The sequence below is a fragment of the Variovorax sp. YR634 genome (genome assembly GCF_900106655.1).
Lineage (GTDB): Bacteria > Pseudomonadota > Gammaproteobacteria > Burkholderiales > Burkholderiaceae_C > Variovorax.
On record NZ_FNOL01000009.1, the window covers coordinates 166,462 to 217,103 of the forward strand.

Annotated in this window: 51 protein-coding genes and 1 pseudogene (1 of these 52 running past the window's edge); 32 read left to right on the forward strand and 20 right to left on the reverse strand. The window is 65.8% G+C overall.

The annotated features are described in order from the left end of the window. On the forward strand, positions 1 to 405 hold the 3' end of the coding sequence (gene rnr / locus BLV60_RS17510) for a ribonuclease R (RefSeq protein WP_371127379.1). It extends 1,860 nt beyond the left edge of the window; only the last 405 of its 2,265 coding nucleotides appear in the window; its start codon lies beyond the left edge, outside the window; the stop codon is at positions 403 to 405. Positions 406 to 465: 60 nt separating this feature from the next. Next, positions 466 to 1,230, forward strand: coding sequence for an SDR family oxidoreductase (locus BLV60_RS17515; RefSeq protein WP_093056536.1), 765 nt, complete (start codon positions 466 to 468; stop codon positions 1,228 to 1,230). A gap of 10 nt (positions 1,231 to 1,240) precedes the next feature. On the opposite strand, the gene BLV60_RS17520 is transcribed toward BLV60_RS17515, so the two are convergent. After that, positions 1,241 to 2,701, reverse strand: coding sequence for an NAD(P)H-hydrate dehydratase (locus BLV60_RS17520; RefSeq protein ID WP_093056537.1), 1,461 nt, complete (start codon positions 2,699 to 2,701; stop codon positions 1,241 to 1,243). 41 nt (positions 2,702 to 2,742) lie between these two features. Between BLV60_RS17520 and BLV60_RS17525 the strand changes: the two genes are divergently transcribed. Continuing rightward, entirely contained in the window at positions 2,743 to 3,171 is a 429-nt protein-coding gene (locus tag BLV60_RS17525) for a hypothetical protein (protein ID WP_093056538.1), read from the forward strand. On the opposite strand, the gene BLV60_RS17530 is transcribed toward BLV60_RS17525, so the two are convergent. Continuing rightward, on the reverse strand, positions 3,161 to 4,414 hold the full coding sequence (locus BLV60_RS17530) for a D-amino acid dehydrogenase (RefSeq protein WP_093056539.1): 1,254 nt from the start codon (positions 4,412 to 4,414) through the stop codon (positions 3,161 to 3,163). The genes BLV60_RS17525 and BLV60_RS17530 overlap by 11 nt on opposite strands. Before the next feature lie 56 nt (positions 4,415 to 4,470). Beyond that, positions 4,471 to 5,793, reverse strand: coding sequence for an amidase (locus BLV60_RS17535; protein ID WP_093056540.1), 1,323 nt, complete (start codon positions 5,791 to 5,793; stop codon positions 4,471 to 4,473). Between the two features lie 209 nt (positions 5,794 to 6,002). Here BLV60_RS17535 and rpsB point away from each other — a divergent pair, with 209 nt between their 5' ends. The 21 genes from rpsB to BLV60_RS17640 all read left to right on the forward strand — a co-directional run bounded on the left by rpsB (position 6,003) and on the right by BLV60_RS17640 (position 27,717). After that, positions 6,003 to 6,758, forward strand: coding sequence for a 30S ribosomal protein S2 (gene rpsB, locus BLV60_RS17540; RefSeq protein WP_093056541.1), 756 nt, complete (start codon positions 6,003 to 6,005; stop codon positions 6,756 to 6,758). 82 nt (positions 6,759 to 6,840) lie between these two features. Beyond that, positions 6,841 to 7,764: a translation elongation factor Ts gene (tsf, locus tag BLV60_RS17545; RefSeq protein WP_093056542.1), complete on the forward strand. Its 924-nt coding sequence runs from the start codon at positions 6,841 to 6,843 to the stop codon at positions 7,762 to 7,764. A gap of 95 nt (positions 7,765 to 7,859) precedes the next feature. Further along, the gene (pyrH, locus tag BLV60_RS17550) at positions 7,860 to 8,582 is read left to right on the forward strand and encodes a UMP kinase (protein ID WP_093056543.1); all 723 of its coding nucleotides are present in this window, start codon (positions 7,860 to 7,862) and stop codon (positions 8,580 to 8,582) included. An 11-nt stretch (positions 8,583 to 8,593) separates the two neighbouring features. Continuing rightward, the gene (frr, locus tag BLV60_RS17555; protein ID WP_093056544.1) at positions 8,594 to 9,154 is read left to right on the forward strand and encodes a ribosome recycling factor; all 561 of its coding nucleotides are present in this window, start codon (positions 8,594 to 8,596) and stop codon (positions 9,152 to 9,154) included. Between the two features lie 8 nt (positions 9,155 to 9,162). Further along, complete coding sequence (uppS, locus tag BLV60_RS17560; protein WP_093056545.1) at positions 9,163 to 9,882, forward strand: polyprenyl diphosphate synthase; 720 nt, start codon at positions 9,163 to 9,165, stop codon at positions 9,880 to 9,882. A gap of 19 nt (positions 9,883 to 9,901) precedes the next feature. After that, positions 9,902 to 10,747: a phosphatidate cytidylyltransferase gene (locus tag BLV60_RS17565; protein WP_093056546.1), complete on the forward strand. Its 846-nt coding sequence runs from the start codon at positions 9,902 to 9,904 to the stop codon at positions 10,745 to 10,747. After that, positions 10,744 to 11,934 (forward strand): 1-deoxy-D-xylulose-5-phosphate reductoisomerase, encoded by a 1,191-nt coding sequence (gene ispC / locus BLV60_RS17570; protein ID WP_093056547.1) that lies wholly within the window; start codon positions 10,744 to 10,746, stop codon positions 11,932 to 11,934. The genes BLV60_RS17565 and ispC overlap by 4 nt, the downstream gene beginning before the upstream one ends. 33 nt (positions 11,935 to 11,967) lie before the next feature. Next, positions 11,968 to 13,341 (forward strand): RIP metalloprotease RseP, encoded by a 1,374-nt coding sequence (gene rseP / locus BLV60_RS17575; RefSeq protein ID WP_093056548.1) that lies wholly within the window; start codon positions 11,968 to 11,970, stop codon positions 13,339 to 13,341. Between the two features lie 39 nt (positions 13,342 to 13,380). Continuing rightward, positions 13,381 to 15,813 (forward strand): outer membrane protein assembly factor BamA, encoded by a 2,433-nt coding sequence (gene bamA / locus BLV60_RS17580; protein ID WP_093056549.1) that lies wholly within the window; start codon positions 13,381 to 13,383, stop codon positions 15,811 to 15,813. Further along, entirely contained in the window at positions 15,814 to 16,359 is a 546-nt protein-coding gene (locus tag BLV60_RS17585; protein ID WP_093056550.1) for an OmpH/Skp family outer membrane protein, read from the forward strand. A 14-nt stretch (positions 16,360 to 16,373) separates the two neighbouring features. Beyond that, complete coding sequence (gene lpxD, locus BLV60_RS17590) at positions 16,374 to 17,351, forward strand: UDP-3-O-(3-hydroxymyristoyl)glucosamine N-acyltransferase (RefSeq protein ID WP_093056551.1); 978 nt, start codon at positions 16,374 to 16,376, stop codon at positions 17,349 to 17,351. Positions 17,352 to 17,374: 23 nt separating this feature from the next. Next, positions 17,375 to 17,824, forward strand: a complete 450-nt coding sequence (fabZ, locus tag BLV60_RS17595) for a 3-hydroxyacyl-ACP dehydratase FabZ (RefSeq protein WP_013541729.1) — start codon at positions 17,375 to 17,377, stop codon at positions 17,822 to 17,824. Between the two features lie 29 nt (positions 17,825 to 17,853). After that, positions 17,854 to 18,642, forward strand: coding sequence for an acyl-ACP--UDP-N-acetylglucosamine O-acyltransferase (gene lpxA / locus BLV60_RS17600; protein WP_093056552.1), 789 nt, complete (start codon positions 17,854 to 17,856; stop codon positions 18,640 to 18,642). A 10-nt stretch (positions 18,643 to 18,652) separates the two neighbouring features. Next, entirely contained in the window at positions 18,653 to 19,801 is a 1,149-nt protein-coding gene (gene lpxB, locus BLV60_RS17605) for a lipid-A-disaccharide synthase (RefSeq protein ID WP_093056594.1), read from the forward strand. Further along, positions 19,773 to 20,498, forward strand: a complete 726-nt coding sequence (gene rnhB, locus BLV60_RS17610) for a ribonuclease HII (protein WP_093056593.1) — start codon at positions 19,773 to 19,775, stop codon at positions 20,496 to 20,498. The genes lpxB and rnhB overlap by 29 nt, the downstream gene beginning before the upstream one ends. A gap of 7 nt (positions 20,499 to 20,505) precedes the next feature. Continuing rightward, the gene (locus BLV60_RS17615; protein WP_093056553.1) at positions 20,506 to 21,291 is read left to right on the forward strand and encodes a TrmH family RNA methyltransferase; all 786 of its coding nucleotides are present in this window, start codon (positions 20,506 to 20,508) and stop codon (positions 21,289 to 21,291) included. Positions 21,292 to 21,433: 142 nt separating this feature from the next. After that, positions 21,434 to 22,627: a glutamine-hydrolyzing carbamoyl-phosphate synthase small subunit gene (carA, locus tag BLV60_RS17620; protein ID WP_093056554.1), complete on the forward strand. Its 1,194-nt coding sequence runs from the start codon at positions 21,434 to 21,436 to the stop codon at positions 22,625 to 22,627. Continuing rightward, positions 22,620 to 25,868: a carbamoyl-phosphate synthase large subunit gene (carB, locus tag BLV60_RS17625; protein ID WP_093056555.1), complete on the forward strand. Its 3,249-nt coding sequence runs from the start codon at positions 22,620 to 22,622 to the stop codon at positions 25,866 to 25,868. Before carA ends, carB begins: the two co-directional genes overlap by 8 nt. A gap of 8 nt (positions 25,869 to 25,876) precedes the next feature. Beyond that, complete coding sequence (locus BLV60_RS17630; protein ID WP_093056556.1) at positions 25,877 to 26,746, forward strand: Kdo hydroxylase KdoO; 870 nt, start codon at positions 25,877 to 25,879, stop codon at positions 26,744 to 26,746. 66 nt (positions 26,747 to 26,812) lie between these two features. Further along, on the forward strand, positions 26,813 to 27,289 hold the full coding sequence (gene greA, locus BLV60_RS17635) for a transcription elongation factor GreA (RefSeq protein ID WP_056581276.1): 477 nt from the start codon (positions 26,813 to 26,815) through the stop codon (positions 27,287 to 27,289). A gap of 11 nt (positions 27,290 to 27,300) precedes the next feature. Further along, complete coding sequence (locus BLV60_RS17640) at positions 27,301 to 27,717, forward strand: DUF4149 domain-containing protein (protein ID WP_093056557.1); 417 nt, start codon at positions 27,301 to 27,303, stop codon at positions 27,715 to 27,717. Between the two features lie 31 nt (positions 27,718 to 27,748). On the opposite strand, the gene BLV60_RS17645 is transcribed toward BLV60_RS17640, so the two are convergent. Both BLV60_RS17645 and BLV60_RS17650 read right to left on the reverse strand, forming a co-directional pair. Beyond that, the gene (locus tag BLV60_RS17645) at positions 27,749 to 28,507 is read right to left on the reverse strand and encodes a glycosyltransferase (RefSeq protein WP_093056558.1); all 759 of its coding nucleotides are present in this window, start codon (positions 28,505 to 28,507) and stop codon (positions 27,749 to 27,751) included. Between the two features lie 2 nt (positions 28,508 to 28,509). Then, positions 28,510 to 28,989, reverse strand: coding sequence for a YhbY family RNA-binding protein (locus BLV60_RS17650; protein WP_093056559.1), 480 nt, complete (start codon positions 28,987 to 28,989; stop codon positions 28,510 to 28,512). Between the two features lie 33 nt (positions 28,990 to 29,022). Between BLV60_RS17650 and BLV60_RS17655 the strand changes: the two genes are divergently transcribed. The 5 genes from BLV60_RS17655 to BLV60_RS17675 all read left to right on the forward strand — a co-directional run bounded on the left by BLV60_RS17655 (position 29,023) and on the right by BLV60_RS17675 (position 34,522). After that, complete coding sequence (locus tag BLV60_RS17655) at positions 29,023 to 29,691, forward strand: RlmE family RNA methyltransferase (RefSeq protein ID WP_093056560.1); 669 nt, start codon at positions 29,023 to 29,025, stop codon at positions 29,689 to 29,691. 167 nt (positions 29,692 to 29,858) lie between these two features. Continuing rightward, entirely contained in the window at positions 29,859 to 31,775 is a 1,917-nt protein-coding gene (gene ftsH, locus BLV60_RS17660; RefSeq protein WP_093056561.1) for an ATP-dependent zinc metalloprotease FtsH, read from the forward strand. Positions 31,776 to 31,890: 115 nt separating this feature from the next. Further along, entirely contained in the window at positions 31,891 to 32,709 is an 819-nt protein-coding gene (folP, locus tag BLV60_RS17665) for a dihydropteroate synthase (RefSeq protein ID WP_093056595.1), read from the forward strand. Continuing rightward, positions 32,706 to 34,043: a phosphoglucosamine mutase gene (glmM, locus tag BLV60_RS17670; protein ID WP_093056562.1), complete on the forward strand. Its 1,338-nt coding sequence runs from the start codon at positions 32,706 to 32,708 to the stop codon at positions 34,041 to 34,043. Before folP ends, glmM begins: the two co-directional genes overlap by 4 nt. After that, the gene (locus tag BLV60_RS17675) at positions 34,040 to 34,522 is read left to right on the forward strand and encodes a GNAT family N-acetyltransferase (protein WP_093056563.1); all 483 of its coding nucleotides are present in this window, start codon (positions 34,040 to 34,042) and stop codon (positions 34,520 to 34,522) included. The genes glmM and BLV60_RS17675 overlap by 4 nt, the downstream gene beginning before the upstream one ends. Positions 34,523 to 34,603: 81 nt before the next feature. On the opposite strand, the gene BLV60_RS17680 is transcribed toward BLV60_RS17675, so the two are convergent. The 9 genes from BLV60_RS17680 to lexA all read right to left on the reverse strand — a co-directional run bounded on the left by BLV60_RS17680 (position 34,604) and on the right by lexA (position 43,713). Continuing rightward, complete coding sequence (locus tag BLV60_RS17680; RefSeq protein WP_093056564.1) at positions 34,604 to 35,875, reverse strand: acyl-CoA dehydrogenase family protein; 1,272 nt, start codon at positions 35,873 to 35,875, stop codon at positions 34,604 to 34,606. Between the two features lie 28 nt (positions 35,876 to 35,903). Continuing rightward, entirely contained in the window at positions 35,904 to 37,010 is a 1,107-nt protein-coding gene (locus BLV60_RS17685; RefSeq protein ID WP_093056565.1) for a phosphotransferase, read from the reverse strand. A 17-nt stretch (positions 37,011 to 37,027) separates the two neighbouring features. Further along, positions 37,028 to 37,747, reverse strand: a complete 720-nt coding sequence (locus tag BLV60_RS17690; RefSeq protein ID WP_093056566.1) for a Crp/Fnr family transcriptional regulator — start codon at positions 37,745 to 37,747, stop codon at positions 37,028 to 37,030. A gap of 61 nt (positions 37,748 to 37,808) precedes the next feature. Continuing rightward, positions 37,809 to 38,588 carry an oxepin-CoA hydrolase, alternative type gene (locus BLV60_RS17695; RefSeq protein WP_093056567.1) on the reverse strand — a complete coding sequence of 260 codons (780 nt, stop codon included), beginning with the start codon at positions 38,586 to 38,588 and terminating at the stop codon, positions 37,809 to 37,811. 9 nt (positions 38,589 to 38,597) lie between these two features. After that, entirely contained in the window at positions 38,598 to 40,118 is a 1,521-nt protein-coding gene (locus BLV60_RS17700) for a 3-hydroxyacyl-CoA dehydrogenase (RefSeq protein WP_093056568.1), read from the reverse strand. A 155-nt stretch (positions 40,119 to 40,273) separates the two neighbouring features. Then, positions 40,274 to 41,431 carry an MFS transporter gene (locus BLV60_RS17705; RefSeq protein ID WP_093056569.1) on the reverse strand — a complete coding sequence of 386 codons (1,158 nt, stop codon included), beginning with the start codon at positions 41,429 to 41,431 and terminating at the stop codon, positions 40,274 to 40,276. Next, positions 41,428 to 42,435, reverse strand: coding sequence for a D-2-hydroxyacid dehydrogenase family protein (locus BLV60_RS17710; RefSeq protein ID WP_093056570.1), 1,008 nt, complete (start codon positions 42,433 to 42,435; stop codon positions 41,428 to 41,430). The genes BLV60_RS17705 and BLV60_RS17710 overlap by 4 nt, the downstream gene beginning before the upstream one ends. A 90-nt stretch (positions 42,436 to 42,525) precedes the next feature. Further along, complete coding sequence (locus BLV60_RS17715; protein WP_093056571.1) at positions 42,526 to 42,891, reverse strand: hypothetical protein; 366 nt, start codon at positions 42,889 to 42,891, stop codon at positions 42,526 to 42,528. Positions 42,892 to 43,029: 138 nt separating this feature from the next. Beyond that, entirely contained in the window at positions 43,030 to 43,713 is a 684-nt protein-coding gene (gene lexA / locus BLV60_RS17720) for a transcriptional repressor LexA (RefSeq protein WP_013541704.1), read from the reverse strand. 73 nt (positions 43,714 to 43,786) lie between these two features. On the opposite strand from lexA, the gene BLV60_RS17725 reads away from it, so the two are divergent. Beyond that, positions 43,787 to 44,752 (forward strand): asparaginase, encoded by a 966-nt coding sequence (locus BLV60_RS17725; protein WP_093056572.1) that lies wholly within the window; start codon positions 43,787 to 43,789, stop codon positions 44,750 to 44,752. 48 nt (positions 44,753 to 44,800) lie between these two features. On the opposite strand, the gene adk is transcribed toward BLV60_RS17725, so the two are convergent. The 6 genes from adk to BLV60_RS17755 all read right to left on the reverse strand — a co-directional run bounded on the left by adk (position 44,801) and on the right by BLV60_RS17755 (position 48,712). Then, on the reverse strand, positions 44,801 to 45,457 hold the full coding sequence (gene adk / locus BLV60_RS17730) for an adenylate kinase (RefSeq protein WP_093056573.1): 657 nt from the start codon (positions 45,455 to 45,457) through the stop codon (positions 44,801 to 44,803). Positions 45,458 to 45,591: 134 nt separating this feature from the next. Then, the gene (kdsB, locus tag BLV60_RS17735) at positions 45,592 to 46,365 is read right to left on the reverse strand and encodes a 3-deoxy-manno-octulosonate cytidylyltransferase (RefSeq protein ID WP_093056574.1); all 774 of its coding nucleotides are present in this window, start codon (positions 46,363 to 46,365) and stop codon (positions 45,592 to 45,594) included. Further along, positions 46,362 to 46,544: a Trm112 family protein gene (locus tag BLV60_RS17740; RefSeq protein ID WP_093056575.1), complete on the reverse strand. Its 183-nt coding sequence runs from the start codon at positions 46,542 to 46,544 to the stop codon at positions 46,362 to 46,364. Before BLV60_RS17740 ends, kdsB begins: the two co-directional genes overlap by 4 nt. Next, a complete protein-coding gene (lpxK, locus tag BLV60_RS17745; protein ID WP_093056576.1) occupies positions 46,525 to 47,553 on the reverse strand; it encodes a tetraacyldisaccharide 4'-kinase in 1,029 nt (342 codons plus the stop codon). The genes BLV60_RS17740 and lpxK overlap by 20 nt, the downstream gene beginning before the upstream one ends. Next, the gene (locus tag BLV60_RS17750; protein ID WP_056519147.1) at positions 47,554 to 47,979 is read right to left on the reverse strand and encodes an ExbD/TolR family protein; all 426 of its coding nucleotides are present in this window, start codon (positions 47,977 to 47,979) and stop codon (positions 47,554 to 47,556) included. 100 nt (positions 47,980 to 48,079) lie between these two features. Next, positions 48,080 to 48,712: a MotA/TolQ/ExbB proton channel family protein gene (locus tag BLV60_RS17755; protein ID WP_042674017.1), complete on the reverse strand. Its 633-nt coding sequence runs from the start codon at positions 48,710 to 48,712 to the stop codon at positions 48,080 to 48,082. Positions 48,713 to 49,025: 313 nt separating this feature from the next. On the opposite strand from BLV60_RS17755, the gene xseA reads away from it, so the two are divergent. After that, positions 49,026 to 50,339 carry an exodeoxyribonuclease VII large subunit gene (gene xseA, locus BLV60_RS17760; protein WP_093056578.1) on the forward strand — a complete coding sequence of 438 codons (1,314 nt, stop codon included), beginning with the start codon at positions 49,026 to 49,028 and terminating at the stop codon, positions 50,337 to 50,339. Between the two features lie 49 nt (positions 50,340 to 50,388). Continuing rightward, positions 50,389 to 50,642: pseudogene (locus BLV60_RS17765) on the forward strand (superoxide dismutase [Fe]); the annotation flags it as partial.

A 50,642-nucleotide genomic window follows, 5' to 3' on the forward strand; every position in this document is an offset into this window, starting at 1 on the left:
TTGGTGCACATCACCGAGCTTGGCGGCGAGTATTTCAAGTTCGACGAGATGCGCCAGGAGCTGCGCGGCGAGCGCACCGGCATCCGCTATGCCATCGGCACGCGGGTGCGAGTTCAGGTGAGCCGCGTCGACCTGGACGGCCGCAAGATCGACTTCCGCCTCGTGCGCGAAGGCGAAGAGCTCACGGCCCGTGCCATGAAGGACAAGGGTGCGGCATCATCGGGCGTGCCGGTCAAGGCCTCGGCCAAGCGCAGCACGCGTCACAAGGCTGAGGCCGGCAGCGCCGAGTCGCGCGCAGAGCGCGGCACCTCGGCCACGGCCGGGCCGCAGTCGGCGATGCAGGCCTTCAAGTCGGCGGTCAAGAAGGCCGCCAACAAGATGAAGGGGCGCAAGCCGCGCCGCTGAAGAAAGCCTCGCACGCCGCACGAACCATCGACAAACCGAAAAGAGAAAGAGACAGACAGCATGAGCGCTGAAGACAACAAGGGCCGCATCGCCATCGTCACGGGTGCGGGTTCCGGCATCGGCCGCGCCGCCGCGCTGGCGTTGCTGGGTGATGGCTGGAGCGTGGTTCTGGCGGGGCGCCGCCTGGAGCCGCTGGAACAGGTGGCGCAAGAATCGGGTGCCGGTGCGCGCGCCTTCGCGGTGTCGACCGACGTGTCCAATGCGGACTCGGTGCAGGCCCTGTTCGCCGCCACCGTCGAGCGCTTCGGCCGCGTCGACCTGCTGTTCAACAACGCCGGCGTGGGCAACCCGCCGGGCCCGTTCGAAGACTGGACGCCCGAGCAATGGCAAGGTGTGGTCGACATCAACCTGACCGGCATGTTCTTCTGTATCCAGCAGGCGTTCCGCACGATGAAGGCGCAGACGCCGATGGGTGGCCGCATCATCAACAACGGCTCCATCTCGGCCACCGCGCCACGGCCGAACTCGGCCGCCTACACGGCGACCAAGCACGCGGTCGAAGGCCTGACCAAGACCGCGTCGCTCGACGGCCGCAAGTACGACATCGCCGTGGGGCAGGTGGACGTGGGCAACGCCATGACCGAACTGGCCGCGCGCATGGCCAAGGGCGTGCCGCAGGCCAATGGCGAACTCGCGATCGAGCCGCTGATCGACGTCAAGATCGTGGGCCAGTCGGTGCTCTACATGGCGAACCTGCCGCTGGAGGCCAACGTGCTGTTCCACACCATCATGGCGACGAAGATGCCCTTCGTCGGGCGCGGCTAAAAAGCTCGCGTCAGGCGGGCGCGCGGCGGGCCAGCGTGCCGGCCGTGAGCGGGGCTGCATCGGCCGGCCATGTGTCGGCGATGTGGCCGTGTTGCCAGACGGCTTCGCGCGCTGCTTCGAAAGCAGGCTGGCGCATGGCCAGCGCCGCGCCGATCATGCCGGCCAGCACGTCGCCGGTGCCTGCAGTCGCGAGGCTGGCATTGCCGGTCAAGTTGATGACTGGCAGGGTTTCGGCGGCGCCTGCAATGACGGTGCCCGAACCCTTGAGCACGACCACGACACCGAAGCGTGCGGCGAGTTGGCGGGCTGCGGCTAGCCTGTCGGCCTGAACGTCGCCGACCGTACAGCCCAGCAGGCGCGCAGCTTCCAGCGGATGGGGCGTGATCACGGTGGGCGATCCGCTTTTCCCCCGGGACGTCAGCTGTGCTTGCAGTGCGCCATCGGCTGCGATGGCATTGAGCGCGTCGGCATCGAGCACCAAAGCGGCCGCCGTCGAGAGCACGCGCGGCAGCAGTTCTTGCACCGCCTCTCCACCGCCGCAGCCGCACACCGCCGTCATGCCTGACAGGTCGAGCGTTCGGGCGTCGCGCAGCATCAGTTCGGGTTGCGCGGTGTCGACGGGGGCCGCGCTCGGGTCGAGCAAGCCGACGAACACGCGTCCCGCGCCGCCATGAAGTGCCGCCGAGCCGGCCAGCAAGGCGGCGCCCGCCATGCCGGACGCTCCGCCGATCACCGCGACATCGCCGTAGCTACCCTTGTGCGAGGCATGGGTGCGCGGCTGTGCGGCGGGTGCTCCGGCGATTCGGGCCACGGGTTGATCCTTGAACGCGCTGCAACCCAGATCGTCGAACCACACCGTGCCCGCGGCATCACGGCCCTGGGCAGTGAACAGGCCGGGCTTCAATGTGAGAAAGGTGATGCAGGTGCGGGCCGACGCTTGCGTGTGGTTGGTGCCGAGAGGCAGCGTGCCGGTGTCCGCATTCAACCCCGATGGCACGTCGACGCAGAGCACGGGTTGGCCGCTCGCATGCATCTTCGCCAGCCACTCGGCCATCGTGCCTTCGGGCGGCCGCGTCGATCCGATGCCGAGCAGCGCGTCGATGGCCAGTTCATAGGCCGAAGGCGGCGTCGATGCAAAGGTGACGCCCGCATCGCGGGCACGCTGCAGCGAAGCCTTGGCGTCCGGCGGCAAGCGGCTTTCATCTCCCAGGAATGTGACGACAGGAAAGAAGCCCCGGTGACGCAACTGCGCGGCCGCCTCGAAACCATCGCCGCCGTTGTTTCCCGGCCCGCAGGCCACCCAGATCGTCCGCGCATGCGGCGCAATCGCCATCGCGAGCCGCGCTACCGCAAGGCCGGCGCGCTGCATCAGCGTGTGGGCGGGCAGGGCGGCCGCAGCGGCACGCTCGATGCGGCGCGTGGCGGCGATGTCGAACAACTCGGCAGCGGTGGCGGAGGTGATGCGTTGCATCGGCGCATTGTGCCGCCGTGCTGTCTCCCTATCATCCGGGGATGAGCTTCAAAGGCGTCGGTTGGCTGCTTGTCCTGCTTTTCGCAGCGCTTGTCTTTTTCCTCGCTGCGACGATGGCGTGGATTGCAGGGCTGGGATGGGTTCTGGGCCTGTTGTGCGCCGTATGGGGCGTCTTCCTGCTGGCAGAGCTGAAGCGGTGGGTGTCTCTGCGGGACGTGGCCTGGGCCGCCAATGTCGGCTTCGGCTGCAGCGTGATCCGGTGGTTCGACGTCCCGGGTGAAACGGCTTCCGGCCTGATGCGTCTGGCCCTGCTGGGTGCCGCTGCGCTGTGCCTGATTTTCTTTGCGCTGCTCAGCCCCGGACTGCTGGGATGGATTGCGAGCAGGCTTCGCCCACCGCCGGAGCCCGCGCTGCCTGTAGAGCAGCCGGCGAGCCCCGAGGCCCTGCGCCGGTGGGGTCCTAAAGACTGAGCCGTTCGACCCCGAGTCCTTCGAGGTCGATGCCCGGGTCCTGTCCAGCAATCAGGTCGCCCAGCACGCGCGCGCTGCCGCACGACAGCGCCCAGCCGCTCGACCCATGGCCGAGGTTGAGCCACACGCCGGGAATACCGCTGGCACCCAGCACCGGTGGGCCGTCCGGCAGCATTGGCCGTGCGCCTTTCCATTGCTGGACGCCGGACTGCAGCGTTGCCGCACCCGGGAACCAGTCGTGCAGCACCTTGTAGAGCGTTTGCACCGCGGCCGGGTTCATCGTGTCGAGCGAGCCGCCGATCTCCGCGCTGCCAGCCACCCGCACGCGCTGGCCCAGGCGGGAGATGGCGACCTTGTAGCGCTCGTCCATCACCGCGCTGCGCGGCGCGTTGAGCGGCTCGCGGATCGGCGCGCTCACCGAGTGGCCGTAGACCGGGGCCATCGGGATGCGCAGGCCCAGCGGCCGCAGCAGCGCGGCCGAAGCCAGGCCGGCGCACACCACGACTGCGTCGTAGCGCACGGGGTCGGAGCCGCTCGCCAGCGACAGCGAGGTGGGCGCCGCGCGGCTCAGCGGTGCGATGTCGCAGTTGAAATGAAACTGCGCGCCGAACGACTCGGCCTCCCACTTGAGCAGCAGCGCGAACTGGCGGCAGTTGGCCACTTCGTCTTCGGGCAGGTGGATGGCGCCTGCAAGGGGGGTATCGGGGTTGAGGGCAGGCTCGATCAGCCGGGCCTCGTCGGCGTCGATTTCCTTGAAGACGCTGCCCGCCGAGCGCAGCACCTCCAACCCGGCTTGCACCAGTTTCTTGTCGCGCTTGGAACGCAGCAGCACCAGGTAGCCGTCGCTGCGTTCGTAGCTGAGCTCGCGCGCCTCGGTCACCTCGTGCAGCCGGTTGCGGCTGTAGAAGGCCAGGCGCTGCATGCGGGCGCGGTTGGCCAGGTAGGTTTCGAGCTTGCAGGCTTTCTGCCAGCGCGACAGCCAGCCGAGATCGCGCGAGCCCAGCGGCCAGCGCAGCTTGATGGCGCCGTGCGAGGACAGCAGCGAGCGCAGCACCTTGCCGCGCATGCCGGGGGCGGCCCACGGCGTGACGTACCCGGGAGCGACCACGCCGGCGTTGGCGAAGCTGGCTTCTTCTGCGGCGGCGCCCCTGCGCTCGAACACGGTCACTTCATGGCCGTCGGAAACCAGTTCCCAGGCGGTGGTGACGCCGATGATGCCGGCGCCCACGATCGCGATTTTCATTGAATGTTCTGAATAAGAGAGATGGCTGACGCCCGTAAGGCGGGCAATGTCAGCCGTTAATTTTGCAGCGCGCGCTCGGTCTGGAGTGCTACAGCAAGCACGGCGTCGTCGTGCAGTGCGGCATGCCACAGCATCAGGCCAACCGGCAGTTCGCCGTCGGCGTGGCAGGGCAGCGAGATCGCGCAGCCGTCGAGCATATTGATGATCGACGGGTTGCGCAGCAGCAATGCATTGACGCGGAAGAATTCGTCGTCGCGTTCGGTGCCCGGCGCCACGCTGGCGATGGGCGGCGCGGTGATCGGCACTGTCGGCGACAGCACGGCGTCGAACGGGGCGAGCGCGGTTTCGACTCGGGCGATCCAGTCGCGACGGGCATTGATCAGGTCGATGTATTCATGCGCCTTCATCGTGGCGCCGCGCAGGATGCGCTGGGCCACGCGCGGGTCGTAGCCTGCACCGCTGCGCTCCAGCAACAGGCGGTGCCAAGCGTGCGACTCGGCGGCCGAGAAGCCGCCGGTGGCATTGATGGTGGCCAACTCGGCGAGTTCGGGCAGTTCGATTTCCACGATGCGGGCGCCGGCTGCGCGGAGCGCCTTCAGCGAGCGCTCGAAGGCGGTGGATACGGCGGGTTCGATGCCGTCGAAGAAGACGTTCTTCACCACGGCCAGCCTGTAGGCGGCCAGAGGGGCGTTGCCGGCGGTCACTCGCCGGGCCGCGAGGATCTCGTGCGCGGTGATGGCGTCGCGAACCGAGCGCGTCATGGCGCAGACAGTGTCCAGAGTGGTTGAGAGCGGCAGCGCGCCGTCGGCGGGCGTCAGCCGGGCCGTGTTCTTGAAGCCGACGATGCCATTCAGCGCCGCCGGGATGCGGATCGAGCCGCCGGTGTCGGAGCCCAGGCCGATGAACGCGGCCCCGCTGGCCACCGAGATCGCGGCGCCGGATGACGAGCCGCCCGGAACGCGCGGCGTGGCGGCATCGCTCACGTTGGCCGGCGTGCCGTGGTGCGGGTTGACGCCGACGCCCGAGAAGGCGAACTCCGACATGTTGGTGCGGCCGGTCAGCACGCCGCCCGCGGCGCGCAGCCGCGCCACGGCGAGGGCATCGGCCCTGGCGGTTGGTGCATGGGCCAGGACCACGGAGCCGGCCGGCGTTGGCTGGCCCTGGATGTCGAACAGGTCCTTGGCGGTGAAGGCGAGACCCGAAAGCCGGCTGTCGGGGTTCGACGCAGCGGCCGCCTGGCGGGCTTCGTCGAACATGGTGCGGGTGAAGACGTGCGCGCAGACCGGGGACTGGGCGATGCCGATGGCGCGCTCCATTTCGGTGCGTGCATCGGAGCCACCTGCCAGAAGGTCGAGACGGGTGGCGTGAAGGTCGTTCATGAGTGGGGCAGAGGCTGTGCAAGCAGCTCGGGTTCAGGGAGGAGGGGCGACGGCCGTGCTATACTCTTTGGGTTTCGCTGGCTGAGCGACGGCTCCCGTTGCACCCAGTCAAACACATCCGCAAACCGGCCCAATCAAGGTGTTGTGACTCCATTCGAAAAGAGCACAAAACGGGCTGGATTTTAGACCCAACCTTTGGAGTAATTTCAATGTCTACCACCATGCGCGAAATGCTGGAAGCAGGTGTCCATTTCGGTCACCAAACCCGCTTCTGGAACCCCAAGATGGCCCCGTACATCTTCGGTCATCGCAACAAGATTCACATCATCAACCTGGAAAAGTCGCTCCCGATGTTCCAGGACGCGATGAAGTACGCCAAGCAGCTCACCGCTAACCGCGGCACGATCCTGATGGTCGGCACGAAGCGCCAGGCCCGTGAAATCGTGGCGGCAGAAGCCCGTCGCGCCGGCGTGCCCTTCGTCGACACCCGCTGGCTCGGCGGCATGCTGACCAACTTCAAGACCGTCAAGACCTCGATCAAGCGTCTGAAGGACATGAAGGCCCAGCAGGAAGCTGGCCTCGACTCGCTGAGCAAGAAGGAGCAACTGACCTTCTCGCGCGAAATCGAGAAGCTCGAAAAGGACATCGGCGGCATCCAGGATATGGCCGCGCTGCCCGACGCCATCTTCGTGATCGACGTGGGCTTCCACAAGATCGCCGTGGCCGAAGCCAAGAAGCTCGGCATTCCGCTGATCGGCGTGGTTGACTCCAACCACTCGCCCGAAGGCATCGACTACGTGATCCCTGGCAACGACGACTCGTCGAAGGCTGTCACGCTGTACGCCCGCGGCATCGCCGACGCGATCATCGAAGGCCGCAACAGCGCCACCGGTGACGTGGTCAAGGCCATCGCCGAAGGCAATGGCGACGAATTCGTCGAAGTCGAAGAAGGCGCTTCGGCCTGATTGGCGCGCCTGCGAGCCTGAAGAAGGGGCTTTGGTGCCCCTTTTTTTTAACCTGATTTTTGGATTTACGGAGATACCACAAATGGCTGCAATCACCGCAAGCATGGTCGGCGAACTGCGCGCAAAGACCGACGCGCCGATGATGGAGTGCAAGAAGGCCCTGACGGAGGCCGACGGCAACATGGAAAAGGCCGAAGAGCTGCTGCGCATCAAGCTCGGCAACAAGGCTGGCAAGGCATCGGGTCGCATCACCGCTGAAGGCGTGGTCACGGCTTTTGTCGACGGCGCTGCCGGCGGCATGATCGAAATCAACTGCGAAACCGACTTCGTCACCAAGAACGACAGCTTCCTGGCCCTGGCCAACGCCGCCGCCATGCTGGTCGCGAAGAACAACCCCGCGGACATCGCTGCGCTGGGCGCACTCGCCTATGAGCAAGACGGCTTCGGCCCCACGCTCGAAGACGTGCGCAAGGGCCTGATCGGCAAGATCGGCGAGAACATGAGCTTTCGCCGCTTCAAGCACTTCGCTGGCAACGGCAAGCTGGCTTCGTACCTGCACGGCACGCGCATCGGCGTGATGGTCGAGTTCGAAGGTGACGACACGTCGGCCAAGGACGTGGCGATGCACATCGCCGCCATGAAGCCGGTCGCCATTCAGGCATCGGACGTGCCTGCCGACCTGATCGAAAAAGAGCGCGCAGTTGCCAAGGGCAAGGCCGACGAAGACCGCAAGACCGCCGAAGCCGAGGGCAAGAAGCCGCAGCCGGACGACATCGTTGCCAAGCGCATCGAAGGCGGCGTGCAGAAGTTCCTCAAGGAAGTCTCGCTGCACAACCAGCCGTTCGTGAAGAACGACAAGCAGACCGTCGAGCAGATGCTCAAGGCCGCCAGCACCACGATCAAGGGCTTCACCCTTTACGTGGTCGGCGAAGGCATTGAGAAGAAAGTTGACGACTTCGCAGCCGAGGTGGCCGCGCAAGTTGCAGCGGCCAAGGCTGCTGCTTAAGCCTTTAAGGCTCAACGGCGGTGCGCCCACGCGCGCCGCCGTTTTTTCATCGCTACGTTTTACACTCGTCCCAGTCCAACCAAAGGAAATTGCCCATGTCTGATGCCCGCCCAGCCCACAAGCGAATCTTGTTGAAGCTGTCGGGAGAGGCGTTGATGGGCGATGACGCCTTCGGCATCAACCGCGCGACCATCGTGCGAATGGTGCAGGAGGTGGCCGAGGTCGTGAACATGGGCGTGCAGGTGGCGGTCGTGATCGGTGGAGGCAACATCTTCCGCGGCGTCGCGGGGGGCTCGGTCGGCATGGACCGCGCCACGGCCGACTACATGGGCATGCTGGCCACGGTCATGAACTCGCTGGCGCTGGCCGATGCAATGGACAAACAGGGCCTCGTGGCTCGTGTGATGTCCGCCATTGCCATCGAGCAGGTGGTCGAGCCCTATGTGCGCCCCAAGGCCCTGCAGTACCTCGAAGAGGGTAAGGTCGTGGTGTTCGCAGCCGGCACGGGTAACCCGTTCTTCACCACCGACACGGCCGCTGCGCTGCGCGGTGCCGAGATCGGTGCCGAACTGGTGCTCAAGGCGACCAAGGTCGACGGCGTCTACACCGCCGATCCCAAGACCAACCCCGACGCAACGCGCTATGTCTCGCTCAGCTTCGACGAGGCGATCGCAAAAAATCTCGGCATCATGGACGCCACGGCCTTCGCGCTGTGCCGCGACCAGAAGTTGCCGATCAAGGTGTTCTCGATTCTCAAGAACGGCGCATTCAAGCGCGTCGTCATGGGCGAGGACGAGGGCACGCTGGTGCATGCCTAGGAGTATTTGAGATGACCATTGCAGATATCCGCAATGCGACCGACGCGAAGATGAATCAGTCGCTCGCCGCATTCCAGAACAACCTTACGAAGATCCGTACCGGCCGCGCCAACTCTGCGCTGCTCGACTCGATCCATGTCGAGTACTACGGCTCGCAGGTGCCGTTGAGCCAGGTGGCCAACGTGTCGGTGCTCGATTCGCGCACCATCAGCGTCCAGCCTTGGGAAAAGGGCATGGGCGCCAAGATCGAGAAGGCCATCCGCGAAAGCGACCTGGGCCTGAACCCCGCCTCCATGGGCGACCTGATCCGCGTGCCGCTGCCCGCCATGAGCGAAGAGCGCCGCAAGGAAATGACCAAGCTGGTCCGCAACGAAGGCGAAACCGCCAAGGTCGCCACGCGTAACCTGCGCCGCGATGCGAACGAGTCGGTCAAGAAGCTGGTCAAGGACAAGCTGGCGTCGGAAGACGACCAGAAGCGCGCCGAGGCCGAGATCCAGAAGGTCACCGACCGCCACATCGCGGAAATCGACCGCCTGGTCGCGGCCAAGGAAGCGGAGATCATGGCCGTTTGAGGCCTGTCATGGCCTCTTCAGCGCCACGCATTCCCCACCACGTTGCCATCGTCATGGACGGCAACGGCCGTTGGGCCACGCGGCGCTTCCTGCCCCGCGTCGCGGGGCACAAGCAGGGTGTCGAATCGCTGCGCCGCTGCGTCAGGGCCTGTGCCGACCGCGGCGTGGGCGTGCTCACGGTGTTCGCGTTCTCGTCCGAGAACTGGAATCGTCCCGTCGAGGAAGTCTCCGGCCTCATGGACCTGATGGTCGGTGCACTGGCCCGCGAGGTGCCCAAGCTCAGCGCCGATGGCGTGCGGCTGCATTTCGTCGGCGAGCGGGCCGGCCTGTCGCCGAAGATGGTGAAGGGCCTGGTCGATGCCGAGGAAGCCACGGCGCACAACACACGCATGGTGCTCAACGTCTGCTTCAACTACGGCGGCCGCTGGGACATCGCGCAGGCCGCCGCCAGGCTGGTGGCGCAGGGCGATGCGATCACCGAGGCGAGCCTCGACCGCGCCATGGCCCTGGCCCATGTGCCCGACCCCGACCTGTTCATCCGCACGGGCGGCGAGCAGCGGTTGTCCAACTTCCTGCTCTGGCAGAGTGCCTACGCCGAGCTTTTCTTCAGCGACAAGCTGTGGCCCGAATTCGACGAAGCTGCGCTGGACGAGGCCATTGCCGCGTTCCAGGGCCGTGAGCGGCGCTTCGGCCAAACCTCGGCACAGGTCAAGACCGCCACGGCCTGAGGGCCTGACAACTTCCCGCATGCTCAAACAACGCATCCTTACGGCGATCGTGCTGCTCGCGATCCTGCTGCCAGCGCTGTTCTATCGAAACTACATCCCCTTCGCCTGCGTCATGCTGGTGTTGATCGGCGCTGGCGCCTGGGAGTGGGGGCGTCTGAATGGATACGGCCAACGGCTGTCGGTGTTTCTCGGCGTTGAAACGGTGGTGCTGTGCGCGCTGTCCTGGTGGCTGGGACTGCTGGAGCAGCCGTTGGTCTTGATGTGGACCCTGGCCAGTGCGGCCTGGGTGCTGGGCGGCGCAGCGCTGCTGCGAGTGGCAGTGCCGGGCTGGCCCCGTATTCCGCGCGGGCTGCGGCTGGTCGGCGGTTTGCTGGCGCTGTGGGTGGCATGGCTCGCTGCAGTGCAGGCACGCATGATCGGCATCAACTTCCTGCTGTCGATCCTGGTGCTGGTGTGGGTGGCCGACGTGTTCGCCTATTTCGCCGGCCGCGCCTTCGGCCTGAAGTTCACCCGCAACAAGCTCGCGCCCGCGATCAGTCCCGGCAAGAGCTGGGAAGGTGTGTGGGGCGGAATGATCGGCGTGGTGGTGCTGGCCTTTGCCTGGGTCTGGGCCGACAAGGCCACCGGCGCGACCGTGGCCAGCCTCTATACCCGTCTCAACGAGCGGGGCTGGTGGCTTTTGCTGCTCGCCGCGCTGTTCCTCGCGGCCATGAGCGTCGTGGGTGACCTCGTCGAATCTCTCATCAAGCGCAGCGCCGGCGCCAAGGACAGCAGCCGGCTGCTGCCCGGCCACGGCGGCGTCCTCGACCGCGTGGATGCCCTCTTGCCGGCGCTTCCCATTGCCATGATGCTGGCTTTCCTGTGAACACACCCAGAAGACAACGCGTCACGGTGCTCGGCTCGACCGGTTCGGTCGGCGTGAGCACGCTCGACGTCATTTCGCGGCACCCCGAGCGTTTCGAGGTGTTTGCCCTTTCGGCGGCTACCAAGGTCGATGAGTTGCTGGCGCAGTGCGCTCAGTTCTCGCCCCGGTTCGCCGTGATGGCCAGTGCGCCGCATGCTGCGTTGCTGGCTAAAAAGTTGAAGCAGAACAGCCTGAAAACGGTTGTTCTGGCGAGCGATGATGCTCTCGAAACGATAGCGTCTCACGACGAGGTCGATGCTGTGATGGCCGCCATCGTCGGTGCGGCGGGCCTTGGCCCTTGCCTGGCCGCCGCGCGCGCTGGCAAGCGGCTGCTGCTGGCCAACAAGGAAGCGCTGGTCGTCGGCGGCGAACTCTTCATGCGTACCGTGCGCGAAGGCGGCGCGACGTTGCTGCCTATCGACAGCGAGCATTCGGCCATCTTCCAGTCGCTGCCTGAAGACCCGTCCACCTGGGCGCGGCGTATCGACAAGATCATCCTGACCGCATCGGGTGGCCCGTTCCGTACTCGTGCGCCGGAAACCCTGGGTACGGTGACGCCCGAACAGGCCTGCGCCCATCCGAACTGGGTCATGGGCCGCAAGATTTCGGTCGACTCGGCCACCATGATGAACAAGGCCCTCGAAGTGATCGAGGCACGTCACCTGTTCGGCGTCGCGCCTGATCAGATCGAGGTCGTCATTCATCCGCAGAGCGTGGTGCACTCGATGGTGCAGTTCACCGATGCTTCGGTCATCGCCCAGCTCGGCACGCCCGACATGCGGGTGCCGATCGCGGTGGGCCTGGCTTGGCCTGAGCGCATTGAGAGCGGTGCGGCGCGGCTCGACTTCCGCCAGATGGCCTCGTTGACTTTCGATGCGCCCGACGCAGCACTCTTTCCCGGACTGGGCCTGGCATGGCACGCGCTGCGCGCCGCGCCGGGCACGACGGCGGTGCTCAATGCCGCCAATGAGGTCGCAGTTGAAGCTTTCCTGAACCGCCGCCTGCGTTTTGATTGCATACATGCGGTCAACATGGAAACTTTGGAAAGGGTCGCCCCCTCCAAGCCGGCATCGCTGGCCGACCTGCTGGCGATCGATGCCAGCGCCCGTGCGGCGGCCAATGCCGCGGCGCTGCGTTTCGCAGCCTGACCTGACGACCCTCCGTAGAGACCAAGGACCCCGATGCTGCTCACTGTCATAGCCTTTGTGGTCGCACTCGGTGTCCTGATCGCGGTGCACGAATACGGACACTACCGCGTCGCTGTTGCCTGCGGCGTCAAGGTGGAGCGCTTCTCCGTCGGATTCGGCAAGGCGCTGCTGCGCTGGCAGCCCAAGCGCCAGCATCCGGGGCAACAGACCGAGTTCGTCATCGGTGCATTCCCGTTCGGCGGCTACGTCAAGATGCTCGACGAGCGCGAGGGGCCGGTCGCACCTGAAGAGCGCCATCGCGCCTTCAACACCCAGCCTTTGCGTTCCCGAGCGGCCATTGTTGCGGCGGGGCCGATCGCCAATCTGCTGCTGGCTGTCGTGCTTTACACGGCCGTCAACTGGATCGGCGTGCAGGAGCCGGTCGCCAAGCTCGCGCGGCCGGTGGCCGCCTCTCTGGCCGAAGCGGCGGGCCTGCGCGGCGGCGAGCACATCACGCAAGCGGGCTTCGATGGCGACCTGTCGCCGGTTCAGTCCTTCGAGGATCTGCGCTGGCGCATGACGCGTGGCGCGCTCGATGGCCATGACCTGACGCTCGAAGTCGCAGGGGAAGCCGGCCGGCCGGCGCGCCAGCTGGTGCTGCCGCTGAGCCGCATGGAGACCAAGGACGCCGATCCGCAGATGTTTCGCAAGATCGGCGTGGTGGCACCCCTGACCCGACCCGAGATCGGCGAAGTCATGGCCGGCAGTGCGGCGGAAAGCGCCGGCCTGCACAACGGCGACGTGGTGCGCGCCATCGGCGACACGGCCATCGTCGACGGGCAGCAGCTGCGCGAGGTGATCCGGGCGTCGGTCGACGGCGACCAGCCGCGCACCCAGGCCTGGCAGGTCGAGCGCGGCGGCCAGCCGCTCAAGATCGACGTGAAGCCCGAGGTGCGGGAAGAGGGCGGCGTCAAGGTGGGACGCATCGGCGCCTATGTTGGTGCGCCGCCCGAAATGGTGACGGTGCGCCAGGGGCTGGTCGACGGTGTCTGGCGTGGTGTGGTGCGCACCTGGGAGGTGTCCGCGCTGACCGTGCGCATGATGGGCAAGATGGTCATCGGCGAGGCTTCGCTCAAGAACCTGAGCGGTCCACTCACGATTGCCGACTACGCTGGCAAGTCCGCAAGCCTCGGTTTTACTCAGTATCTGGTCTTCCTGGCGCTCATCAGCGTGAGCCTCGGAGTCCTCAATCTCATGCCGCTGCCGGTCCTCGATGGGGGACACCTGATGTATTATCTTTGGGAGGGCCTGACCGGCAAGAGCGTCTCCGACGCTTGGATGGAACGGCTTCAGCGCGGGGGTGTGGCCCTGCTGCTGGTCATGATGTCGGTCGCACTCTTCAACGACGTCACACGGCTCTTTGGTTAACTTTCTGCCCGGCCCTTTCCGTGCCGGCTCAATTCTCAGATGAACAAAAACTTCAGTCGCTTTCGCCTGCGTAGCGTTGCCGCGGTGGTTGCCAGTGCGCTCGCAGCCACGGCAGCCTGGGCCGTAGAGCCTTTCACGGTGCGCGACATTCGCGTCGAAGGTCTGCAACGCGTCGAAGCCGGTACGATCTTCGCGTCGCTGCCGCTGCGCGTGGGCGATACCTACAGCGACGAGCGCGGTTCCGCCGCCATCCGTGCGCTGTTCGACCTGGGGTTGTTCAAGGATGTGCGCATCGACGTGAACGGCAACGTGCTGGTGGTGATCGTCGAAGAGCGACCGACCATTGCAGACGTCGATTTCGTCGGCACCAAGGAATTCGACAAGGCCGCGCTGCAGAAGGCGCTGCGCGAAGTCGGCCTGACCGATGGCCGTCCCTACGACAAGGCACTGGCTGACCGCGCCGAGCAGGAGCTCAAGCGCCAGTACGTGAGCCGCAGTCTCTACAACGCGCAGGTCGTGACCACTGTCACGCCCATCGAGCGCAACCGCGTCAACCTGACCTTCACCGTGACCGAAGGCGAGTCGGCCCGCATCCGCGAAGTGCACGTGGTCGGCAACAAGGCCTTCAGCGAATCGACGCTGCTGAGCCTGTTCGATCAGGACAGCGGCGGCTTCATGAGCTGGTACACCAAGTCGAACCAGTATTCGCGCGCCAAGCTCAACGCCGACCTCGAAACGCTGCGCTCGTACTACATCACCCGCGGCTACCTCGAGTTCCGCATCGACTCGACCCAGGTCGCCATTTCGCCGGACCGCAAGGACCTGACGGTGACCGTGAACATCAGCGAAGGCGAGAAGTTCGTGGTGTCGAGCGTCAAGCTCGACGGCAACTACCTCGGCCGCGACGACGAGTTCAAGTCGCTCATCACCATCAAGCCGGGCGAGCCCTACAACGGCGAGCAGGTCACCGAGACCACCAAGGCCTTCAACGACTATTTCGGCACCTTCGGCTATGCGTTCGCACGCGTGCAGGCGCGCCCCGACATCGACCGCGCGAACAACCGCGTGGCGCTCACGCTGCAGGCCGAGCCCTCGCGCCGCGTGTACGTGCGTCGCGTCTCGGTGGGCGGCAACAACAAGACCCGCGACGAAGTCATCCGTCGCGAGTTCCGCCAGTACGAAGCCTCCTGGTACGACGGCGACAAGATCAAGCTGTCGCGCGACCGCGTGGACCGCCTGGGCTTCTTCACTGAAGTGAACGTCGAAACGCAGGAAGTGCCCGGCTCGCCCGACCAGGTGGACCTGACCGTCAACGTGGCTGAAAAGCCCACCGGCAGCCTGCAACTCGGCGCCGGCTACTCGAGCGCCGAAAAGGTCGCGCTGACCTTCGGTATCTCGCAGGAAAACGTGTTCGGCTCGGGTAACTTCCTGGGCGTGCAGGTCAACACCAGCAAGTACAACCGCACGCTGTCGGTGACCACGACCGACCCTTACTTCACGCCGGACGGCATCTCGCGCACGATCAGCCTCTACCACACCACGACGCGCCCGTATCAGACCTCCACCGATGGCGACTACAAACTGGTGAACCAGGGCGCTTCCATCCGTTTTGGCGTGCCGTTCAGCGAAGTCGATACCGTCTTCTTCGGCATCGGTCTCGAACGCTATGCGTTCGATCCCAACAGTTCGACTGCATTCTCCGGCCTGTACACGCCGCCGTCTTACCTTGCCTATTTCCAGTGCCAGAAGGATGCCACGGGCCTGCTGGTGGTCAACTGTGACCAGAAGAGCGTCTGGGGTGTTCCGCTGAGCATCGGCTGGGGCCGTGACAGTCGCGACAGCGCGCTGATCCCGACCACGGGCCGTCTGCAGCGCGCCAACCTCGAAGTGGGCGCGGCCGGGGACATGAAGTACATCAAGACGAACTACCAATACCAGCAGTTCTTCGCGATCAGCAAGCAGTACACCTTCTCGATCAACGGCGAAGTCGGCTATGCCAAGGCGCTCGGCAACAAGGTCTACCCGATCTTCAAGAACTTCTATGCCGGTGGCCTGGGTTCCGTCCGTGGCTTCGAGCAGAACTCGCTGGGGCCGCGCGATGCCCCTCTGTTCCTCCAGAGCGAAGGTGCAGCTCTCGGTGGCACCAAGAAGGCAGTCTTCAATGCCGAACTGAGCACGCCGTTCCCGGGTGCCGGCAACGACCGCACGCTGCGCTTGTACGGCTTCTTCGACGCCGGCAACGTGTTCGGCACGCGTGCCGCTGGCGTGACCGACGAGCAATGGAAGGCCGAGAAGAAGTTGCGCGCGTCGGTCGGTCTGGGCGTCAGCTGGATTTCGCCGCTGGGCCCGCTGCGTCTTGCTTATGCCTTCCCGGTCAGGTCCCAGAAGGAAGTGGGGCAGCCGTTTACAGCCGGGTATATCCCGAAGGATAGAATTCAGCGCCTCCAATTCCAGATCGGAACGTCTTTCTAAATGAAGCATTTGATTCGCGCTGCGGCAGGCGCGTTGTTGATTCCCGCTCTCGCATTCGCTGCGGTGCCCGCCCAGGCGCAGGAAACCTTTCGCATCGGTTTCGTGAACCCGGACCGCGTGCTGCGTGAGGCGCAGCCGGCCAAGACTGCCCAGGCGAAGCTCGAAGCCGAATTCCTGAAGCGCGAGAAGGACCTGACCGCACAAGGCGACGCCCTGAAGGCGGCTTCTGAGAAGTTCGAGCGCGAGGCGCCCACCCTGTCGGAAAGCCAGCGGGTCACGCGCCAGCGCGCGCTTGTCGACCAGGACCGCGACTTCCAGCGCAAGCGCCGTGAATTCCAGGAAGACCTGAACGCGCGCAAGAACGAAGAGCTCCAGCAGGTCTACGAGCGCGCCAACCGCGTGGTGAAGCAGGTGGCCGAGGCCGAGAAGTACGACGCCATCCTGCAGGAAGCGATCTACATCAATCCGAAGCACGACATCACCGACAAGGTGATCAAGGCGCTGAACGCGTCGGTCGGCTCTCCTGCGCCCGCGGCCGGCAAGTAACGCCGCGAACCGGCGTGTCACTGCAGCTCGGAGCCATCGTTGACGCCCTTGGGGGCGAGCTTCATGGCGATGCGGCGCTGTCCATCGAGCGGCTTGCGCCGCTGCAGAATGCACAGCCCGATGCGCTCAGCTTCCTGAGCCATCCCAAATACCAGCAGGAACTGGCGGCCTCGAAGGCCGCCTGCGTGATCGTCTCGCCCGCCATGCGCGAGGCGGCCGCGGCGCGTGGCGCTTTCATCGTCACGCCCGATCCGTACTTCTACTTTGCCCGCCTGACGCAGCTCTGGAAGGCGCATCACGCGCGTCCGGAGGCCGACCGGATCCATCCCAGCGCGGTGATCCACGCCGAGGCGCAGGTCGACGCCACGGCGCGCATCGGCGCGCTGTGCGTGGTGGAGCGGGGCGCACGCATCGGTGCGGGCACGGTGCTGAAGTCGCGCGTGACGGTCAGTGAAGACTGCTTCATCGGCGAGCGCTGCCTGCTGCACCCTGGCGTGGTCATCGGCGCTGACGGCTTCGGCCTCGCGCCGCACGAGGGGCGCTGGGTCAAGATCGAGCAACTGGGTGCGGTGCGCATCGGCAACGACGTCGAAATCGGCGCCAACACCTGCATCGACCGCGGCGCGCTCGACGACACCGTGATCGAAGACGGCGTAAAGCTCGACAACCTGATCCAGATCGGCCACAACGTGCGCGTCGGCAAGAACACCGCCATGGCGGGTTGCGTCGGCGTGGCTGGCAGCGCCACCATTGGTGCCAATTGCACCTTTGGCGGCGGCGCCATCGTGCTGGGCCATCTGACAATGGCCGACGGCGTGCACATATCCGCCGCGACCGTGGTCACCCGTTCAATTCACAAGGCCGGCCAGTACACCGGTATGTTTCCCATCGATGACAATGCGAGCTGGGAAAAAAATGCGGCAACGCTCAAGCAGTTGCACAGCCTGCGCGAACGACTGAAGGCGCTGGAGAAAGCTCCCTCGAAAAAATGACGACGATGCAGGAACAGAAAATCATGACGACGACGCTCGATATCCATCAAATCCTCAAGCTGCTGCCTCACCGATACCCGTTCCTGCTGGTGGACCGCGTGCTCGACATGGAAAAGGGCAAGCGAATCACCGCGCTCAAGAACGTGACGATGAACGAGCCGTTCTTCAATGGCCATTTCCCGCACCGCCCGGTGATGCCGGGCGTGCTGATGCTCGAAGCCATGGCCCAGGCCGCGGCCCTGCTGTCGTTCCATTCGCTCGACATCGTGCCGGACGACAACACCGTCTACTACTTTGCCGCCATCGACGGCGCGCGCTTCAAGCGCCCGGTGGAACCCGGCGACCAGCTGACGCTCGAAGTCGAAATCGAGCGCATGAAGGCAGGCATTTCCAAGTTCAAGGGCCGGGCCCTGGTGGGCAGCGAACTCGCCTGCGAGGCGACGCTGATGTGCGCCATGCGCCAGATCAGCTGACCCGGCCGCAGCCAGTCGTTTCACAAGGCATGACCCAGGTTCATTCGACAGCACTCGTCGACCCCAAGGCACAACTCGACGCCTCGGTGTCGGTCGGGCCCTATACCGTGATCGGCCCGTACGTGCGGGTGGGCGCGGGTACCACCATCGGTGCGCACTGCGTGATCGAAGGGCGCACGACCATCGGGCGCGACAACCGGATCTTCCAGTTCTCGTCTCTCGGCGCCATACCGCAGGACAAGAAGTACGCCGGCGAGCCAACGGAGCTCGTCATCGGCGACCGCAACGTGATCCGCGAGTTCTGCACCTTCAACCTCGGCGTGCCGGGCGCGGGGGGCGTGACGCGCGTGGGCAGCGACAACTGGATCATGGCGTACACGCACATCGCGCACGACTGCCGTGTCGACAACCACACCACGCTGTCCAACAACACCACGCTGGCGGGGCATGTGCACCTGGCCGACTGGGTCACGGTCGGCGGGCTCACGGGCATTCACCAGTTCGTTTCGATCGGTGCCCACGCCATGCTTGGCTTTGCCAGCGCTGTCACGCAAGACGTGCCGCCCTTCATGCTGGTCGACGGTAATCCGCTGGCTGTGCGCGGCTTCAATGTCGTCGGCCTGCGTCGGCGCGACTTTTCTGCCGAGAGGCTCGCGGCGGTGAAGCAGATGCACCGCCTGCTGTATCGCCAGGGCAAGACGCTCGAAGAGGCGCGCGCGGGCATCGCCGCGCTCGCGACGGAAATGCCGGAAGCGGCAGGCGACGTCGCGCTGATGGAAGCCTTCCTCGCCAACTCGACGCGCGGCATCGCGCGCTGACGTGACGGCGATGCAGAAGGACGAACAGCGACGTTTCGCGCTGGTCGCAGGTGAAGCCTCCGGCGACCTGCTGGCGGGGCTGCTGCTCGACGGCCTCCAGGCTCGTTGGCCCGATCTCCAGACCGCCGGCATCGGCGGCCCCCGCATGCTGGCCCACGGCTTCCAGAGCTGGTGGCCCCAGGAAAAGCTCGCGGTGCGCGGCTACATCGAGGTGCTGCGGCATTACGCCGAGATCGCCGGCATTCGCCGCAAACTCAAGGCCCGACTGCTGCAGGAGCGCCCCGAACTCTTCATCGGCGTCGACGCGCCCGATTTCAACCTCGACCTCGAGGCCGGCCTGCGCAGCCGCGGCATGAAGACGGTGCACTTCGTCTGCCCGTCGATCTGGGCCTGGCGGCCGGAGCGCGTCGAGAAGATCCGGGCGGCGGCTGACCATGTCTTGTGCATCTTCCCGTTCGAGCCTGCATTGCTGGCGGAGCACGGCGTGGCCGCGAGCTATGTCGGCCATCCCATCGCCAACGTGATCCCGATGACGCCCGACCGTGCCGCTGCACGCGCCACACTGGGCTTGGTGCCTGATGCGCAGGTCGTCGCCTTGCTGCCGGGCAGCCGCCGCTCGGAGATTCGCTACCTGGCCGCACGTTTCTTCGCTGCAGCCGCATTGATGCAGAAGGCGCGGCCGGAACTCCAGTTCGTGGCCCCCATCCTGCCGGGCCTGCGCGCCGAGGTCGAGGCCCTGCTGCAGGCCGGCGGCATGGCCGGGCGCGTGAAGTTGCTCGATGGCCGGTCGCACGCCGCGCTGGCCGCCTGCGACGCCACGCTGATCGCCAGCGGCACCGCCACGCTCGAGGCTGCGCTGTTCAAGCGGCCGATGGTCATCGCCTACAACATGAATGCGCTGTCGTGGCGTTTCATGCAGCGCAAGCAGCTGCAGCCGTGGGTCGGCCTGCCCAACATCCTGTGTCGCGAGTTCGTGGTGCCGGAGTTGCTGCAGGAAGCCGCCATGCCCGAGGCGCTGGCCCAAGCCACGCTGGCCTGGCTCGACGCGCCGGAAAAGACACAGGCCCTGCAACAAAGATTTTCAGAGCTGCATGTGCAATTGCAGCGCGATACGCCGACACTTTGCGCCGATGCGATCCAGAAAGTTCTTGAAGGCTGAACAGGCCCCGCTGGTGTGGGACGCACCGGGGCTGATGGCGGGCGTCGACGAGGCGGGGCGTGGCCCCCTGGCCGGTCCGGTGGTGGCTGCGGCCGTGATCCTCGACGACCTGCGGCCGATTCGCGGCCTGGCCGATTCCAAGACTCTCACGGCCCTGCAGCGCGAACGCTTGCATGACCAGATCCTGGCGAAGGCGCTGTGCTGTTCCATTGCGCAGGCCACCGTCGAAGAGATCGACACCCACAATATCCTGCAGGCCACCATGCTCGCGATGCGTCGCGCGGTCGAGGGGCTGCGGCTGAAGCCCGTCAAGGTGCTGGTCGACGGCAATCGCCTGCCCACGCTCGACGTGCTGGCCGAAGCCATCGTCAAGGGCGATGCGCGGGTGAAGGCTATTTCCGCTGCGTCGATCCTGGCGAAAGTGCACCGCGACCGGCTGTGCGAGCAGTTGCATGCCGAATTTCCGCATTACGGCTTTGCCGGGCACAAGGGCTACGGCACCCCCGAACACCTGGAAGCGCTGCAGCGCCATGGCGCGTGTGTGCACCACCGCAGGTCGTTCAGCCCGGTGGCCGCGGCGCTCGCCCGCACGGGCGGCGTCTTGAATGTGGTGCTGCCCGCCGAATCTGAGCAGCCGGCGATGATGATCGGCGCCGTCGAGGCCGTGCGCCTCGATGATCTCCGCGCTGCCCCCTGAACCTTCAATGACCTCCGACACCGGCGCCAGCCACATCAGCTCGCGCGACAACCCGCTGCTCAAGGATTTGCGCAAGCTCGCGCAGGACCCGGGTGCTTACCGCAAGCTCGGCCGTCTCTGGCTCGAAGGCGATCATCTGTGTCGGGCGGCGCTGGCGCGGGGCGTCAAGCCCGCGATCGCCGTGTTTTCGGAGTCTTTCTGGCCCCAAGCACCTGCTGAATGGGCGAGTAGCGCTATCAAAACCGTAGTGGTCGCCGACGACCTGCTGCGCGGCGTCAGCGGGTTGGAATCGCCTGCGCCCATGGGCTTCGTGCTCGACCTGCCGTCCCGCCCGGAACTGATTCCCGACGCCCCCAGCGTCGTGCTCGACCGTCTGCAGGACGCTGGCAATGCGGGTTCCATCCTGCGCAGCGCCGCCGCCTTCGGCTTCACCCAGGTGATCGCGCTCAAGGGCACGGCCGCGCTGTGGGCCCCGAAGGTGCTGCGCGCCGGCATGGGTGCCCATTTCGGCCTGCGGCTGATCGAAGGCGTGGACGCCGACGTGCTCGACGGCCTGAAAGTGCCGCTGGTGGCGACCAGTTCGCACCACGGCGAATGGCTCCACAAGGCCGAACTGCCGCATCCCTGCGCCTGGCTCATGGGCCACGAGGGGCAGGGCGTTTCGCCCGCGCTGGAAGCCCGGGCGACACGCCACATCCGTATTGCGCAGCCGGGCGGCGAGGAGTCGCTCAACGTGGCCGCTGCCGCCGCAATCTGCCTGCATGCGAGCGGAGCAGCCCTGCAGGCCAAATAACACACTCAGTCCGGGCTACAATCGGGGGCTTACTCGCAAATCAGCGTCGCCCGGCCGCCTTTAACGCCAAAATCCCCTTAAGCAGCAGCTCGCAGGCAACGCGCCTGGGGCTCCGGGCGACCGTAACCATCCGGAGAACCCAGTGCTTTTGTCTCTCAAGGGAAGTTTCCCGCCCGCCATCCTGGCGCTCGCAGACGGCACGGTCTTTCAAGGCAATTCGATCGGGGCCGCCGGCTCCACGACCGGTGAAGTGGTGTTCAACACCGCCATGACCGGTTACCAGGAAATCCTCACCGACCCGAGCTACTGCCAGCAGATCGTGACGCTCACGTATCCGCACATCGGCAACTACGGCGTCAACGGGGAAGACATCGAAGCCGACAAGATCCATGCCGCGGGCCTGATCATCAAGGACCTGCCCCTCGTCGCCTCCAACTTCCGCAAGACCGCCACGCTGACCGAATACCTCGTGTCCGGCAAGACGGTGGCCATCGCGAACATCGATACCCGCAAGCTCACGCGCCACCTGCGCACCCACGGCGCGCAGAACGGCTGTATCCTGGGCCTGGCCGAAGGCGAAGCCGTCACGCAGGCGCTGATCGACAAGGCCATCGCCGCCGCCAAGGCCGCGCCGAGCATGTCGGGCCTCGACCTCGCCAAGGTGGTGTCGGTCAAGCAGACCTACGAATGGACCGAAACCGAGTGGAAGCTGGGTTCGGGCTACGGCGTGCAGATCACGCCGAAGTTCCACGTCGTCGCCTTCGACTACGGCGTCAAGAAGAACATCCTGCGCATGATCGCGCAGCGCGGCGCGCGCATCACCGTGGTGCCGGCGCAGACGCCCGCGGCCGACGTGCTCAAGCTCAAGCCTGACGGCATCTTCCTGGCCAACGGTCCTGGCGACCCGGAGCCCTGCGACTACGCCATCAGCGCTGTCAAGGAACTGATCGAGACCGGCATTCCCACTTTCGGCATTTGCCTGGGCCACCAGATCATGGCGCTGGCCTCCGGCGCGAAGACCTTCAAGATGAAGTTCGGCCACCACGGCGCGAACCATCCGGTGAAGGACCTCGACAACGGCCGCGTGAGCATCACCAGCCAGAACCACGGCTTCGCGGTCGACGAGAAGTCGCTGCCGGCCAACCTGCGTCCCACGCACATCAGCCTGTTCGACAACACGCTGCAGGGCCTGGCGCGCACCGACAAGCCCGCGTTCTGCTTCCAGGGCCACCCCGAAGCCTCGCCGGGCCCGCACGACATCGGCTACCTGTTCGATCGCTTCACGGCACTCATGGAAAAGAACAAGACGGAAAAGACGGAGAAAGAGAATGCCTAAGCGCACAGACCTCAAATCGATCCTCATCATCGGCGCCGGCCCGATCATCATCGGCCAGGCCTGCGAGTTCGACTACTCCGGCGTGCAGGCCTGCAAGGCACTGCGCGAAGAGGGCTACAAGGTCATCCTGATCAACAGCAACCCCGCGACGATCATGACCGACCCGGCCACGGCCGACGTCACCTACATCGAGCCCATCACCTGGCAGACGGTCGAGAAAATCATCGCCAAGGAGCGCCCCGACGCGATCCTGCCGACCATGGGCGGCCAGACCGCGCTCAACTGCGCGCTCGACCTGTGGCGCAACGGCGTGCTCGACAAGTACACCGGCGCCGCCACCAACAAGCCGGTCGAGCTGATCGGCGCCACACCTGAAGCCATCGACAAGGCCGAGGACCGCCTGAAGTTCAAGGACGCGATGACCAAGATCGGACTGGGCTCGGCCCGTTCCGGCATTGCGCACTCGATGGACGAAGCCTGGGCCGTGCAGAAGTCGGTCGGCTTCCCGACCGTGATCCGCCCCAGCTTCACGCTCGGCGGCACCGGCGGCGGCATTGCCTACAACCCGGAAGAATTCGAGACCATCTGCAAGCGCGGCATCGAAGCCTCGCCGACCAATGAGCTGCTGATCGAAGAATCGCTGCTCGGCTGGAAAGAGTACGAGATGGAAGTCGTGCGTGACAAGGCCGACAACTGCATCATCGTCTGCTCGATCGAAAACCTCGACCCCATGGGCGTGCACACCGGCGACTCGATCACCGTGGCCCCCGCGCAGACGCTGAGCGACAAGGAATACCAGATCCTGCGCAACGCCTCGCTGGCCGTGCTGCGCGAGATCGGCGTCGATACCGGCGGCTCGAACGTGCAGTTCTCCATCAACCCGAAGGACGGCCGGATGGTCGTCATCGAGATGAACCCGCGCGTGTCGCGTTCGTCGGCGCTGGCCTCCAAGGCCACGGGCTTCCCGATCGCCAAGGTCGCGGCCAAGCTGGCCGTGGGCTACACGCTCGACGAGCTGCGCAACGAAATCACCGGTGGCGCGACGCCCGCGTCGTTCGAACCATCGATCGACTACGTGGTCACCAAGATCCCGCGTTTCGCGTTCGAGAAGTTCCCGCAGGCCGACTCGCGTCTCACCACGCAGATGAAGTCGGTGGGCGAGGTGATGGCCATGGGTCGCACCTTCCAGGAGTCGTTCCAGAAGGCTCTGCGCGGCCTCGAAGTGGGCGTGGACGGTCTCAACGAGAAGACGCAAGACCGCGAAGTGCTCGAGAAGGAACTGGGCGAGCCTGGCCCCGAGCGCATCTGGTACGTGGGCGATGCTTTCGCCATGGGCCTGAGCGTGGACGAAGTGTTCGCGCTGACCAAGATCGACCCGTGGTTCCTGGTGCAGATCGAAGAGATCGTGAAGATCGAACTCGAGCTCGAAACCAAGTCGCTCGACGACATCGACCGCGACACGCTGCTGGCGCTGAAGAAAAAGGGCTTCTCCGACCGCCGCCTCGCCAAACAGCTCAAGACCACCGACACGGCCATTCGCGAGAAGCGCCGCGCCCTGGGCGTGCGCCCCGTCTACAAGCGTGTGGACACCTGCGCGGCCGAGTTCGCGACCAACACGGCCTACATGTACTCGACCTACGAGGACGAGTGCGAAGCCGACCCGACGGACAAGAAGAAGATCATGGTGCTCGGCGGCGGTCCCAACCGCATCGGCCAGGGCATCGAGTTCGACTACTGCTGCGTGCACGCCGCGCTCGCCATGCGCGAGGACGGCTACGAGACCATCATGGTCAACTGCAATCCCGAGACCGTGTCGACCGACTACGACACCTCGGACCGTCTGTATTTCGAGCCGCTCACGCTCGAAGACGTGCTCGAGATCGTCGACAAGGAAAAGCCGCTCGGCGTGATCGTGCAGTACGGCGGCCAGACGCCTTTGAAGCTCGCGCTCGACCTCGAAGCGAATGGCGTGCCGATCATCGGCACCTCGCCCGACATGATCGACGCGGCCGAAGACCGCGAGCGCTTCCAGAAGCTGCTGCACGAGCTGGGCCTGCGCCAGCCGCCGAACGCCACCGCGCGCACCGAACCCGAAGCGCTCGAAAAGGCCGCGGCCCTCGGTTATCCGCTGGTGGTGCGCCCGAGCTACGTGCTCGGCGGCCGCGCGATGGAAATCGTGCACGAGCAGCGCGACCTCGAGCGCTACATGCGCGAAGCCGTCAAGGTCAGCAACGATTCGCCGGTGCTGCTCGACCGCTTCCTGAACGACGCCGTCGAGTGCGACGTCGACTGCATCCGCGACGCCGAAGGCGGCACGCTGATCGGCGGCGTGATGGAGCACATCGAACAAGCCGGCGTGCATTCGGGCGACTCCGCCTGTTCGCTGCCGCCCTACAGCCTGAACGCCGACACGGTGGCAGAGCTGAAGCGCCAGAGCGCCGCGATGGCGGCCGCGCTGAACGTGGTCGGCCTGATGAACGTGCAGTTCGCGATCCAGCAGAAGGACGGCAAGGACGTCATCTACGTGCTCGAAGTGAACCCGCGTGCTTCGCGTACCGTGCCCTACGTGAGCAAGGCCACCGGCATCCAGCTCGCCAAGGTGGCGGCACGCTGCATGGCTGGCCAGTCGCTGAAGTCGCAAGGCATCACGAAGGAAGTGACGCCGCCGTACTTCAGCGTGAAGGAAGCCGTGTTCCCGTTCGTCAAGTTCCCGGGCGTGGACACCATCCTCGGCCCCGAGATGAAGTCGACCGGCGAAGTGATGGGCGTGGGCAAGACCTTTGGCGAAGCCTTTGTGAAGTCGCAACTGGGCGCCGGCACGCACCTGCCGAAGTCGGGCAAGGTCTTCATCTCGGTGAAGAACAACGACAAGGCGCGCGCGGTCGAAGTGGCGCGCGGCCTGGCGAAGCTGGGCTTCGAGCTGATTGCCACCAAGGGCACGGCCGCCGCCATCAGCGCCGCCGGCATCGAGTGCGCAACGGTGAACAAGGTGACCGAAGGCCGTCCGCACATTGTGGACATGATCAAGAACAACGAGATTGCGCTGGTCATCAACACGGTGGAAGAGCGCCGCAACGCCATCACCGACTCGCGGCAGATCCGCACCTCGGCACTGCTGGCGCGTGTGACTACCTTCACCACGATCTTCGGTGCCGAAGCCGCGGTCGAGGGCATGGGCTTCATGGACGAACTCGGCGTGATCTCGGTGCAGGAGATGCACGCGCAACTGGCCTCGGCCTGAGCGTCATCATGGAAACGCAGCTCGTCGAACTGGACCTGACGGACTGGAACGCAGCCACGCCCAACGAGGCGTGGATCGCGGAACTCGAAGCGGGCAAGGTGCTGTACTTTCCGCGCCTGGGCTTCGAGCTTCTGCCCGAGGAGCGCAGCCTGCTCACGCCCAGCCTGCTGTCGCCCGACGTGCGCAACATCAGCCTCGACGCCAACGGCAAGCTCAAGGGCGCGGTTGGCGACGAGGCGGTGCAGCGCATGGCGGCTGCAATGGTGGGGCGCTTTCGGGCGCAGGCCACGCAGCTGATTCACGGGCTGCTGCCGCACTACACGCCCGCCTTGCGGCTCGCACCTACCAGCTACCGACCGGCGAAGGTCGAGACGCGGGTGCAGTCGTGGCGCGCCGACGACCGGCGCTTGCACGTCGATTCGTTCCCGTCGCGGCCGAACTACGGCGAGCGCATCCTGCGCGTCTTCACCAATGTCAACCCTGAAGGCGCGCCGCGGGTGTGGCGCGTGGGCGAGCCGTTCGAGGACGTTGCCAAGCGCTTCCTGCCGCGCGCCAAGCCCTATGTGCGCTGGCAGGCAAAGCTGCTGCGCGCTTTGCGCGTGACCAAGTCGTTCCGCAGCGAGTACGACCACCTGATGCTGCAGCTGCACGACGGCATGAAGTCGGACATGGCGTACCAGGAAAACTCGCCGCAGGAAACCGCCAAGTTCCCGCCGGGCTCGGTGTGGGTGTGCTTCTCCGACCAGACCTCGCATGCCGTGATGGCGGGCCAGTACATGCTCGAGCAGACCCTTCATCTGGCCGCTTCGAAGCAATACAATCCCGAATCGAGCCCGCTCGCCATCCTGAGCCGGCTGACCGGACGCACACTCGTCTGATCAATTCCCTCAATCGACCGCCGAACGGCAGCGTTCGGCGGTTTCGCTTTATGGAGAACCAACAACATGGCAACCATCCCCATCACCAAGCGCGGCGCTGAAAAACTGCGCGCCGAACTGCACCAGCTCAAGACGGTGGACCGTCCCTGGGTCATCAATGCAATTTCCGAAGCACGCGCCCAGGGCGACCTGAGCGAAAACGCCGAATACGAAGTCGCCAAGGACCGCCAGGGCTTCATCGAAGGCCGCATCCAGGAAGTCGAAGGCAAGCTGTCGGCCGCGCAGATCATCGACCCGAGCGAGCTCGATGCCGGCGGCAAGGTGGTGTTCGGCTCGACCGTCGAACTCGAGGAAGAGGAAAGCGGCGAAGCCGTGAAGTACCAGATCGTCGGCGAAGACGAAGCAGACCTGAAGCTCGGCCTCATCAACATTTCCAGCCCGATCGCGCGCGCGCTCATCGGCAAGGAAGAGGGCGACACCGCCGAAGTGCAGGCTCCTGGCGGCCTCAAGCGCTACGAGATCGTGGCCGTTCGCTACCTCTGATTCTTCGACCCATGAAAGACCGCGTTGCGCTGATGCTGGCCGCCTTCTGGTGGGGCAGCCTCACCACGATCGGTTTCCTGGTGGTGCCGCTGCTGTTCGCAAGGCTTGGCAACCCATCGGTGGCGGGCAACTTTGCCGGCCAGCTGTTCGAGGCGCAGAGCTGGATCGCGATCGGCTGTGGGCTGATCCTGCTGATTCACTTCAGGGCCAAGGCCGACGATCGCATGAGCGGGCCAGCGATGACCGCCATCTTTTTCATCCTGGGAGCACTGCTGCTGGCGCTGCTTCAGCAGTACGCCGTGGCGCCTCGCATCCTGGCGCGCGAGAACCTCAAGCTGTGGCACGCCGTGGGCAGCGGCATGTACCTCGTGCAGTGGGTGTGCGTCGGCGTGCTGCTCTGGCGCATGGGCGCCCGCAAGCCAGACTGAACGGCAGAGGCGGCAGCCGCCGCCTCCGTGCTTACTCTTTCCAGTATTTCGCGACCCAGCGCGCCGGCCGGATGAACCGGAAGGCCCGGTTGCGGCGGCCCGCCAGCGCGTCCGGTGGGTTGCACTCGCCATGGAACACCATGATGCGTGCGCCCTCGGGCACGAACGGCTCTTCCCAGTAGTTGGTCGGCCAGGTCGGGATGCCGTGGTACTTGAAGCTCGGGCACCATTCGGCGGGCCAGTAGGCCAGCTTGCCTTGCTTGTGGAGCATGTCCGACAGGTAGGCCTGCTCGTTGCGATATTGCGCCTGTACCTTGTCCAAGTTGGCGCGCAGGTAGGCCAGGATGTCGGCATGGGCGCCGATCTCGAAGCGGTAGACCGAAGAGTTGCCGGTGATGCGTTCGCGCCGCCAGGGGCGGGGATAGTCGTGAATGATCAGGAACTCGCCGGGCTGTTCGAAGAAGGCGTCAAGGCTGCCCACGACCACTACGTCGAGGTCGAGAAAGAGGGCGGTGCCTTGCAGACCGTACAGGTCTTTCTCGAAGGTCGTGAGCTTCTTCCAGCCGCCGTCGCGCTGGCCGGGAGCCAGGTTCAGGTTGAGCTGCGGAATCGGCAGGCAGGTCACCTCGGGGCGAACGCCGTTGCCATCGTCGGTCAGGCACACGAACTTGAAGTCGCCGCTGAGGTTGCGGCGGACCATCGCGTAGAGCCGGTTGACGTATTCGGGGCCGTATTTCGTGCCCCACTTCATGCAGAGAATATGGCGCTGGGCGCCTTGCGCTGCCACCAAGCTCAGTCCGCCTGGTTGCGCTTCTTGGCCGACAGGGGCCGTTTTGCCTTGGCGCGCTTGATGGTGCCTCCAGGGGTCAGGCGCTGGTTGCCGAGCACGCGCAGGGTCTTGATTTCAGGCCGTTGGCCGCCGCGCTTGCTGTACTTGACGATCTTCACGTCGCGCGGGCCGGGCATGCGGTCTTCATCGACCACGCGCTCCTTTTCGGGCTTCGGGCGCCACAGCACCAGCAGCTTGCCGATATGTTGAATGGGGGCGGCATCGAGCTCGTCGGACAGTTCGCGCAGCATGGCGTCGCGGGCGAGGCGGTCGTCGGAGAAGACGCGGATCTTGATCAGGCCATGGGCCTTGAGCGCCGCGTCGGCTTCTTTTTTCACGGCAGGGGTAAGCCCGTCTCCACCGACCATGACGATCGGATCCAGGTGGTGAGCTTCGGCGCGGTGCACCTTGCGCTCGGCAGGGGTAAGTTGAATGGCGGGCATCCCCGTATTATCGACGCGTACACGAAGACCCTCATGAGCACCAAAGCCAAAAGCAAAAAAGTCAATAAAGCGTGGCTTCACGACCATATCAACGACCCCTACGTGAAGCTCGCCACCAAGGAGGGTTATCGCGCGCGCGCCGCCTACAAGCTCAAGGAGATCGACGAGTCGCTCGGCCTCGTCAAGCCGGGCCAGCTGGTGGTGGACCTCGGCTCCACTCCCGGCGCCTGGAGCCAGTACCTGCGCCGGCGCATGTCGCCCGGCGGCGCTGCGGCCGGCGAGTTGAATGGCACCATCGTTTCGCTCGACATCCTGCCGATGGAGCCCATCGAGGGCGTGACCTTCCTGCAGGGGGATTTCCGCGAAGATGCGCTGCTGCAACAGTTGCTGGGTGTTTTGGCAGGCCGCAAGGCCGACCTGGTGGTGTCGGACATGGCACCCAACCTGTCGGGCATCCATTCGGCCGACGCCGCCCGGGTGGCGCACCTGATCGAGCTTGCAATCGATTTTGCCCAGCACCACCTGAAGCCCGAGGGGGCGCTGGTGGCAAAGCTGTTCCACGGGAGCGGCTACGACGAGCTGGTGAAGCTCTTCAAGGCGAATTTCCGCATCGTGAAGCCCTTCAAGCCCAAGGCGTCGCGGGATAAATCAGCCGAGACTTTCCTGGTCGGCATGGGCCTGAAGGCCCCGGATACGCCTTGATACCTTGCTGCTGAGAGTGCGTTTGTGGCGCAAACCCTTGTCAGGCTATGGCTGCATTAGGGAAATGCCCGCTTTTCGTAGCTTGAAAAGCCTAAAATGGGGCGCAATTGCGTACCCACAGCGCGTTTTTTCATTTAACTGTCACGCGCTTTAGCCTGGAGCTTCGTTTGAACAATCAGTGGTTTTCCAAAGTTGCCGTATGGCTCGTCATTGCCATGGTGTTGTTCACTGTGTTCAAGCAGTTCGACACCCGCGGTGGCGTCGGCTCGGGGACAGTCAGCTACTCCGAGTTTCTGGACCAGGTCCGCAACAACCAGGTCAAGAGCGCCGTCATTCCTGAGGGCGCTGCCGGCGGCGAGATCGTCGCAGTCACCAATGACGATCGCAAGATCCGCACGACCGCCACGGTGCTCGACCGCGGCCTCGTGGGCGACCTGATCGACCACAACGTCAAGTTCGACGTCAAGCCGCGCGAAGAGAGCTCGCTGCTCATGACGCTGCTGGTCAGCTGGGGCCCGATGCTGCTGCTGATCGGCGTCTGGATCTACTTCATGCGGCAGATGCAGGGCGGCGGCAAGGGCGGGGCGTTCAGCTTCGGCAAGAGCAAGGCCCGCATGATGGACGAGAACAACAACACGGTCACTTTCGCCGATGTCGCGGGCTGTGACGAAGCCAAGGAAGAAGTCCGTGAAGTGGTCGACTTCCTGAAAGACCCGCAGCGCTTCCAGAAGCTCGGCGGCCGCATTCCCCGCGGTTTGCTGCTGGTCGGCCCTCCCGGCACCGGCAAGACGCTGCTGGCCAAGTCGATCGCCGGCGAAGCCAAGGTACCTTTCTTCTCGATTTCGGGTTCCGACTTCGTTGAAATGTTCGTCGGCGTGGGCGCGGCCCGTGTTCGCGACATGTTCGAGAACGCCAAGAAAAACGCTCCTTGCATCATCTTCATCGACGAAATCGATGCTGTGGGCCGTCAGCGCGGCGCCGGTCTCGGCGGCGGCAACGACGAACGCGAACAAACGCTCAACCAGATGCTGGTCGAGATGGATGGCTTCGAAACCAACCTCGGCGTGATCGTGGTGGCCGCCACCAACCGCCCCGACATCCTGGACGCCGCACTGCTGCGCCCCGGTCGCTTCGACCGTCAGGTGTACGTCACGCTGCCCGACATCCGCGGCCGTGAACAGATCCTCGGCGTGCACATGCGCAAGGTCCCGCTTGGCCAGGACGTGAACCCGAGCGTGATCGCCCGTGGCACGCCCGGCATGTCCGGCGCCGACCTGGCCAATCTCTGCAACGAAGCCGCCCTGATGGCCGCCCGTCGCAATGCGCGCGTGGTCGAGATGCAGGACTTCGAGAAGGCCAAGGACAAGATCTTCATGGGCCCTGAGCGCAAGAGCATGGTCATGCCCGAGGAAGAGCGCCGCAACACGGCCTACCACGAGTCCGGCCACGCCCTCATCGGCAAGCTGCTGCCCAAGTGCGACCCGGTCCACAAGGTCACGATCATTCCGCGTGGCCGCGCCCTCGGCGTGACCATGAGCCTGCCAGCGCAGGACCGCTACAGCTACGACCGTGAGTACATGCTGAACCAGATCAGCATGCTGTTCGGCGGCCGTATCGCCGAAGAAGTGTTCATGCACCAGATGACCACCGGCGCGAGCAACGACTTCGAGCGCGCGACCTCCATCGCCCGCGACATGGTCACGCGCTACGGCATGACCGACGCGCTGGGCCCGATGGTCTACGCCGAGAACGAAGGCGAAGTGTTCCTGGGCCGTTCGGTTACCAAGACCACGAACATGAGCGAGCAGACCATGGAAAAGGTCGACTCCGAAGTGCGCCGCATCATCGACGAACAGTACGCCCTGGCGCGCCGCCTGATCGAAGAGAACAGCGACAAGATGCACGCCATGGCCAAGGCGCTGCTCGAATGGGAAACCATCGACAGCGAGCAGCTCGACGACATTATGGCCGGCCGCGCACCGCGCCCGCCCAAGGACTGGACGCCGCGCATCCCGCCTTCGGGCAGTGGTGGCAGCGGCGGCACGCCGGCAGTCAACCCTGACCCGGCGCCCACTGCGGCCTGAGGTGGACTTGGCATCAAGCAACAACGGGGCCTCTGGCCCCGTTTTCCATGGAGCGCCATCCGGCGGGGTGTGGCAGACCTCGCGCTTTCGCATCGACCTCGCGCAGCCGCGCGTGATGGGCATCGTCAACGTCACGCCCGATTCCTTTTCTGACGGCGGTGCCCACGCTTCTACCCAGGCCGCGCTGCAGCACTGCGAGCAGTTGCTGAAAGAGGGCGCCGACATCCTCGACATCGGCGGCGAATCGACCCGCCCCGGCAGCCCCGCGGTGCCGCTCGACGCCGAGCTGGCGCGTGTGCTGCCCGTGGTGCGCGAGGCGGTGAAGCTCAACGTGCCAATCTCCATCGACACCTACAAGCCGGAGGTGATGCGCGCGGTGCTCGACCTGGGCGCGGACATCGTCAACGACATCTGGGCGCTGCGGCAGCCGGGCGCGCGTGAAGCCGTTGCGGCACACCCTTCGTGCGGCGTCTGCCTGATGCATATGCACCGCGACCCGCAGACCATGCAGGCCGTGCCCATGGCGGGCGATGTGATCCCCGAGGTGCTGTCTTTCCTCACGGTGCAGGTGCAACTTCTGCGCGCGCTGGGGGTCGACCATTCGCGCATCACGCTCGACCCCGGCGTGGGCTTCGGCAAGACGGTGGCGCAGAATTTCTCCTTGCTGGCGCGCCAGCGCGAGATGCTTGCCGCTGGCTATCCGCTGTTGCTGGGCTGGTCGCGCAAGTCGTCGATCGGCGCGGTCACCGGCATCGAGGCGGCGGGGGAGCGCACCGTGCCCAGCGTCGCGGCTGCCGTGCTGGCAGTGGACCGGGGAGCGGCCGTGGTGCGCGTGCATGACGTGCGCGACACGGTTGCCGCGCTCGCGGTATGGCGCGCCATGAAGGCGCAAGAGTCACAACAACAAACACAAGAGCAGACATCAACACCATGACTCGCAAATATTTCGGCACAGACGGCATCCGTGGCACTGTCGGCCAGGCGCCCATCACGCCAGACTTCGTACTGCGCCTAGCGCACGCCGTTGGCCGCGTGCTCAAGAAGACCCAGTCACGCCCTACGGTGCTGATCGGCAAGGACACGCGCATCTCGGGCTACATGCTCGAGTCGGCGCTCGAGTCGGGCTTCAATTCGGCCGGTGTCGACGTGGTCCTGCTCGGCCCGCTGCCAACACCTGGCGTTGCGTACCTCACGCGCGCCCAGCGCGCGAGCCTCGGCGTGGTGATCAGTGCGAGCCACAACGCCTACCCCGACAACGGCATCAAGTTCTTCAGCGCGCAGGGCACCAAGCTCGACGACGCCTGGGAACTGGCCGTCGAAGCCGTACTGGAAGAGGCGCCGGTGTGGGTGGACTCCGCCAATCTCGGCAAGGCCCGCCGCCTCAACGACGCGCCGGGCCGCTACATCGAGTTCTGCAAAAGCACCTTCGCCAACGACCTGACCCTGCGCGACATGAAGCTGGTGGTCGATGCGGCGCACGGCGCGGCCTACCAGGTGGCGCCCAACGTGTTCCACGAGTTGGGCGCGGAAGTGACCAGCATCGGTGTCTCGCCCGACGGGCTCAACATCAACAAGGGCTTCGGTGCCACGCATCCCGAGGCCCTGGTGGCCGCGGTGACGACGCAGCGGGCGGACTACGGCATTGCGCTCGACGGCGACGCCGACCGCCTGCAGCTGGTCGATGCCAGCGGGCGGCTCTTCAACGGCGACGAACTGCTCTACCTCATGGTGACAGAGCGCATCGCGCGCGGCGAAAAGCCGGTGGGCGTGGTCGGCACGCTCATGACCAACAAGGCCGTCGAAGTCGCGCTGCGCGGGCATGGCATCGAGTTCGTGCGCGCCAAGGTCGGCGACCGCTATGTGCTCGAAGAACTCGACAAGCGCGGCTGGCTGCTGGGCGGCGAGGGCTCTGGCCACCTGCTGGCGCTCGACCGCCACACCACGGGTGACGGCATCGTGAGCGCACTGCAGGTGCTGCAGGCTTGCGTACGCAGCGGCAAGACCGTGGCGCAGTTGCTCGAAGGCGTCACGCTGTTCCCGCAGACGCTGATCAACGTGCGCCTCGCGCCCGACCAGGACTGGAAAGCCAACAAGGCGCTCGCCGGCGAAACGCAGCGCATCGAGGCCGAACTCGGCGACAGCGGCCGCGTGCTGATCCGTGCGAGCGGCACCGAGCCGCTGGTGCGTGTGATGGTCGAGGCGCGCGATGCGAGGCAATCCGAATCGTGCGCCAGGCGCCTTGCCGCCACGCTGGAGCCGGCGAAATGAGCATCGAAACCTTCGTGGTTGACTACCGCGACGCCGCGCAGGCTACCGCTCTGGTGGATCTTCTCGACGCCTACGCCAGCGACCCGGCCGGCGGCGGCACACCGCTCGATGCCGATGTGCGCAAGAGCCTGCCCGCGGCACTGGCGGCGCGCCCCCAGGCCTTCAGTGTGCTGGCCTACGACGGCGGGCAGCCCGTGGGCCTGGTCAACTGCATCGAGGGCTTCTCGACCTTCGCCTGCAAACCGCTGGTGAACGTGCACGACGTGGTCGTGCTGCCCAGCCACCGCGGACAACGCGTGGCGCAGAAGATGTTCGCGCAGGTGGAGCAGGAGGCGCGCAGGCGCGGTGCCTGCAAGCTCACGCTCGAGGTGCTCTCGGGCAACGCGCCCGCGCTGCGCGCCTACGAGCGGGAAGGGTTCATGGGCTATCAGCTCGATCCGGCGTTCGGGAGCGCCGTCTTCCTGCAGAAGAAGCTCTGAAAAGAAAAAGGGCCGAGGCGAATTAATCGCCGTTGGCCCTCACCCCAGCCCTCTCCCCCAGGGGAGAGGGCGCAAGTCAAATCAGAAGCGCGTCACCGGCATTTCGGCGTCGGCCTTGTTCGGCGCGTACTTGCCCAGCTCCCACTTGGCGATCGCGTTGCGGTGCACTTCGTCCGGACCGTCTGCAAAGCGCAGCGTGCGCGCGCCGGCATAGGCTGCTGCCAGCGGAAAGTCGTCGCACATGCCGCCGCCGCCGTGCACCTGCATGGCCCAGTCGATCACCTGGCAGGCCATCGACGGTGCGACGACCTTGATCATCGCGATCTCATTCTTGGCGACCTTGTTGCCGGCCACGTCCATCAGCCAGGCGGCCTTGAGCGTGAGCAGGCGGGCCATGTCGATCTTGCAGCGGGCTTCGGCGATGCGTTCCTGCGTCACGGTCTGCGAGGCCACGGTCTTGCCGAAGGCCACGCGCGACGAGGCGCGCTTGCACATCAGTTCGAGCGCGCGCTCGGCCAGGCCGATCAGGCGCATGCAGTGGTGAATGCGTCCCGGGCCAAGGCGGCCTTGGGCAATTTCGAAGCCGCGGCCTTCGCCGAGCAGCATGTTGCCGGCCGGTACGCGCACGTTCTCGAAGTACATCTCGACGTGGCCGTGCGGTGCGTCGTCGTAGCCCATCACGTTCAGCGGGCGCACGATGCGGATGCCCTTGGCATCGGCCGGCACCACGATCATGCTTTGCTGCGAATGGCGGGGCGCGTCGGGGTCGCTCTTGCCCATGGTGATGAAGACCGCGCAGCGCGGATCGGCCGCGCCGGAAATCCACCACTTGTGGCCATTGATGACGTACTCGTCGCCCTGGCGTTCGATGCGCGTGGAGATGTTGGTGGCGTCGCTCGATGCCACTTCGGGCTCGGTCATCGCGAAGGCCGAGCGGATCTGGCCTTCGAGCAGCGGCTTGAGCCAGCGTGCCTTGATTTCGTCCGAGCCGTAGCGCGCGATGGTCTCCATGTTGCCGGTGTCGGGCGCCGAGCAGTTGAAGGCTTCGCTCGCCCACGGCACTGCGCCCATGATCTCGGCCAGCGGGGCGTATTCCTGGTTGGTCAGGCCCGCGCCTTCATAGCCCGAGGCCGCGGCGCTGTCGACCGGCAGGAACAGGTTCCACAGGCCCTGGGCCTTGGCCTTGTCCTTCAGCTTCTCGACCGTCTTGAGGGCCGACCAGCGCTTGCCGGCCACCGTGTTGGCGGCCAGTTCGGCGTGGTACTCGGCTTCGGCCGGATAGATGTGGTCGTCCATGAACGCCTGGACGCGTTTCTGCAGGTCTTTGGTCTTGGCCGAGTATTCGAAATCCATCTTCGTCTCCTGGTGGGTGTGGGGCGGCTTATGCCTTTTGGGCAAACTGCCAGGCCATTTCGGCCATGGGGCGTGCGCCGCGGGCCGAGGCCACGGCTTGTTCGCTCGACGCGGTGCCGGCCTCGACCCGCTTGGCAATGCCTTGCAGGATCGCGGCCATGCGGAACAGGTTGTAGGCCTGGTAGAAGTTCCAGTCGGGCGCCAGCGCCTCGGGCGTGCTGATGCGGGTGCGTTCGCAATAGCGGCGGATGTATTCGCTCTCGGTGGGAATGCCCAGCGAGACAAGGTCTACACCACCGATGCCGCGCCCAGTGCTGGGCGGCATGTGCCAGGACATGCAGTGGTAGCTGAAGTCGGCCAGCGGGTGGCCCAGCGTGGAGAGCTCCCAGTCGAGCACCGCGATGATGCGCGGCTCGGTGGCGTGGAACATCACGTTGTCGAGGCGGTAGTCGCCGTGGACGATCGACACCTTGCTTTCGTCGCGTGCGCTCGCCGGCATGTGGGCGGGCAGCCAGTCGATCAGCCGCTCCATGGCCTCGATGGGCTGCGAGAGCTCGCCGGCGCCGTCGGCCGAGGCCTTGTACTGCTTGCTCCAGCGGCCGATCTGGCGCTCGAAGTAGTTGCCGGGCTTGCCGTAGTCGGCCAGGCCGCGGGCGGCGAAGTCGACCGTGTGCAGCGCCGCGATCACGCGGTTCATCTCGTCGTAGTAAGCCGCGCGCTCGGCGTTGCTGAAGCCGGGCAGCGACTGGTCCCACAGCACGCGGCCCTGCATGAACTCCATGACGTAGAAGGCGCGGCCGATGATGGCCTCGTCTTCGCACAGGCAGTACATGCGGGGCACGGGCACGTCTGTGCCGGCCAGGCCGCTCATGACCTTGAATTCGCGCTCCACCGCATGGGCCGAGGGCAGCAGCTTGGCGACCGGGCCCGGCTTGGCGCGCATCACATAGCTCTGCGAGGGCGTGACGAGCTTGTAGGTCGGGTTCGACTGGCCGCCCTTGAACATCTCGACCGTCAGCGGGCCCTTGAAACCGTCGAGGTTCTTCTCGAGCCAGGCCGCGAGCGCATCGACATCGAAAGCGTGCTGTTGCGAGACGGCACGGGTGCCGATGAAGTTGGAGAAGTCCTGGCTCATGTCTGCTTTTTGGTTTGTCAGTGCTCTGCTTCGGAGACGCGCATCAAGGCTGCTCGGTCCAGAACCACAAGGCCGCCCGGCTCGATCCGGATGGTGCCCTCGCGCTCCATGGTCTTCAGTTCCTGGTTGACCCGCTGGCGCGACGCGCCCAGCAACTGCGCCAGTTCTTCCTGCGCCAGTTGCAGGCCGATACGCATCTGGCTGCCGTCTTCCAGGTTCGGCACGCCGTAGCTGCGCACGAGGTGAATCAACTGCTTGGCCAGCCGTGCCCGCAGGGGCAGGGTGTTGAGGTCTTCCACCAGCCCGAACAGCGTGCGGATGCGGCGCGCCTGCAGCCGCATCAGCGCTTCGTACAGTTCCACGTGCGAGGCAAGGATCTTCTGGAAGTCGGCCCGCGCCACGCACAGGATGGTGCTGTCGCCATGCGAGTAGGTGTCGTGCGTGCGCCGGTCCCCGTCGAACATCGCCACGTCGCCGAACCAGATGCCCGGCTCCACGTAGGTCAGCGTTACCTGCTTGCCCGAGACGGCCGTCGAACTCACGCGCACCGCGCCCTTGGCGCAGGCAATCCAGTGGTCGGGCGGGTCGCCGCGGGCAGCGATCAGGTCGCCGTCCTTGTAGCGTTTGACAAAGGCGCATCGGAGGATGTCGTGCCGTAGCGATGGAGATAGAGAAGAAAACCAGCGACCACTGTTGATCGCTTCACGTTCTTCGATGGTAAGAATGGGGTCGTCCATTGGTCTGTCCTCTCGGCGACTGAAAAGCTGGGGGGTGTCACGGGAGCGACGCCGTTTGGCGTTACTCGTATTGCGGCGGCTTCTTCTCGAGGAACGCGGCGATGCCGATGCCCGCGTTCGCATGGTGCAGGTTGCGCACGAAGTGGTCGCGCTCCTGCGAGAGCTGCGAAGCCAGCGTGGCGCCCCGTGCCTCGCTGAGCAGTTCCTTGATGCTGGCCAGCGAATTCGGCGCGCGCGCGTTGAGCTTGGCGGCCAGCGCCAGCGCACCCGCGAGCGCCTGGCCGTTTTCGGTGAGTTCGTTGACGAGGCCCAGCGCATGCAGGCGCGGCGCGCCGATGCGCTCGCCGTTCATCAGCCATTCGCTTGCCAACTGGCGAGGCAGCTGCTGCCCCAGGTGCCAGCTCAGGCCGCCGTCGGGCGACAGCGCCACGTTGCTGTATGAGGCCGCGAACACTGCGTCGCGCGCCGCAACCACGAAGTCGCAGGCCAGCGCGAGCGAGAAGCCGGCGCCCGCGGCAGCACCTTCGACCGCCGCGATGATCGGCTTGGGAAAGGTGCGGATCGAATCGATCCAGTTGTGCAGGCCCTCGATGCTTTCGGCCTGTACGGAGCGGTCGAGCTGCCGGTTGGCCAGAAGCCGCTGCAGCGAGCCGCCGGCGCAGAACCATGAGCCTTCGCCCACGATGACGACGCTGCGGATCTCGGCGCTGTTCTCGGCGCCGTTGAGCGCCTCGATACCGGCGGCGTAGATCTCGGGGCCCAGTGCGTTGCGCTGGGTGGGGTTGGCGATCGTCAGCACCATGGTGCTGCCTTCGCTCGTGCTTTTGAGTTCGGCGGTCATGGCTTGTTTTTATTCTTCTTCGTGCAGCAGGCTCAGGCCCAGCGCGCCGCGGCGGCGCAGCCACGGGCTCGGGCGATAGCGCGGGTCGCCGTAGACCGTCTGCAGGTTGAACAGCACTTCGAGCATGTTGGTCGGACCGTAGAGGTTGCCCATGGCGAGCGGCCCGCGCGGATAGCCGAGACCCAGCTGCACCGCGGTTTCGAGGTCGGCCGGCGTGCACACGCGCTGCTGGCACATGTCGGTGGCGATGTTGACGATGGTGCCGATCACGCGCTGCGTGACGAAGCCGCCGCTGTCGCGGATCACGCTCACGGCCTTGCCGTCGCGCGCGAAGAGGGCGTGCGCGGCATCGCGGATGTCGCGGCGGGTGGCGGGGTTGGTGGCGAGCACGCGGCGCTTGGTGGCGGCGTCGTCGATCAGCATGTCGATGCCGACGGTGCGCGTGGCGTCCAGGCGCTCGACCGCGGCGACGGTGGTCACATCGAAGCCCAGCGGTGCGACCAGGATCAGCGAATGCGGCGCGGCCGTGGCACCGCTGTCGATCTGCGCGCCCAGCGTATTCACGAGGCGCAGCAACTCGGCGCGGCGTGCTGCGCGCGGCGACACCCAGACCGAGGGCGTGCCCTCGACCACCGGCGGCGGCGGCTCGGGCGTCTGCTGCATCACGCCGTCGTTGTAGCGGTAGAAGCCCTCGTTGGTCTTGCGGCCCAGGGCACCGGCGGCCAGGCGCTGCGCGGTGATTACGCTTGGGCGGAAGCGCGGCTCCTCGAAGTACTGGTGGTAGATCGATTCCATCACCGGGTGCGACACGTCGAGCGCCGTCAGGTCCAGCAGCTCGAACGGGCCGAGGCGAAAGCCGGCCTGGTCCTTGAGGATGCGGTCGACCGCCACGAAGTCGGTCACGCCTTCGCCGACAATGCGCAGCGCCTCGGTGCCGTAGCCGCGGCCCGCGTGGTTGACGATGAAGCCGGGTGTGTCCTGCGCCTGCACGGCGCTGTGGCCCATCTGCACCGCATAGTCGGCCAGTTGCTTGCAGACCTCGGGCGCGGTCTTGAAGCCCGCGACCACCTCGACCACCTTCATCAGCGGCACGGGGTTGAAGAAGTGGAAGCCCGCGATGCGCTCGGGCCGCTTGAGGCCGGCCGCGATGGCCGTCACCGAGAGCGAAGAAGTGTTGGTGACCAGCGTCGCGGTCTCGGCCACCACGCCTTCGAGTTCGCGGAACAGCTTGCGCTTGACTTCCAGGTCTTCGACCACGGCTTCGATCACAAGGTCGCAGCCTGCCAGCGCCTGGATGGAATCGACGGCCTTGACGCGCGCAATCTGGGCATCGCGCGTGGCGGCGTCGATCTTGTTTTTCTCGTGCAGCTTGTTCCATTGGGCGACGAGGGCTTCGCGGCCGCGTTCTGCGGCACCCGCGAAGCTGTCGAGCAGCAGCACTTCGCTGCCCGCCTGTGCGGCGATCTGCGCGATGCCGCGACCCATGGCGCCGGCGCCGATGACGCCGATTCGGGAGTAGTTCACTGTCATTTGCTGGAGATTTTCACTGGTTGGGTGGTTCCGGGCCTGCCGTGCAGGCGCCAATGCAGGTGTCGACGCAGGTGCCGAACAGATGCTGCTGTCGAAGGCTTCGATTTTGCAGTCCCGCGCGGACGGGGCGTGACGGGTTTTACGCGGAGGCGTTTTCAGGCCGCGCGGCGGCTGCGGTCGATGGCCACGCTCAGCGAAATGGCGATCAGCACCAGGCCCAGGCCGGCCCAGCTCATCCAGGCGCCGGCGTCATTGGCGAGCAGCCAGCCGCCGAGCGCAGCGCCCACGGCCTGGCCGGTATAGATGCCGGAACTGTTGAGCGCCACCGAGCCAGGCGCGAGCGCGGGCGCCAGGCCCACCAGACGGGCCTGCTGGGCCGAATTGGTGGCGAAGCAACCCAGGCCCCAGGGAACGAGCACAACGGCCAGCCAGGCGAGCGTGGACGCCAGCGGCCAGACGAGCAGGCTCGAAGCGATCAGCACGGTCGTGATCAGCACCATGCGGCCGGCGCCCACGCGGTCGATGTACCGGCTGACCACCATGTTGCCGATCAGCCCGCAAACGCCGAACAGCGCCCACATCACGCTCAGCGTGGTGGCGTCGGCGCCGAAGCTCTGCTTGAGGATCGGCCCGAAATAGCTGAACAGCACGAACTGGCCGGCGCCCTGCAGCGCCGTGACGGACACGATGCCCATCAGCACCGGGCTGCGCAGCACACGCAACCATGCTTCGGCGGTCAGTGCGGCAGGGCGGATGCCGCTCGGCAAGGTGAGCCAGATCGATGTCGCGCTCGCGACACTGAGCGCCGCGATTGCCATGAATGCCATGCGCCAGCCCAGATGCCCACCGATCAGCGCGCCGATGGGCAGGCCCAGCACCGATGCCATCGACCAGCCGAGGAAGACGAAGGTGACGGCGCGTCCGCGATGCTCGGGCGGCACCAGCATGCCGGCGCAGGCCGCAGCCTGGGGTGTGAAAATGGCCGGCGCGATCACCGTGAGCATGCGCACTGGAAGCAGGGCGCCGAAGCTCGGCATCAGCGCACAGAGAACGTGGCCGGCGGCGTACCAGAGCAGGGTGATGGCCAGCAGCTGCCGACGGTCCCAGCCCGCGACCGCGGCGGCCAGCAACGGAGCGCCGATGCACATTACCGCCGCGGCAGCCGTGATCAGTTGCCCTGCGGTGGCGACCGTGACCGAGAGCGATGCGCTGATTTCATTGAGCGTGCCGGGCACCACCATCACGCCCGTGCCGATCACGAAATTGCCAACGAGCAGCGCCCAGAGCGCACCCTGTGGCGCCGGCCGGCTCACCGGCGGACCTGCAGCGCGCCGGGATTCACGATGTTCGTGGGGTTGCCGTTGATGTAGCTCACGACGTTGTCGAAGGCCTGCCCGAAATAGCTCTCGTAGCTTTCCTGCTCGACGTAGCCGATGTGCGGCGTGCAGATGCAGTTCTCGAGGCGCAGCAGCGCGTGGCCTTGCAACGGCGGTTCGCTTTCGAACACGTCGATGGCGGCCAGCCCGGGGCGGCCGCGGTTGAGTGCGGCGAGCAGGGCGTCGGCTTCGACCAGTTCGGCGCGCGAGGTGTTGACGAACAACGCTGTCGGCTTCATGCGCGAGAGGTCTTCCAGCGTGATGAGGCCGTTGGTTTCTTCGTTGAGCCGCAGATGCACCGACAGTACGTCTGCAGCGGCGAAGAACTCGTGGCGGTTCTGCGCAACCTGGAAGCCGTCGGAACGGGCCTTGGCGCAGCTGGCTTCACGGCCCCAGATCACGACCTGCATTCCGAAGGCCTGCCCATAGCGCGCGACCAGCTGGCCGATGCGGCCATAGCCCCAGATGCACAGCGTCTTGCCCTTGAGCACCGAGCCGAGCCCGAAGTTGGGCGGCATCGAGGCCGACTTGAGGCCTGACTGTTGCCATGCACCGTGCTTGAGGTTGCTGATGTACTGGGGCAGCCGGCGCATGGCAGCCATGATGAGCGCCCAAGTGAGCTCCGCAGGCGCCTGCGGAGAGCCCGAGCCTTCCGCCACCGCCACGCCGCGCTCGGTGCAGGCTGCGACGTCGATATGCCCGGCGACGCGCCCGGTCTGCGAGATGAGCTTGAGCTTGGGTAGCTTCTCGATCAGCTGGCGCGAGATATGGGTGCGCTCGCGGATCAGCACGATCACGTCGGCATCTTTAAGGCGGACCGATAGTTGCCCGATGCCTTTCACCGTGTTGGTGTAGACCTTGGCCGCGTACGCGTCCAGCTTGGCGGCGCAGCGCAATTTGCGCACGGCGTCCTGGTAATCGTCGAGGATCACAATGTTCATGGCGTGCCATTGTGCCTCGCAGCATTGGAATGTCGTGCCCGTGAACGTTTGGATACCCGCCCCCACAGCCGCTCGCAGGGGTGTTCGGGCTCAATGCAGGCGTGTCGAGCGCGGTGCCGTGGCCATGGTTTCGGCGGTTTCGAGTGCTGCCAGCCGGTCGAGTTCGGCGCAGACGTCGGCCATGCGGCCAGAGATCACGACGCGGTTGCTGTGCTGCTGGCCCTTGCCGTCGACCACGCGGACCACGCGCAACGGGCGCGCCGGTGCTGTGGGCGTTGCAGTGCCGCTGGAGCGGGCAGTGCAGGCGGGGCGTACTGCCACATACCGCAATCCGGCCGAGGTTTCAGCTGCGTCGAGGTGATCCCTGCGGTGAGGGCGGCGTGCCGGCATCAGACGGCTGGCCAGCGATTGCAGCGGCATCCAGAAATCAGCGATGGCGAGGAGGGCGATTCCCATGTGAACTCCAAAAAAGTATGAGGTTGAACACAGGCAGGATTTCTTGAATCGGCCGCGACAGGGTGATGGCGACTCTTCGCCATACGCCCGCCACCTGTTGCTGCCGGATGGGGTGCTGCGGAAAGCAGGCCGTGAGGCCTACATCAGCATGGTGTTGCGGATGAGCCCCACTGCGAGGCCTTCGATTTCGAACGGCTCGCCGGGCTGGACGATGATGGTCGGGTAGTCGGGGTTCTCGGCGTGCAGCTCGATGACCTGCTTGTTGCGCTTCAGGCGCTTGACGGTCACTTCGTCACCCAGGCGCGCGACCACGATCTGGCCGTTGCGCGCTTCCTTGGTGGCTTGCACCGCGAGAAGGTCGCCATCCATGATGCCGGCGTCGCGCATCGACATGCCGCGCACCTTGAGCAGGTAGTCGGGCTGGCGCTGGAACAACGTGTTCTCGACGTAGTAGGTCTGGTCGACGTGCTCTTGCGCGAGGATGGGGGAGCCGGCTGCGACGCGACCGATGAGCGGCAACGCCAGCTGGGCCATGCCGGGCAGCGAGAGCGAGAACTGGCCGCCCTCGCGGTGGCGCGTTTCATTGAGAGAGCGCAGGGCGTCGCCCTTGAGGCGGATGCCGCGGGAGGTGCCGCTGACCAGCTCGATGACGCCCTTGCGGGCTAGTGCCTGCAGGTGCTCTTCGGCGGCGTTGGCTGACTTGAACCCGAGCTCATTGGCGATTTCGGCGCGCGTGGGTGGCGCACCAGTGCGTGCGATGGCGCTCTGGATGAGATCCAGGATCTGCTGCTGGCGGGCTGTAAGCTTCACGGCGAACTGCATATGTGGTTCCTTGCGGCACTGGCTAGATATCCAGTACCTGTATTTTTAACCAGTTTTTAAAAGTTGACAAGCCATGGTCAATTCCTCTTCGCCTGAAGTGCGCCGTCGTGTGGTGGTTTTGGGAACGGGCGGCACCATTGCCGGCAGGGCAGCCAGCAGCGGCGACAACATCGGCTACACCGCCGGGCAGGTGGGCGTGGCCGATCTGCTGGGCGGGATCGAGGCGCCCGAGGGTGTATCGCTGGAAGCAGAGCAGGTGGCGCAGGTCGACAGCAAGGACATGTCGTTCGACATCTGGCAGCAGTTGGCCCGACGCTGTGCACACTGGTTGGCGCAGGCCGACGTGGCGGGCGTGGTGATCACGCATGGCACCGACACGCTCGAAGAGACGGCGTTCTTCCTGCACTCGGTGCTGGCTCCGTCCAAGCCCGTGGTGCTCACCTGCGCGATGCGCCCGGCCACCGCACTGGCGCCCGACGGACCGCAGAACGTGCGCGACGCCATCAGCGTTGCCGCGACGGAAGGCGCACGGGGCGTGACCGTGGTGTGCGCCGGCGCAATCCACAGCGGCATCGATATCCAGAAAGTGCACACCTACCGACTCGATGCTTTTGCTTCAGGTGATGCGGGACCGGTCGGCTACGTCGAGGAAGGAGGGGTACGCCGTGTCCGGGAGTGGCCTGAGGGATCGGCGTCGCAGGCGTCGAAGCTCTTCGAGGCGACCACCGTGCAATGGCCTCGCGTCGAGATCGTCATGAATCATGCCGGCGCCAGCGGCGCGGTGATCGACGCGTTGCTGCAGTCCGGAGGAGCCGATCCCGTGCGTGGACTGGTGCTTGCTGCCACCGGAAACGGCACCTTGCACCATGCGTTGGAGGCCTCAGCGCTCAAGGCGCAGGACGCGGGCGTTGCGGTGGTTCGAGCCACGCGTTGCGCGAACGGACGGATACTGCCGAAGACCGGCGATCAGCTCCGCGATGCGGGTGCGCTGACGCCCGTGAAGGCGCGCATCGCGCTGATGCTGGAACTGCTGGGGTGAAAACAAAACCGCCCCGTTGAAGGGGCGGTTTCGGAAATCAGATCAGGATCAGCTGCTCAGTGCAGCCAGCGCACGCTGCGTGATCTCGTCAACCGTGCCCACGCCCTTGATGGCACGGTACTTCGGCGCGGCGGCCGGGTCGGTCTTGGCCCAGGCGGAGTAGTAGTCGACCAGCGGGCGTGTCTGCTGGCTGTACACGTCGAGCCGCTTGCGCACGGTTTCTTCCTTGTCGTCTTCGCGCTGGATCAGGTCTTCACCGGTCACGTCGTCCTTGCCTTCCACCTTGGGCGGATTGAATTTGACGTGGTAGGTGCGGCCTGATGCCGGGTGCGAGCGACGGCCGCTCATGCGTTCGATGATGTCGCCGAAGGGCACGTCGATTTCGAGCACGTAGTCGAGCTTGACGCCGGCTGCCTTCATGGCGTCGGCCTGGGGGATGGTGCGCGGGAAACCGTCGAACAGGAAGCCGGCTGCGCAATCGGGCTGCGCAATGCGTTCCTTGACGAGATTGATGATCAGGTCATCGCTGACGAGGGCGCCTGCGTCCATGACGGCCTTGGCCTGTAGCCCGAGCGGCGTCCCGGCCTTGACGGCGGCGCGCAGCATGTCGCCGGTCGAAATCTGGGGAATGCTGTATTTCTGGCAAATGAAGGCCGCTTGCGTGCCTTTGCCCGCCCCGGGCGCGCCCAGCAAAATTAGTCTCATGGTGTCCTCGGACGGTTCTTAGATTTTGTGTCGCGCCGAGCGTCGGCCCGAGGGCTGGGCAAGGCGGAGTTGCGTCGAGGATAGCACGCGTGCCCTCGAAGAATTCCAGCCGCCCGCGCAGGCATGAGGGCGCCTCAGGCGGGGGGCGCGGCGGCGAAGACGGCGCGTACGCGCGCCAGGTCTTCGGGCGTGTCGATGCCCGGCCCGGGCGCGACATGGCTCACGTGTACCGCGATGCGATGGCCGTGCCACAGCGCGCGCAGCTGTTCGAGTGCCTCGGTCGCCTCGACGGGAGCCGGTGGCAGCGACGGAAACTGCCGCACGAAGCCCGCGCGATAACCGTAGATGCCGATGTGGCGCAGCGGGGCAGGGGTGGGCAGTACCGCAGGCGCCGAGCCGTTGGCGGAGCCGTCGCGCCACCACGGGATTGGTGCGCGGCTGAAGTACATGGCGTTGCCCTGTGCATCGAGCACGGCCTTCACCACGTTGGGATTCATGAAGTCGCCGACAGAGTCGAGCTCGTGGGCGGCCGTGCTCATCGCGGCTTCCGCATGGGTGGCCAGCGTGGATGCCACGGCGTCGATCAGCGCGGGGTCGATCAGCGGCTCGTCGCCTTGAACGTTGACGACGATGTCGTCGCCGTCAAGGCCCAGCAGTTCGCAGGCTTCGGCCAGCCGGTCGGTGCCACTGGGATGGTCCTGACGAGTGAGGATGGCCTCGACACCGTGCGCCTGGCATGCCGCAATGATGGATGGATCGTCGCCGGCGACCACCACGCGCGCCGCGCCGGATTCGCTGGCGCGCTGCGCCACGCGCACCACCATGGGCACGCCGGCGATGTCGGCCAGGGGTTTGTTGGGAAGCCGTGTCGACGCCAGGCGCGCCGGCACCAGAACGGTGAAGCTCACAGCCCGAGCTCTTCGTCGGAGAGCGTGCGTGCTTCGTTCTCGAGCAGCACCGGAATGCCGTCGCGCACCGGATAGGCGAGGCGCGCGCTGCGCGAGCAGAGCTCCTGCTTCTCGGGGTTCCAGGTCAGCGGCCCCTTGGTGACGGGGCAGACGAGCAGTTCAAGCAGCTTGATATCCATCGAGCGATGATAGCTTTGCGTCGAGCGCGGCGAAGAAATCCGCGGAGGGCGCGAACTCCAGCGGCACGGCCAGCGCATCGGGCGCCTTGCGCCACAGTTTGATGGCGTCTTTTTCGGTGCAGATGAGGGTATGCGCAGTGCCAGCAGGGCGCTGCCAATCCTCGAAATCGAAGTGATCGGGCAATGCAATGGTGTCGGCGAGCGTCAGGCCGCGCGCGCGCAGCATGTCGAAGAAGGCCTCGGGCCGTGCGATCGCCGCCAGCGCGGTCACGGGCTGGCCCGCAAGGGCAGCCAATGGCACACGCTTCCCGTCACTGCCCAACGCATCGTGCGCGAGAGCCCGGGTGGCCGTATAGCCCCCGGCAAAGGCCGGCTGTGCCCCGCTGTGCAGCACCAGATCGCATCGGCGTGGCCAGGCTTCGCGCAACGGCCCCGCGGGCAGTCGCCAGCCGTTGCCGATACCCCGGTCGTCGAACACGCAGATCTCGATGTCGCGCGCGAGCGCCAGGTGCTGCAGTCCATCGTCGCTGACGATGACCTGCGTGGCCGGATGCCGCTCGAGCAGCGCCCGCGCAGCATCGATGCGCTGGCGTGCCACGAACACCGGCGCCCTTGTTGCATGGTGAATCAGCGCAGGCTCGTCGCCGACATCCTGCGGATCGCTGTCGCCGAGCACTTCGCGGCAGTCATCGGTGCGGCGGCCGTAGCCGCGCGACACCACGCCGAGCCGAAATCCTCGCTCTCGCAGATGTCGCACAACGGCCATCACGACCGGAGTCTTGCCGGCCCCGCCCGCAATCACATTGCCGACCACGATCACCGGGACGCGCACACGCTCAGTCCGCAGCCACCCCACGCGATAGAGCCAGCCACGCACAGCGAAAAGCGCAGCGTAGATGAGCGACAGCGGCCACAGCAGGCAAGCCAGAGGGCCGCGACGCAACCAGGCGTTCTGCAGCCGCGAAGCCGACGGCGAACCCGTGTTGCCGCTGCTGCTGTCGGAAGGCACTCAGTGCCCGGCTTGCGCCGTCGACTGTGCGGCGAAGGTGATCTGCATCAGGCCGGCGCGGCGCGCGGCCTCCATCACCGTCACCACCGCCTGGTGCGGGCTGGTCGCGTCGGCGCTGATGATCACCACGCTGTCCTTGCCGCCGGTGGCCGCGGCGGCGAGGGCGGCCGTCACGGTCTCAACGCTGCGGTCGGCCACCGGAGTCTTGTTGATCGAGTAGCGGCCGTCGGCCGATACCGCCACGATCACTTCCTTCGGGTAGTCGCGCTGCGCGTCGACGTCCGCCGTGGGCAGCCGCAGCTGCATCTCGGTGAATTTGCTGTAGGTGGTCGACAGCATCAGGAAGATCAGGATCACCAGCAGCACGTCGATGAACGGGATCAGGTTGATCTCCGGCTCGTCGCGCGCGCCGTGGCGGAACTGCATGCGGGCGCGGGTCATGACAAGCCTCCGCCGGGCCGCCCCAAGGAGGCGGCGGCCCCCTCGGGGGGCAGCGCAGCACACGCAGTGGCAAGCGTGGGGGTCATCATTTGCGCAGGGCGTTCAAATGGCGGGCGAAGCGCTCGCCTGAGAGTTCGAGATTCAGCAGGTACTCGTCGACCCGACTGCGGAAGTAGCGCCAGAAGATCAGCGTCGGAATGGCGACGATCAGGCCGAAGGCGGTGTTGTAGAGCGCGATCGAGATGCCGTGCGCCAGTTGCGCCGGATTGCCCGAGCCCACTGCGCCGCTGCCCGGCGACTGCGAGCCGAAGATCTCGATCATGCCGATCACCGTGCCCAGCAGCCCCAGCAGCGGGGCGGCCGAGGCGATGGTGGCCAGGGCAGGCAGGTAGCGCTCGAGCTTGTGCGCCACGGTGCGGCCGGAGGCTTCCATGGCGGCGCGCAGGTCGTCTTCAGTGCAGCGCGGATTGGCGTTCAGAGCGCGCAGGCCCGCAGCCAGCACCTGGCCGAGCATCGAGTTGCGTTCAAGTTTGGTCACGATGTCCGGGCCGGGAATGGCGCCGTGCGACACGGTGATGGTTTCGTCGAGCAGCTTCGGCGGCAGTACCCTCACGGTTTTGAGACTCGTGAAACGTTCTATAACCAGCGCGAGCGCAATGACTGAACAAGCGAGCAAGGGCCAGATTGGCCAACCCGCGGCAACTATGATGGAAAACAAGAAAATCCTCCGGCCCGTAGACTGCAAATGCGCGGCGATTATCCACTGAGCCCACCATCAGCACGCGCCTTGTTTTTGTGTCGGCAAGGACGCACAGATTCTGTGGATAACTTTGTGATTAACCTGCTGCGCAACTCATCCGGACCCGCATGGGGCGGCCTTTCCGCTAGATCGACTGAATTTTGAGCAGCACTTTTTTCAATGAAATCAATGGCTTGCACGAGAAACCGTGCGCCTGCCCCGCACCGGGGTCTGAAGACAGGGGGCGTGCGGCCCGTTGTGGAAGAGTGGCATTTGGCCGAGCGTGCATTTTGTGAACTTGCGTGAATCGAATTCCGCGCCCGGGCCACGCGTCTGGGCAGTCGGCGCGTTGTGCCACGCGGTGGCCGACGCGCTCGATGCGCGCTTCAATCCGGTGACCGTGCGCGGCGAGATCTCCGGTTTTTCGCGCGCGTCAAGTGGACATTGTTACTTCGCGCTCAAGGACGAGTCGGGCCAGCTGCGCTGCGCGATGTTCCGGCGGGCAGCCGGTTTGCTCGACTTTTCGCCCCGCGATGGCGATCAGGTCGAGGTGCGCGGGCGTCTTGCGGTGTACGAGCCACGCGGCGATCTTCAATTGGTTGTAGAGAGTCTGCGGCGAGCCGGGCAGGGCGCCTTGTTCGAGCAGTTCATGCAACGCAAGGCACGCCTGGAAGCCGAAGGACTCTTCGATCCGGCGCGCAAGCGAGCGCTACCGGCCATGCCGCGCGCGGTCGGTGTCGTCACGTCGCTGGGCGCGGCCGCCTTGCACGACGTGGTGACGGCGCTGCGAAGGCGCGTTCCACACATTCCGGTCGTGCTTGCACCAGCGGCAGTACAAGGAGCCAATGCGCCGGCCGAACTGGTGCGGGCGCTGCAATCGCTCTATGACCTCGCCCCTGCGGTCGACGTGATCTTGCTGGTGCGTGGCGGTGGCTCCATCGAAGACCTCTGGGCCTTCAACGACGAGGCCCTGGCGCGCACCATCGTGCAAAGTCCGGTGCCGTTGGTCAGTGGCGTGGGGCACGAAACCGACTTCACCATCGCCGATTTCTGCGCTGATTTGCGCGCGCCCACGCCAACCGCCGCGGCGGAATTGGTGAGTGCGCCGCGCGACATGTGGCTCGGTGCGCTCGATCTGCTCGACGAGCGTCTCGGCGATGCGCTGGGCGGGCGCCTCGACGCCCTCGGGCAGCGCGTCGACCAGGCGGCGGGGCGTCTCGGCCGACCCTCGAACCTGGTGACGCGCCAGCAACTGCGCCTGGCGCACCATGTGCAGCGCCTTCGATATGCGGTGCTGTCGAGACGGGAGCGCCTGTCGCAGGCGCCCCGGTCAATCGCCGCCGACTTTCCCTTGAAGCTGGGGCGTGCGCTGGTGCAGCGTCGCGAGCGCCTGGAACGCGTGGCCTTGCGCATGCGGCTGCTCGATCCGGCACTGGTCTTGCAGCGCGGCTATGCGTGGCTGACCGATACAGACGGTCATGCGATCGTCAGCGCAACGCAACTGGCGGCGGGCGACGCCATCAAGGCGCGGCTCGCCGATGGCGAAGTCGACCTGACCGTCACGCCGGGCGACGCGACGGGAACGCGTCCGACGCTGCCTCAATAATTACTTCCTAGAATCCCTGATTCCCACAACCAACCCACGAGAAAAAACCATGGAACATGTGCTCCCACCCCTGCCGTACGCCCTCGACGCACTGGCACCCGAGTATTCGAAGGAAACCCTCGAATACCACTACGGCAAGCACCACAACGCCTACGTGGTGAACCTCAACAACCTGCAAAAGGGCACCGAGTTCGAGTCGCTGACGCTCGAAGAGATCATCAAGAAGTCCAGCGGCGGCATCTACAACAACGCCGCGCAAATCTGGAACCACACCTTCTTCTGGAACTGCATGAAGCCCCAAGG

Coding starts and splice junctions, on each gene's coding strand:
- tsf (WP_093056542.1), top strand. CDS start 6,841: ATGGCTGCAATCACCGCAAGCATGGTCGGCGAACTGCGCGCAAAGACC.
- rnhB (WP_093056593.1), top strand. CDS start 19,773: ATGCGATCCAGAAAGTTCTTGAAGGCTGAACAGGCCCCGCTGGTGTGG.
- BLV60_RS17725 (WP_093056572.1), top strand. CDS start 43,787: ATGGTCAATTCCTCTTCGCCTGAAGTGCGCCGTCGTGTGGTGGTTTTG.
- BLV60_RS17650 (WP_093056559.1), bottom strand. CDS start 28,989: ATGCCCGCCATTCAACTTACCCCTGCCGAGCGCAAGGTGCACCGCGCC.
- uppS (WP_093056545.1), top strand. CDS start 9,163: ATGGCCTCTTCAGCGCCACGCATTCCCCACCACGTTGCCATCGTCATG.
- BLV60_RS17675 (WP_093056563.1), top strand. CDS start 34,040: ATGAGCATCGAAACCTTCGTGGTTGACTACCGCGACGCCGCGCAGGCT.
- glmM (WP_093056562.1), top strand. CDS start 32,706: ATGACTCGCAAATATTTCGGCACAGACGGCATCCGTGGCACTGTCGGC.
- BLV60_RS17715 (WP_093056571.1), bottom strand. CDS start 42,891: ATGGGAATCGCCCTCCTCGCCATCGCTGATTTCTGGATGCCGCTGCAA.
- BLV60_RS17585 (WP_093056550.1), top strand. CDS start 15,814: ATGAAGCATTTGATTCGCGCTGCGGCAGGCGCGTTGTTGATTCCCGCT.
- greA (WP_056581276.1), top strand. CDS start 26,813: ATGGCAACCATCCCCATCACCAAGCGCGGCGCTGAAAAACTGCGCGCC.
- BLV60_RS17700 (WP_093056568.1), bottom strand. CDS start 40,118: ATGACAGTGAACTACTCCCGAATCGGCGTCATCGGCGCCGGCGCCATG.
- BLV60_RS17655 (WP_093056560.1), top strand. CDS start 29,023: ATGAGCACCAAAGCCAAAAGCAAAAAAGTCAATAAAGCGTGGCTTCAC.
- BLV60_RS17710 (WP_093056570.1), bottom strand. CDS start 42,435: ATGAACATTGTGATCCTCGACGATTACCAGGACGCCGTGCGCAAATTG.
- pyrH (WP_093056543.1), top strand. CDS start 7,860: ATGTCTGATGCCCGCCCAGCCCACAAGCGAATCTTGTTGAAGCTGTCG.
- BLV60_RS17520 (WP_093056537.1), bottom strand. CDS start 2,701: ATGCAACGCATCACCTCCGCCACCGCTGCCGAGTTGTTCGACATCGCC.
- BLV60_RS17630 (WP_093056556.1), top strand. CDS start 25,877: ATGGAAACGCAGCTCGTCGAACTGGACCTGACGGACTGGAACGCAGCC.
- BLV60_RS17690 (WP_093056566.1), bottom strand. CDS start 37,747: ATGGACGACCCCATTCTTACCATCGAAGAACGTGAAGCGATCAACAGT.
- bamA (WP_093056549.1), top strand. CDS start 13,381: ATGAACAAAAACTTCAGTCGCTTTCGCCTGCGTAGCGTTGCCGCGGTG.
- lexA (WP_013541704.1), bottom strand. CDS start 43,713: ATGCAGTTCGCCGTGAAGCTTACAGCCCGCCAGCAGCAGATCCTGGAT.
- BLV60_RS17750 (WP_056519147.1), bottom strand. CDS start 47,979: ATGCAGTTCCGCCACGGCGCGCGCGACGAGCCGGAGATCAACCTGATC.
- BLV60_RS17515 (WP_093056536.1), top strand. CDS start 466: ATGAGCGCTGAAGACAACAAGGGCCGCATCGCCATCGTCACGGGTGCG.
- carB (WP_093056555.1), top strand. CDS start 22,620: ATGCCTAAGCGCACAGACCTCAAATCGATCCTCATCATCGGCGCCGGC.
- rpsB (WP_093056541.1), top strand. CDS start 6,003: ATGTCTACCACCATGCGCGAAATGCTGGAAGCAGGTGTCCATTTCGGT.
- BLV60_RS17530 (WP_093056539.1), bottom strand. CDS start 4,414: ATGAAAATCGCGATCGTGGGCGCCGGCATCATCGGCGTCACCACCGCC.
- BLV60_RS17615 (WP_093056553.1), top strand. CDS start 20,506: ATGACCTCCGACACCGGCGCCAGCCACATCAGCTCGCGCGACAACCCG.
- BLV60_RS17680 (WP_093056564.1), bottom strand. CDS start 35,875: ATGGATTTCGAATACTCGGCCAAGACCAAAGACCTGCAGAAACGCGTC.
- BLV60_RS17740 (WP_093056575.1), bottom strand. CDS start 46,544: ATGGATATCAAGCTGCTTGAACTGCTCGTCTGCCCCGTCACCAAGGGG.
- BLV60_RS17685 (WP_093056565.1), bottom strand. CDS start 37,010: ATGAGCCAGGACTTCTCCAACTTCATCGGCACCCGTGCCGTCTCGCAA.
- folP (WP_093056595.1), top strand. CDS start 31,891: ATGGGCATCGTCAACGTCACGCCCGATTCCTTTTCTGACGGCGGTGCC.
- BLV60_RS17695 (WP_093056567.1), bottom strand. CDS start 38,588: ATGACCGCCGAACTCAAAAGCACGAGCGAAGGCAGCACCATGGTGCTG.
- frr (WP_093056544.1), top strand. CDS start 8,594: ATGACCATTGCAGATATCCGCAATGCGACCGACGCGAAGATGAATCAG.
- fabZ (WP_013541729.1), top strand. CDS start 17,375: ATGACGACGACGCTCGATATCCATCAAATCCTCAAGCTGCTGCCTCAC.
- lpxB (WP_093056594.1), top strand. CDS start 18,653: ATGCAGAAGGACGAACAGCGACGTTTCGCGCTGGTCGCAGGTGAAGCC.
- lpxA (WP_093056552.1), top strand. CDS start 17,854: ATGACCCAGGTTCATTCGACAGCACTCGTCGACCCCAAGGCACAACTC.
- BLV60_RS17525 (WP_093056538.1), top strand. CDS start 2,743: ATGAGCTTCAAAGGCGTCGGTTGGCTGCTTGTCCTGCTTTTCGCAGCG.
- rseP (WP_093056548.1), top strand. CDS start 11,968: ATGCTGCTCACTGTCATAGCCTTTGTGGTCGCACTCGGTGTCCTGATC.
- BLV60_RS17565 (WP_093056546.1), top strand. CDS start 9,902: ATGCTCAAACAACGCATCCTTACGGCGATCGTGCTGCTCGCGATCCTG.
- BLV60_RS17535 (WP_093056540.1), bottom strand. CDS start 5,793: ATGAACGACCTTCACGCCACCCGTCTCGACCTTCTGGCAGGTGGCTCC.
- adk (WP_093056573.1), bottom strand. CDS start 45,457: ATGAGACTAATTTTGCTGGGCGCGCCCGGGGCGGGCAAAGGCACGCAA.
- BLV60_RS17640 (WP_093056557.1), top strand. CDS start 27,301: ATGAAAGACCGCGTTGCGCTGATGCTGGCCGCCTTCTGGTGGGGCAGC.